The 56,333-nt window shown below is 73.6% G+C and carries 48 protein-coding genes, 2 tRNA genes, 1 other RNA gene and 1 pseudogene (1 of these 52 running past the window's edge); 30 read left to right on the forward strand and 22 right to left on the reverse strand.

The window, feature by feature from the left end; translation table 11 throughout:
- Nucleotides 1-279: 279 nt before the first annotated feature.
- Nucleotides 280-906, forward strand: coding sequence for an NADPH-dependent F420 reductase (locus tag NLX85_RS09705; protein WP_254333750.1), 627 nt, complete (start codon nt 280-282; stop codon nt 904-906).
- Between the two features lie 72 nt (nt 907-978).
- On the opposite strand, the gene NLX85_RS09710 is transcribed toward NLX85_RS09705, so the two are convergent.
- Nucleotides 979-2,796: a VanW family protein gene (locus tag NLX85_RS09710; RefSeq protein WP_254333752.1), complete on the reverse strand. Its 1,818-nt coding sequence runs from the start codon at nt 2,794-2,796 to the stop codon at nt 979-981.
- 194 nt (nt 2,797-2,990) lie between these two features.
- Here NLX85_RS09710 and nudC point away from each other — a divergent pair, with 194 nt between their 5' ends.
- Nucleotides 2,991-3,914 (forward strand): NAD(+) diphosphatase, encoded by a 924-nt coding sequence (gene nudC, locus NLX85_RS09715; RefSeq protein ID WP_254333754.1) that lies wholly within the window; start codon nt 2,991-2,993, stop codon nt 3,912-3,914.
- A gap of 18 nt (nt 3,915-3,932) precedes the next feature.
- Here nudC and NLX85_RS09720 read toward each other — a convergent pair whose 3' ends face one another.
- Nucleotides 3,933-5,132 (reverse strand): polysaccharide biosynthesis protein, encoded by a 1,200-nt coding sequence (locus tag NLX85_RS09720; protein ID WP_254333756.1) that lies wholly within the window; start codon nt 5,130-5,132, stop codon nt 3,933-3,935.
- 158 nt (nt 5,133-5,290) lie between these two features.
- On the opposite strand from NLX85_RS09720, the gene NLX85_RS09725 reads away from it, so the two are divergent.
- Nucleotides 5,291-6,046 carry an FkbM family methyltransferase gene (locus tag NLX85_RS09725; RefSeq protein ID WP_254333763.1) on the forward strand — a complete coding sequence of 252 codons (756 nt, stop codon included), beginning with the start codon at nt 5,291-5,293 and terminating at the stop codon, nt 6,044-6,046.
- Nucleotides 6,047-6,067: 21 nt separating this feature from the next.
- On the opposite strand, the gene NLX85_RS09730 is transcribed toward NLX85_RS09725, so the two are convergent.
- The gene (locus NLX85_RS09730; protein ID WP_254333765.1) at nt 6,068-8,404 is read right to left on the reverse strand and encodes a hypothetical protein; all 2,337 of its coding nucleotides are present in this window, start codon (nt 8,402-8,404) and stop codon (nt 6,068-6,070) included.
- A 148-nt stretch (nt 8,405-8,552) separates the two neighbouring features.
- Between NLX85_RS09730 and NLX85_RS09735 the strand changes: the two genes are divergently transcribed.
- Both NLX85_RS09735 and NLX85_RS09740 read left to right on the forward strand, forming a co-directional pair.
- A complete protein-coding gene (locus NLX85_RS09735) occupies nt 8,553-10,271 on the forward strand; it encodes a hypothetical protein (protein WP_254333767.1) in 1,719 nt (572 codons plus the stop codon).
- The gene (locus NLX85_RS09740) at nt 10,268-10,435 is read left to right on the forward strand and encodes a hypothetical protein (RefSeq protein ID WP_212839125.1); all 168 of its coding nucleotides are present in this window, start codon (nt 10,268-10,270) and stop codon (nt 10,433-10,435) included. The genes NLX85_RS09735 and NLX85_RS09740 overlap by 4 nt, the downstream gene beginning before the upstream one ends.
- 53 nt (nt 10,436-10,488) lie before the next feature.
- Here the strand turns inward: NLX85_RS09740 and NLX85_RS09745 are convergent, their stop codons facing one another.
- The gene (locus NLX85_RS09745; RefSeq protein WP_254333769.1) at nt 10,489-11,649 is read right to left on the reverse strand and encodes a glycosyltransferase family 4 protein; all 1,161 of its coding nucleotides are present in this window, start codon (nt 11,647-11,649) and stop codon (nt 10,489-10,491) included.
- Between the two features lie 260 nt (nt 11,650-11,909).
- On the opposite strand from NLX85_RS09745, the gene NLX85_RS09750 reads away from it, so the two are divergent.
- The 6 genes from NLX85_RS09750 to NLX85_RS09775 all read left to right on the forward strand — a co-directional run bounded on the left by NLX85_RS09750 (nt 11,910) and on the right by NLX85_RS09775 (nt 22,455).
- Nucleotides 11,910-13,571, forward strand: coding sequence for a substrate-binding and VWA domain-containing protein (locus NLX85_RS09750; RefSeq protein ID WP_254333771.1), 1,662 nt, complete (start codon nt 11,910-11,912; stop codon nt 13,569-13,571).
- Nucleotides 13,568-17,836, forward strand: coding sequence for an alpha-(1->3)-arabinofuranosyltransferase (locus NLX85_RS09755; RefSeq protein WP_254333779.1), 4,269 nt, complete (start codon nt 13,568-13,570; stop codon nt 17,834-17,836). The genes NLX85_RS09750 and NLX85_RS09755 overlap by 4 nt, the downstream gene beginning before the upstream one ends.
- Nucleotides 17,833-18,681 carry a bifunctional 2-polyprenyl-6-hydroxyphenol methylase/3-demethylubiquinol 3-O-methyltransferase UbiG gene (locus tag NLX85_RS09760; protein ID WP_254333781.1) on the forward strand — a complete coding sequence of 283 codons (849 nt, stop codon included), beginning with the start codon at nt 17,833-17,835 and terminating at the stop codon, nt 18,679-18,681. Before NLX85_RS09755 ends, NLX85_RS09760 begins: the two co-directional genes overlap by 4 nt.
- A gap of 69 nt (nt 18,682-18,750) precedes the next feature.
- A complete protein-coding gene (locus NLX85_RS09765; protein WP_254333783.1) occupies nt 18,751-19,926 on the forward strand; it encodes a DUF3068 domain-containing protein in 1,176 nt (391 codons plus the stop codon).
- A 350-nt stretch (nt 19,927-20,276) separates the two neighbouring features.
- Nucleotides 20,277-20,909, forward strand: coding sequence for a DUF6230 family protein (locus NLX85_RS09770; RefSeq protein ID WP_254333785.1), 633 nt, complete (start codon nt 20,277-20,279; stop codon nt 20,907-20,909).
- 79 nt (nt 20,910-20,988) lie between these two features.
- On the forward strand, nt 20,989-22,455 hold the full coding sequence (locus tag NLX85_RS09775; protein WP_254333787.1) for a DUF6114 domain-containing protein: 1,467 nt from the start codon (nt 20,989-20,991) through the stop codon (nt 22,453-22,455).
- 63 nt (nt 22,456-22,518) lie between these two features.
- Here the strand turns inward: NLX85_RS09775 and NLX85_RS09780 are convergent, their stop codons facing one another.
- A complete protein-coding gene (locus NLX85_RS09780; protein ID WP_254333794.1) occupies nt 22,519-24,189 on the reverse strand; it encodes a DUF885 domain-containing protein in 1,671 nt (556 codons plus the stop codon).
- A 152-nt stretch (nt 24,190-24,341) separates the two neighbouring features.
- On the opposite strand from NLX85_RS09780, the pseudogene NLX85_RS09785 reads away from it, so the two are divergent.
- Nucleotides 24,342-25,488 (forward strand): annotated as a pseudogene (locus NLX85_RS09785) (DMT family transporter); the annotation flags it as partial.
- On the opposite strand, the gene NLX85_RS09790 reads toward NLX85_RS09785, so the two are convergent.
- On the reverse strand, nt 25,371-26,441 hold the full coding sequence (locus tag NLX85_RS09790) for a PHP domain-containing protein (RefSeq protein ID WP_254333798.1): 1,071 nt from the start codon (nt 26,439-26,441) through the stop codon (nt 25,371-25,373). The pseudogene NLX85_RS09785 and the gene NLX85_RS09790 overlap by 118 nt on opposite strands.
- A gap of 69 nt (nt 26,442-26,510) precedes the next feature.
- Complete coding sequence (locus NLX85_RS09795; RefSeq protein WP_254333800.1) at nt 26,511-27,272, reverse strand: M23 family metallopeptidase; 762 nt, start codon at nt 27,270-27,272, stop codon at nt 26,511-26,513.
- A gap of 209 nt (nt 27,273-27,481) precedes the next feature.
- Between NLX85_RS09795 and NLX85_RS09800 the strand changes: the two genes are divergently transcribed.
- From NLX85_RS09800 to NLX85_RS09815, 4 genes are all read left to right on the forward strand, one after another.
- A complete protein-coding gene (locus NLX85_RS09800; RefSeq protein WP_254335490.1) occupies nt 27,482-27,778 on the forward strand; it encodes a hypothetical protein in 297 nt (98 codons plus the stop codon).
- A gap of 72 nt (nt 27,779-27,850) precedes the next feature.
- Entirely contained in the window at nt 27,851-28,021 is a 171-nt protein-coding gene (locus NLX85_RS09805; RefSeq protein WP_254333801.1) for a hypothetical protein, read from the forward strand.
- 119 nt (nt 28,022-28,140) lie between these two features.
- Nucleotides 28,141-28,668 carry a tRNA adenosine deaminase-associated protein gene (locus tag NLX85_RS09810; protein WP_148431752.1) on the forward strand — a complete coding sequence of 176 codons (528 nt, stop codon included), beginning with the start codon at nt 28,141-28,143 and terminating at the stop codon, nt 28,666-28,668.
- A 178-nt stretch (nt 28,669-28,846) separates the two neighbouring features.
- Entirely contained in the window at nt 28,847-29,296 is a 450-nt protein-coding gene (locus NLX85_RS09815) for a nucleoside deaminase (protein ID WP_254335492.1), read from the forward strand.
- 9 nt (nt 29,297-29,305) lie between these two features.
- On the opposite strand, the gene NLX85_RS09820 is transcribed toward NLX85_RS09815, so the two are convergent.
- The 3 genes from NLX85_RS09820 to deoD all read right to left on the reverse strand — a co-directional run bounded on the left by NLX85_RS09820 (nt 29,306) and on the right by deoD (nt 31,202).
- Nucleotides 29,306-29,749: a thioesterase family protein gene (locus NLX85_RS09820; RefSeq protein WP_254333803.1), complete on the reverse strand. Its 444-nt coding sequence runs from the start codon at nt 29,747-29,749 to the stop codon at nt 29,306-29,308.
- Nucleotides 29,746-30,384, reverse strand: a complete 639-nt coding sequence (locus tag NLX85_RS09825; RefSeq protein WP_254333805.1) for a TetR/AcrR family transcriptional regulator — start codon at nt 30,382-30,384, stop codon at nt 29,746-29,748. The genes NLX85_RS09820 and NLX85_RS09825 overlap by 4 nt, the downstream gene beginning before the upstream one ends.
- Before the next feature lie 110 nt (nt 30,385-30,494).
- Nucleotides 30,495-31,202, reverse strand: a complete 708-nt coding sequence (deoD, locus tag NLX85_RS09830; protein ID WP_254333807.1) for a purine-nucleoside phosphorylase — start codon at nt 31,200-31,202, stop codon at nt 30,495-30,497.
- A gap of 75 nt (nt 31,203-31,277) precedes the next feature.
- On the opposite strand from deoD, the gene NLX85_RS09835 reads away from it, so the two are divergent.
- Nucleotides 31,278-31,364, forward strand: a tRNA-Ser gene (locus NLX85_RS09835).
- A gap of 110 nt (nt 31,365-31,474) precedes the next feature.
- On the opposite strand, the gene NLX85_RS09840 is transcribed toward NLX85_RS09835, so the two are convergent.
- From NLX85_RS09840 to NLX85_RS09860, 5 genes are read right to left on the reverse strand one after another with little or no spacing between them, the layout of a single operon-like run.
- Nucleotides 31,475-32,077 carry an HD domain-containing protein gene (locus NLX85_RS09840; RefSeq protein WP_254333809.1) on the reverse strand — a complete coding sequence of 201 codons (603 nt, stop codon included), beginning with the start codon at nt 32,075-32,077 and terminating at the stop codon, nt 31,475-31,477.
- 34 nt (nt 32,078-32,111) lie between these two features.
- Entirely contained in the window at nt 32,112-34,259 is a 2,148-nt protein-coding gene (locus tag NLX85_RS09845) for an NACHT domain-containing protein (protein ID WP_254333811.1), read from the reverse strand.
- A 48-nt stretch (nt 34,260-34,307) separates the two neighbouring features.
- Nucleotides 34,308-34,802 (reverse strand): hypothetical protein, encoded by a 495-nt coding sequence (locus NLX85_RS09850; RefSeq protein ID WP_374628085.1) that lies wholly within the window; start codon nt 34,800-34,802, stop codon nt 34,308-34,310.
- Between the two features lie 32 nt (nt 34,803-34,834).
- Nucleotides 34,835-35,449 carry a hypothetical protein gene (locus NLX85_RS09855; RefSeq protein ID WP_254333819.1) on the reverse strand — a complete coding sequence of 205 codons (615 nt, stop codon included), beginning with the start codon at nt 35,447-35,449 and terminating at the stop codon, nt 34,835-34,837.
- Between the two features lie 53 nt (nt 35,450-35,502).
- Complete coding sequence (locus NLX85_RS09860) at nt 35,503-36,024, reverse strand: helix-turn-helix transcriptional regulator (protein ID WP_254333821.1); 522 nt, start codon at nt 36,022-36,024, stop codon at nt 35,503-35,505.
- Nucleotides 36,025-36,119: 95 nt separating this feature from the next.
- Here NLX85_RS09860 and NLX85_RS09865 point away from each other — a divergent pair, with 95 nt between their 5' ends.
- The gene (locus NLX85_RS09865; RefSeq protein WP_254333823.1) at nt 36,120-37,427 is read left to right on the forward strand and encodes an MFS transporter; all 1,308 of its coding nucleotides are present in this window, start codon (nt 36,120-36,122) and stop codon (nt 37,425-37,427) included.
- Between the two features lie 56 nt (nt 37,428-37,483).
- Here NLX85_RS09865 and NLX85_RS09870 read toward each other — a convergent pair whose 3' ends face one another.
- Entirely contained in the window at nt 37,484-38,227 is a 744-nt protein-coding gene (locus tag NLX85_RS09870; protein WP_254333825.1) for an SDR family NAD(P)-dependent oxidoreductase, read from the reverse strand.
- Nucleotides 38,228-38,345: 118 nt separating this feature from the next.
- Nucleotides 38,346-38,430: transfer RNA gene (locus NLX85_RS09875), tRNA-Ser, on the reverse strand.
- Nucleotides 38,431-38,512: 82 nt separating this feature from the next.
- Between NLX85_RS09875 and ffs the strand changes: the two genes are divergently transcribed.
- From ffs to NLX85_RS09920, 9 genes are all read left to right on the forward strand, one after another.
- Nucleotides 38,513-38,603: signal recognition particle sRNA small type (gene ffs / locus NLX85_RS09880), an RNA gene on the forward strand.
- 107 nt (nt 38,604-38,710) lie between these two features.
- Nucleotides 38,711-41,461, forward strand: coding sequence for a DNA polymerase III subunit gamma and tau (locus tag NLX85_RS09885; RefSeq protein ID WP_254333827.1), 2,751 nt, complete (start codon nt 38,711-38,713; stop codon nt 41,459-41,461).
- 108 nt (nt 41,462-41,569) lie between these two features.
- Entirely contained in the window at nt 41,570-41,878 is a 309-nt protein-coding gene (locus NLX85_RS09890) for a YbaB/EbfC family nucleoid-associated protein (RefSeq protein WP_254335500.1), read from the forward strand.
- An 8-nt stretch (nt 41,879-41,886) separates the two neighbouring features.
- Nucleotides 41,887-42,480 (forward strand): recombination mediator RecR, encoded by a 594-nt coding sequence (gene recR / locus NLX85_RS09895; RefSeq protein ID WP_151462313.1) that lies wholly within the window; start codon nt 41,887-41,889, stop codon nt 42,478-42,480.
- 331 nt (nt 42,481-42,811) lie between these two features.
- Nucleotides 42,812-44,482: an ABC transporter substrate-binding protein gene (locus tag NLX85_RS09900; RefSeq protein ID WP_254333829.1), complete on the forward strand. Its 1,671-nt coding sequence runs from the start codon at nt 42,812-42,814 to the stop codon at nt 44,480-44,482.
- Between the two features lie 103 nt (nt 44,483-44,585).
- Complete coding sequence (locus tag NLX85_RS09905) at nt 44,586-45,593, forward strand: ABC transporter permease (RefSeq protein ID WP_212839158.1); 1,008 nt, start codon at nt 44,586-44,588, stop codon at nt 45,591-45,593.
- On the forward strand, nt 45,590-46,630 hold the full coding sequence (locus tag NLX85_RS09910) for an ABC transporter permease (RefSeq protein ID WP_254333831.1): 1,041 nt from the start codon (nt 45,590-45,592) through the stop codon (nt 46,628-46,630). The genes NLX85_RS09905 and NLX85_RS09910 overlap by 4 nt, the downstream gene beginning before the upstream one ends.
- Before the next feature lie 43 nt (nt 46,631-46,673).
- Nucleotides 46,674-47,660: an ABC transporter ATP-binding protein gene (locus NLX85_RS09915; RefSeq protein ID WP_212839160.1), complete on the forward strand. Its 987-nt coding sequence runs from the start codon at nt 46,674-46,676 to the stop codon at nt 47,658-47,660.
- On the forward strand, nt 47,657-48,763 hold the full coding sequence (locus NLX85_RS09920; RefSeq protein ID WP_254333833.1) for an ABC transporter ATP-binding protein: 1,107 nt from the start codon (nt 47,657-47,659) through the stop codon (nt 48,761-48,763). Before NLX85_RS09915 ends, NLX85_RS09920 begins: the two co-directional genes overlap by 4 nt.
- A 60-nt stretch (nt 48,764-48,823) precedes the next feature.
- Here the strand turns inward: NLX85_RS09920 and NLX85_RS09925 are convergent, their stop codons facing one another.
- Nucleotides 48,824-49,339 carry a hypothetical protein gene (locus NLX85_RS09925; protein ID WP_254333835.1) on the reverse strand — a complete coding sequence of 172 codons (516 nt, stop codon included), beginning with the start codon at nt 49,337-49,339 and terminating at the stop codon, nt 48,824-48,826.
- Nucleotides 49,321-49,947, reverse strand: coding sequence for an HNH endonuclease family protein (locus NLX85_RS09930; RefSeq protein ID WP_254335502.1), 627 nt, complete (start codon nt 49,945-49,947; stop codon nt 49,321-49,323). The genes NLX85_RS09925 and NLX85_RS09930 overlap by 19 nt, the downstream gene beginning before the upstream one ends.
- 140 nt (nt 49,948-50,087) lie before the next feature.
- On the opposite strand from NLX85_RS09930, the gene NLX85_RS09935 reads away from it, so the two are divergent.
- Both NLX85_RS09935 and NLX85_RS09940 read left to right on the forward strand, forming a co-directional pair.
- Nucleotides 50,088-51,569, forward strand: coding sequence for an MFS transporter (locus tag NLX85_RS09935; RefSeq protein ID WP_254333837.1), 1,482 nt, complete (start codon nt 50,088-50,090; stop codon nt 51,567-51,569).
- A gap of 25 nt (nt 51,570-51,594) precedes the next feature.
- A complete protein-coding gene (locus tag NLX85_RS09940; protein ID WP_254333839.1) occupies nt 51,595-51,807 on the forward strand; it encodes a DUF1737 domain-containing protein in 213 nt (70 codons plus the stop codon).
- 39 nt (nt 51,808-51,846) lie between these two features.
- Here NLX85_RS09940 and leuA read toward each other — a convergent pair whose 3' ends face one another.
- Entirely contained in the window at nt 51,847-53,598 is a 1,752-nt protein-coding gene (leuA, locus tag NLX85_RS09945) for a 2-isopropylmalate synthase (protein WP_254333841.1), read from the reverse strand.
- Nucleotides 53,599-53,836: 238 nt separating this feature from the next.
- The gene (locus NLX85_RS09950; protein ID WP_254333843.1) at nt 53,837-55,108 is read right to left on the reverse strand and encodes an MFS transporter; all 1,272 of its coding nucleotides are present in this window, start codon (nt 55,106-55,108) and stop codon (nt 53,837-53,839) included.
- Nucleotides 55,109-55,185: 77 nt separating this feature from the next.
- On the opposite strand from NLX85_RS09950, the gene NLX85_RS09955 reads away from it, so the two are divergent.
- The gene (locus tag NLX85_RS09955) at nt 55,186-56,172 is read left to right on the forward strand and encodes a MarR family transcriptional regulator (protein ID WP_254333845.1); all 987 of its coding nucleotides are present in this window, start codon (nt 55,186-55,188) and stop codon (nt 56,170-56,172) included.
- 15 nt (nt 56,173-56,187) lie between these two features.
- Here NLX85_RS09955 and NLX85_RS09960 read toward each other — a convergent pair whose 3' ends face one another.
- On the reverse strand, nt 56,188-56,333 hold the end of the coding sequence (locus NLX85_RS09960) for a nitroreductase family protein (protein ID WP_254333847.1). It continues 385 nt past the right edge of the window; 146 of the gene's 531 nt are visible here — the last part of the coding sequence; its start codon lies off the right edge, out of view; its stop codon occupies nt 56,188-56,190.

A 56,333-nucleotide genomic window follows, 5' to 3' on the forward strand; every position in this document is an offset into this window, starting at 1 on the left:
AGGGTGTGGGAGAGTAGGACACCGCCGGACAATCTTCCAGTCAGGGCCACCCTTCGGGGTGGCCCTGACTGCGTTTGGGACCCGCTTCCGTGAATCGCCCCGAGCACCCTGCCGCGTCTCGTACCGTCGGTGCGGGACCGCCCGCGCCTGCCCCGTCAGGCCGGCGGAAAACGTGACGTGCTGTACGCGTCCTCCCACGATCGGGGCGGACCGGTCGGGGTACCTGCTGATGGTTCGGCCGGAACTGACCGCCAGGAGCTGGCGGAGGCAGGAGAGGTCATGAAGATCGGAATCATCGGGTCGGGGCACATCGGCGGCACCCTCACCCGTCGACTGCGCACGCTGGGCCACGACGTCACGGTGGCCAACTCGCGGGGGCCGCAGAGCCTGACCGACCTGGCCACGGAGACCGGCGCGACGGCCGGCACCCTGGAGGAGGCCGTCCAGGACGCGGAGCTGGTCGTCGTCGCCATCCCGGTCAAGGCGGTGCCGGACATGCCGGCGGCGCTCTTCGACGGCAAGCTGGTCGTCGACGCGGACAACTACTACCCCCAGCGGGACGGCGACATCCCCGAGCTGCTCGACCGCAGCCTCAGCTCCAGCCGCTGGACGGCGGACCACCTCAAGGGCGCCCGCGTCGTGAAGGTCTTCAACAACATCCAGGCCGCGCACCTCATGGACGCCGGCAAGCCGGCGGGCACCCCGGGCCGGATCGCGCTTCCGGTCGCCGGGGACGACGCCGACGCGAAGCGGGTCGTCATGCAGCTGGTGGACGACCTCGGCTTCGACCCGGTGGACGGCGGCACGCTCGACGAGAGCTGGCGGCAGCAGCCGGACACCCCGGTCTACGGCACCGACCGCGACGCCGACGGCGTACGGCAGGGGCTGGCCGAGGCGCGGCCCTGAGGGCGTACGACAGGGAAAAGCCCCGCCGGCGACTGGCCGGCGGGGCTTTTCCGTGCGTGCGCGCGACGGGCGTCAGGCGGGCGGCTTGGCGCAGATGAACCGCGGCTCGGGGTCGTAGCGCCAGCTGAACTTCTCCCGCTTCACCACCTTGCCGTCCTTCATGATGACCCGGTAGGCGTCCTGGGCGAAGCCTTCGCTGCCCGCGGCGGCGATGCAGTCCGGGCCGGGATCCAGGTAGACCGTCTTCGGCTGGGTGATGTTCCGGCGCGGGCCGTACTCGGTCTTGACGCTGTCGTAGATCTTGGTGCTCCACATCGACACGGTGATCGTGCTCGACGTGTAGGACGTGTCGATCAGGACGCCGTACGGGGTGTTGTTGCGGAACTTGAAGTCCAGCTGCGGCCAGTAGATGGTCGACTCGATGACCGCGGGGTAGCGGCTGAAGTAGAACGAGTGCGGCTTGTGCTCGACGTCCTCCAGCCCCGCGTAGTAGCTGGCGTTGAAGAGCGTGGTGGTGAACTGCGAGACGCCACCGCCCACGCCCGGCACCAGCTTGCCGTTCACGATGGTCGGCGCGTCCTTGTAACCCTGGTCGTAGCCGCGCTCGCCGGTGTGGCCGTTGAGCGAGAAGGTCTCCCCCGGCCGCACGATGGCGCCGTCCACGTCCTTGGCGGCCTGGACGATGTTCTGGCTGCGCGGCGAGGAGAGACCGCCGGGGAACCGGGTCGTGAAGGTGGAGACCCGCTCCTTGATGCCCAGCTCGGCGAGCTTCGCCTCGGTCAGCTCCGGCTCGGCCGGCTTCAGCTCGGCGGTCACCGTGCGGCCGTCCGCCTTCGGCAGGACGGCGAGCAGGTCCCGGCCGAGCGCCGCCGCGTCGACCTGCCGGCCGGCCCGGCCCGGCAGCACCTTCGGCTTGCCGCCGCTGATGGTCAGTCCGGCGTCCTTCGGCGCGACCTCGAGCTTCGCGAGCTGGTCGCCGAGCGCGGTCCGCAGCCGCTTGACGTCGACGCGGGGAGTCAGCTTGCCGGCGTCGTCGGCCGAGAAGCGCAGCCCCCGGGCGATGGCCGCGGGCGGGATGGTGACCGAGCCGACGTCGGTGGTGAGCGTGACCGGAGCCGCGACGGCCGGCCGGGCCAGCTCGGCGACGAGCCGGTCAACCTCTTCGCGCGTGCTCGCCGGCCACTTCTCGACCAGCGGCACGGCCACCGGCGCGCCGGCCAGCCAGCCGGCCTTCACCGCGTGGGCGGCGCCGCTGGCGTCGACGGTCAGCGCCGGCTTCGGGTAGACCGGCTTGGGGGTGGTGCCGGTGTAGATGATGGCCGGCATGGTCATCTCGCGGCCCTGGTCGCCCATGGCCCTGCGCAGCGCCGCCTCCAGCCGCGCGGTGTCGACGGTCACCACCGGCTCGACCGTGCGGGAGCCGACGAGGCGGCTCACCGGGTGCGCCTCCGCGGCGGCGGCCGCCGCCACGGTGGCGTCCACGTCGACGGCGAGCCCGATGTCGGCCGGCTTCAGCTCGGCGCTCTTCTGGCCCACGGTGACGGTGATCGGCGCGTTCAGCGCCGCCGCCCGGCGCTCCAGCTCGGTGTGGAGCGCCCGGGCCGCCTCGGCCCGGCTCCGCCCGCCCAGCTCGGCGCCGAGGACCGTGGTGCCCCGGGGCACGTCGCCGGCGTACGCGTAGGTGCCGAGACCGGTGCCGGCGGCCAGCACCGCGGCGACGATCCCGCCGGCGAGCAGCAGCCGCCCGCGCCGGGACCGCCCCGGCTTCCCGGGCCCGCCGGTGGTGGGGGCGGCGACCGGTTCCGCCTCGACGTCCGGCCAGTTCACCGCTGTCACCTTCACGGTGGGCCGGTCGTCGGCGGAAGGCACCTTTTCGCCGTAGAGCGTCACAGCAACCTCGATCGGAAGTACCACGCGGGGACCGCTTCCCCCACGGGAGACACCTACGGTAACCAACGCTCGAGCGAGCCGGGAGTCTCCGTCCCGGCGGTCAGCCGGGCCGCGCGCCCGCCGTCCCCCGGGTGTCGCCGTGATCACCCCCCGGCGGGTTCCCGTGCCGGTCCGGATCGTGGGACGGTGGCCGGGTGCGGACGGATGAACGGACCCTGGCGTACGGCGGTGGCTGGCTGGACCGGGCTGCGGCGCTGCGCGCCGACCCGGCGTGGATCGCCGCGCGGCTGAGCGATCCGGAGAGCGTGCTGCTGCCGCTGTGGCGGGACCGCTGCCTGGTCTCGGCCGACCGGGCGCCGGTGCGCCGCTCCGGGGCCGGGGCGGCCGGGCTGCGCGCCGCCGCCGACGAGACGGTGTTCCTCGGCCTGGATGCCGGCCGGGCGGTGTTCGCCGTGGACCTCTCCGGCCGGGGCGACGCCGAGGCGTGCGAGCTGGCCGGCGCGGCCGAGGCGGTGGACGTCCGCGCCCTCGTGGGCGGGCTGGGGGCGGCCGAGGCGGCCGTCCAGGCGTACGCCAAGGGGTTGCTGCACTGGCACCGCGGCCAGCGGTTCTGCGGCGGGTGCGGTGCGGCGACGGTGGCCGGCGACGGCGGCCACACCCGGTCCTGCACGGGCGCCGGCTGCGGGCGGCTGCTCTTCCCCCGGATCGAGCCGGCGGTCATCGTGCTGGTCGAGGCGCCCGGTGAGCCGGAGCGCTGCCTGCTGGCCCGGCACCGGGGCGCGTCCGAGGACTCCTGGTCGACCCTGGCGGGCTTCGTGGAGGTCGGGGAGAGCCTGGAGGACGCGGTCTGCCGGGAGCTGGCCGAGGAGGCCGGGGTGGCCGTGGCCGGCGTGGCGTACCAGGGGTCGCAGGCGTGGCCCTTCCCGGCCGGGCTGATGGTCGGCTTCCGCGCGACGGCCGCGTCGACCGAGGTGCGGGTGGACGGCGATGAGGTGGTGGAGGCGCGCTGGTTCAGCCGCGCGGAGCTGCGGGAGCGGGTGGCGGCGGGGCGGCCGCTGGGCCGGGTCGACTCGATCGACCACCACCTGCTGCACAGCTGGCTGGCCGCGGGCGACTGAGCACCGGGACCGGCGCGGTCAGCGCCGCGGCCGGAACGCCAGCCAGGTCATCGCGGCGGCGGTCAGCACGGCGGTGGCCAGCGCACAGCCGAGGACCCCCTCGACCGTACGGGGGGCGACCAGCAGGGCCGCCCCGGCCAGCCCGACGGTGGCCGCCCAGAGCGGTGCCGCGGGGAACCGGACGCCGCTGGCCACCCGGTCGTTGACCAGCATGAAGACGACCGCGTACAGGGCGCCGGTGGCGACGAAGAGGGGGGCCTTGCCGGCCAGGTGCAGGTAGTCGGCGCCGCCGGCCAGCCGGAACGCCAGCTCCCCGCCGAACGCCGCGGCGGCCACCAGCACCGAACCGCAGGCGAGGATGACCGCCAGGCCCAGCGCCCGGGCCCGCCGGTCGCCCCGGGCCAGCCGGGGCAGCACCAGCAGCGTCACCACCTGCGGCCCCCAGAGCGCACCCTTGGTCAGCACCGCGCCGACCGCGTACGCCCCGGAGCCGGCCGCCGGCAGCAGTTGGCGGGCCAGGATCAGGTCGGCGTACGAGATGGTCAGTGTTGCCAGCGTGGCCGCGCACGCGGTCATCACGTCCCCGGGGCGCAGGTCGCGCTGCCCGGGCCCGGCGACGGGCGTCGGCCGGCCGCCGGCGGCGAGGCGGGCCAGCAGCGGCAGCGCGAGGAGGCCGGTGACCGCGGTGAGCGCCAGCGCGGTGACGGCGTCCCCACCCAGCGCCAGCCCGACGACCAGGCCGCCGTAGCGGCCGGCGGCGAGGACCGTCATCGCCGCGGAGAGCCGGAGGAAGCGCTGATCACCCTGGAGTTCGCCGAGCCACCGGCCGGCCAGCACGGTGGCGAAGGTGGTCGCCGCGAGCAGCAGGGTGAGCGCCACCGGCAGCCGCAGCAGCACGGTCAGCGCCGGCGCCGCGACCACGGTGACCGCCGCGCTGACGGCGGCGGTGAGCAGCGCCAGCCGGCCGGTGCGGGTGGGCCCGCTCCGCGCCCGGTGCACCGCGACGGCGATCTGCAGGCCGAATCCCGGCACGGCGGCGATCGCGCCCAGCGCGAGCACGGTCGCCAGCGCCCCCAGGCCGGCCGGGTCGAGCCGGTGGGCGCCGAGCACCGGCACCAGGTAGGCGAGCGCGTTGGTCAGCATGGTGGCGACCGTGACGGCGGCGCCGGCGGCCCCGAGCCGCCCCACGCCGGCGTCCCTGCCGATGGTCTGTGTCATGCCGCCTCGAGTGGCCCGCCCTGCTCTGAAGACCGCGGCCGACAACCGACCGGAACCGCGGCCCGACCGGGGAGACGGTACCGGTCCGTCGGCCGGCCCGTAAGCCCCGCACGCGCGACCCCTGCCCCCGCCGCCGGGAAAGGTCTAGTGTGCTGCCCGTGACGTCGACGAACGTGGCCGCGGCAGCGACCTCCGGCCTGGCCGCGAAGCTGCCGGAGCGGTGGGTGGCGAACGGGATCCGGCTGGTCTACCCCCGGGTGGAGCCGGAGCTGGCCCGGCTGGCGGACTTCGTGCCGCGTGGTGGTACGGCGGTCGATGTCGGCGCCTGGTACGGCCCGTGGACCGCCCGCCTGCTGCGCCGCGCGGACCGGGTCGTCTCAGTCGAGCCCACGCCTGCACTGGCCCGCCAGCTACGGGACAGTTTCCCCACGGTCGAGGTGGTCGAGGCCGCCGTCTCCGACCACGCCGGCACGGCCTCGCTGCACGTGCCCGATGGCGGCGCGATCGTCGGCACGTCCTCCCTGGAGCAGCCGGGGCAGGGCCAGGCCGTCGAGGTACGCCGGATCACCCTGGACTCGCTCGGCCTGAGCGACGTGCGCTTCGTCAAGCTCGACATCGAGGGGCACGAGCTGCCCGCGCTGCGCGGTGCCGCCCAGACGATCGGCCGCGACCGCCCGGCGCTGCTCATCGAGGTGGAGGAGCGGATCCAGCCGGTCGAGCCGCTGCTGGAGCTGCTCGGCGGCTGGGGCTACCGGGGGTACGTGCTGCCGGGGCGCAGCTGGGTGCCGCTGGCGGACTTCGACCTTGCCCGCCACCAGCGGGAGGCGATCGTCCGGGTGGAGCAGAGCTTCGCCCGTCGGGTCCTCTGGCCCCGCCCCCGGTACGTCAATTCGGTGCTGTTCCGGCCGGAGTGAACGACGGCCGCCACCGGCGCGTCACTGCTGGGGCGTCGGGGTGCCGATCGCGACCTCGTTGGTGCAGAGCGTCACGTGCGGGTCGTCGACGCTCAGCTCGACGGTGTCTCCGCCGCCGGTGAACTCGAAGAAGATCTGGTGCAGCCCGGTCCTCACCGGGAACCGCTTCTCCTTTCCGCCGAGGCGGAAGGTGGCCGTGGTTTCGCCCGAGCTGAGGTAGCCGATCCGGACCACCCAGAACCAGTCGTCGCGCGGCCCGGTGAGTGGCAGCCGTGCCGTCGCGCCACCGGTGACCTTCCAGCCGCAGGCCTGCTCGGGGCCGGGCTGGGCGGTCGGGCCGTCGACCTTCACCGGGGTGATCCGGCCGGAGCTGTCGAGGAGCGACGGGTTCTCCGCCTCGGTGACGAAGACCGGCCGCTCCGGCAGGGCGTGGAAGAACGTCGACTGCCGGTTGTAGGGCGCGGAGAGCGTCGGTACCACGTCGCCCGGCACCGGCTGGTCGAAGAAGACCGTGCCGGGTGGGGCCGCCGCCAGTTCGGCCCGCACCGTCTCCAGGTAGGTGCGCCCACTCTTGACCGCCCACTCGTCGCCGAAACGGGCCGTCGTCCAGGCGGTGCCGAGACCCGCGGCGACCAGGGCGAGCGCCAGGCCGGCCGAGACCGCCTCCCGGTGCCGCACCAGCACCGCCGGGAGCGGCGGGTCGTCGGGGTCGCGCCAGCCGGTGAACGGCGGCTGTTCCGGTGTCGCGGTGAGCTGGTCCGGCGGGCTGGGCGGCCCGGCGGTGCGCCCGTCCACCGGGTCCGGGTGGTCCGGTGCCGGGCCGGGCGGGAGCGGCGCCGCCGTCGACCGCGACAACCCGGCGGCGTCCGCGCGCCGCGGTGGCGCGTCGAACGGTCGCGCCGCGGACGGACGGTCCCGGAGCGGGAGCTCGTCGTGGTCGTACTCGGCGTGAAGGACGCCGTGACCGCCGTAGGTGGTGGCCGGCACGGCGACCCGGGGCTCGGTCCCGGCGGGCACCGGCACCACGTCGCCGGGCTCGTCGTCGGCCGTCACCTGCGCCGAGGCGTCGTCGGTCGGCACCTCACCCGACGCGTCGTCGGGCGTCATGGGACCCGGCTCGGGGTCGGCTCGCTCGTCGACGGCGGCCTGGTGGAGGTCGCCGTCCCCGTTCGCCGGAACCGGGTCGGTCGAGGCTGAGTGGTCCGGCGCGGGCCGGAGGCCCAGCAGGGCGACGCCGATGCAGAGGGCGGCCACCACCACGACGTCGCTGACGTACCGGGGGACGGCACCGGCGACGTCGCTGTAGATCGAGCCGAGCCGGGTCGCGGCCAGCAGTGCGGTCACCAGGGTCAGGTACGCGGCGAGCAGCAGCCAGGCCCGGCCGGCGACCCGGCGCAGCCGTACGGTCAGCACCACCAGCACCAGGAAGGCCGCCCAGGCGATCCACCGGCCCAGCTCCGGCGGGGCGGTCACGGGGGCTCCGTCACCGGCCGGCAGCCAGCGCCACGGCCCACCGAGCAGGCCCGGCACCACGGTGGAGCCGAGCAACTGCCAGAGGAACGAGAACACCTCCCCGAGCGAGTCCGGCCGGCGCATCGACGACTCCGCCCGGGAGCCGTAGAGCGCCAGGAAGGCGAGCGAGAGGGCGGTCAGGACCAGCCAGGACGGCCAGTACCGCCGAACGGTGGACAGCACCGCCCGGACGGGCGGTCCGCCGACGAAGAGGAACGCGGTCAGCAGGAAGACCAGCGGCACCACGAGCAGTGCCTTCTCGAAGAAGACCAGCCCGAACACCACCGCCAGGGCGAGGGTCGCCAGGTGCCGCTTCCGGCCGGTGCGCACGTACCGGACCTGGGCGCCGATCGCGAGCACCATGGCGATCTGCATGGGCAGCATGTTCACGCCGACCGCCCACCAGGAGGTCGCCTCCAGGGTGAGCGGGCTGAACAGGAACAGCGCCAGCGGCACCAGCACTGCCCAGCCGGGGCGTACCAGGGTGCGGAGCAGCCGGGCGAAGCTCACCGCCAGCACCGCCTGGGCGGCGGTGAGGAGCAGGACGTACGGCCAGTAGGCGAGGCCGGCCGCCCGGGTCACGAGCCAGGTGACCAGCAGCGCCGCCGGCATGAAGTGGTTGTTGTAGAGGGTGAGCAGGAAGCCCGGGGTCAGGTCGGACTCCGCGGCGCGGGCGATCAGCACGTAGTCGTCGACCGCGAGGTAGCCGCGGGACGCGAGCTGTGCCCGCCAGACCAGGCTGACCAGGATCATGGCCACCGCCGCCGCGCGGACCGGATGAATCCGCGTCCAGCCGCCGAGGAGGCCGGGGCCGTCGGGGGTGGTGGGCGTGCCGGTCGATGCCATGGCGGGAAGACTGCCACACCGGCCACCGGGCGTCCCATCAGGTCAACGGATGGTTCGGGGGACGTCGGGGCCCGGCGGGCGCCGCGTACAGTGGCCGCCGGACCAGGGCGGCGCGGTCCGCGCCGGGCGGGCAGGGTGGGGTCGACGGATGCGCGAACGGCTGGTGCCGCACGGCGTGGCCGCCGCCGTGACGGCGGTGGTGCTCGCGCCGCTGGCGCTACCCGGGTACGTGCTCCGCTACGACATGGTCTTCGTTCCCCGCCAGGCGTTGAGCTGGGACGTGATCGCCCCGGCCTCGGCGCTGCCCCGGGCCGTCCCGCAGGACGCCGTGGTCGCGCTCCTCACCCAGTTGGTGCCGGGCTGGCTGCTGCAACGGCTGGTGCTGGTGGCGATCCTCTGGCTGGCCGCGCTCGGCGCGGCCCGGCTGGTGCCGACCGACCGCACCGCCGTGCGGGTGGTGGCCGCGCTCGGCTACGCCTGGACGCCGTACCTCGCCGAGCGCCTGCTGATCGGGCAGTGGGGCCTGCTGCTGGCGTACGCCATGCTGCCCTGGCTGGTGGCGGCGGCGCTCGACGTGCGGGCGGGCCGGCCCGGGGCGCTGCCCCGGCTGCTCCTCGCGGCCGCCGTCGCCGCGATCACCCCGACCGGCGGCGTGCTCGCGCTGGCGGCGGTGGCGGTGCTGCTGCCCGGCCGGTACCCGGGCGCAGGTCGTCGGGCGGGCACGGCGCTGGCGGCGACGGTCCTGCTCAACGCGCCCTGGCTGGTGGCCGGGGTGGGCAGCGCCACCGGCGGCCGGTCCGATCCGGCCGGGGTGGCCGCCTTCGCCGCCCGCGCCGAGAACTGGGCCGGGCCGCTGGTCGCTCTCGCCGGCACCGGCGGGATCTGGAACGGCCTGACCGTCCCGGTGTCCCGGCAGTCCGGGGTGGTGCCGCTGGCCACCGCGCTGCTGCTGCTCCTCGCCGGGTACGGCGTGCCGCTGCTGCGCCGGCGGTGGCCGGCCGGCGCGGCCGGCCGGCTCGGCCTGCTGGCGGTCGGCTTGTGGCTGGTCGCGGCGCTCGGCGTGCTCCCCGGTGGGGCCGCCCTGCTCGGCCGGCTGGTCGACACGGTCCCCGGCGCCGGACTGATCCGCGACGGGCAGAAACTGCTGGTGCCGTACGCGCTGGCCCTCGCCGTGGCCGTGGCGCTCGGTGCGGAACGGCTGGCCGACCGGCTCGCCACCCGGTTCGACGCGACCATCGGGCGGGTGTTGCTGGTGGGCGCCGCGCTGCTGCCGGTGGCCGTCCTGCCCGACCTGGCGTTCGGGGCCATCGGGCGGCTGCGGCCCGTCGACTACCCCGCCGACTGGGCGGCGGTGGCCCGGCAGGTGGCCGACCGTCCGGGCGAGGTGCTCTCCCTGCCGTTCCAGGAGTACCAGCGGTACGCCTGGAACCGTGGGCAGGTGGTGATCGACCCGGCGCCCCGGTACCTGTCGGCGCCGGTGCTGATCGACGACACCCTGCGCGTCGGCGACCTCGCCATCGGCGGGGAGGATCCCCGGGCCGCCCGGGTCCGGGCCCTGCTCACCACCGGCCGGCCGCTGGCCGGGACGGGTGTGCGCTGGGTGCTGGTGCAGCGGGCGTTCGGGCCACCGGTGCCGGCGTCGTCGCTGGTCGGACTGCGTCTGGCGCATGCCGGACCGGAGCTGGCCCTCTACGAGAACCCGGGCTGGACGGCTCCGGCGACGACGAACGGTCCCGGCCCGGTCGGACTGGCCCACCTGCTGGCCGGAACGGTGGTGTTGACCATCGGGTTTTCGGCCGCTGCGCGGGGGCTGCGACGCGTGGTAGCGTCCCGGGACGCGAGTCCCGCGGAAGGAGAAGGTGGATGAGGAACCTGCCCGCGTTCGTCGCCGTCGGAGTACTCGGGGTGCTGCTCGGCGTGCTCGGCAGCGTCGGTCTGGCGAATGCGCTCAGCCCGTCCGCCAACGAGGTCGCCAAGACCAGCACGGTGAGTGAGCAGAGCTCCGAGGCCACCCTGTACGGCACCCGCTGACCAAGCGCCGACCGGGGCGTCCGCCGATGCGGGCGCCCCGGTCGCGTGTCCGCCTACCGCGCAGCGGTGAGTCCGGCGACCAGCTGCGCGAACCGGGCACCGGTCGCCGCCCAGGTGAACCGGGCCGCGTGCGCGAGCGCCGCCTCGCCCATCACCTTGCGCCGTACGTCGTCGGCGAGCAGTTCCCGGACCCGCTCGGTGAACTCCCGCTCGTCGTCCACCAGCAGCCCGGTCTCCGTGTCGACCATCGCCTCGGCGACGCCGCCCGCGTAGCGGAACGCGATCGTCGGGGTGCTCCGGGCGGCGGCCTCGACGATGGTCAGCCCCCAGCCCTCCTTGAGCGACGGCGTCAGGGCCAGCCAGCTGGAGGAGAGCAGTTCGTGCTTCTCCTCCTCGCTGATGAAGCCGGTGAACCGCACCCGGTCGGCGATGCCGAGTGAGTCGCTGAGCTCCCGCAGCGGCTGCTCCCACCAGCCCTGCCCGGCCACCACCAGCTCCAGGTCCGGCAGCTCCTCCCGCAGCTCGGCCACCGTGCGCAGGGCGATCTCCACCCGCTTGTGCGGCACCAGCCGCCCCAGCACCAGCAGCGACGGGTGGGTCGTCCGGGGCAGCAGGGCGCCGGTCACCGGCGGGGTGCCGTTGGGCACCACGTCGATCCGCTCGCGGTCCACGCCCAGCTCGGCCAGCTCGGCCCGGCTCGCCTCGGAGACCGTGACATAGCGGCAACGCCGGTACAGCCACACCGCCAGCCGGGACTCGATCCACCACCCGAGCCGGCTCATGACCGGCCCGAAGACCACCGGCCACTGTTCCCGGTGCACGTGGTGCACCAGGGCGAGCACCGGGCGCCCGGCGTAGAGCGGGGCGAAGAAGGGCACCCCGTTGCACACGTCGACGACCAGGTCCGGCCGGCCGAGGCGACGCCGAGCCAGCGGGCCCAGGCCGAACCGGCCGGCGAGACAGGTGAGCGCGGCGCGGGCGTAGACGGTGTGCCGGGAGCCGCGGCGCAGCACCCGGGTGCCGTCGGCGTTGGTCTCCTCCGCCGCGCCTCGCTCGTGGGCGGCGCAGAGCAGGGTCACCCGGTGACCGGCGGCGACCAGTTCGGCGGCGATCCGCTCGATGTAGACCTCGGAGCCGCCGCCCTCGGGGTTGTTCGTGTCGCGCCAGTTGAGGAACAGCACGTGGCGCGCGGTGGTGCTGCCGGACCTGTCCACGCTGCTCCTACCGATCGGTAACGGCACGATCGCGCCACCCTAGGGCGGCGGAGCACACGTACGCAATGGGTCGTGTCGGCAGCGACGATCGGATAACAGCTCGTCGACCGGGGGTTTGCTGGAGGCCCGAAAGCTTGGCAGGGTGTGTCAGCGCGGAACCGTGCGCCGCCGGTGACGAAACCGGTCAGGCCGGTCCGCGATACCCGTGACCTGCGGCCGGCGCCTGCCGGCTTGGCGAAATGGCGAGGAGGTGGCCGGTCGTGTTGCCCGACGTCCCGGCGCGGATCCTCGCCCGTCGTTCCCCCGTGGTGCTGCTCAGTGCGGCCCTCGCCCTGCTGCTGATCGGCTGGGGCGGATTCGTCTGGCTGCGCGACGAGCGCAGCACGCCGGATTGCCTCCAGCGGGTACGCCTGCGGGTGGCTGCCGCCCCGGTGGTCGCCCCGGCGGTGGACCGGATCGCCCGGGCCACCGTCGGCCGGCAGCCGTGCGTGTCGCTGGTGGTGCAGGCCCGGGAGTCCGACGAGGTCGCCACCGAGCTGGCCAACGGCGCCGACGTGGCGGACGCCTGGCTGCCGGAGTCCACGTTCTGGCTGCGCCGGGCCCGGTCCGCCGGGGCCTTCGAGGTGCCCGGGCAGGGCACCTCGGTGGCGATGACTCCGGTGGTGCTGGCGGTGACCGAGCCGATGGCCCGCGGGTCGGGCTGGCCGGCCGGGCCGCTGACCTGGCGGTCGCTGGTCGGCCCGAAGGCCGACGCGGCGAAGGTGGGGCTGCCCGACCCGGCCGTCGATCCGGCCGGGGTCGGGGCGCTGCTCGGTGTCCGGGCGCTGGCCGCCGGGGAGCGCGACCCGGGCGGCGCGGTGGCGGCGACGCTGCGCAAACTGGCCGGTCGGACCTTCAGTCCGGCCGACAGCACGACCTCGCTGCCCCCGGACGCGGGGCTGCCCGGCCGCTCGGACGCGGTCGCCACCACGGAGCAGGCGGTGCTCGAACACAACGCGCTGACCGGTGCGAACAAGCTGGTCGCCGCGTATCCCGAGGTCGCCGTTCCCGATCTGGATCTGCCGTACGCGGTGCTGCCCGGCGCCCCCGACGAGGTCCGCGACGCGGCGGCCGGCTTCCTCAGCGACCTGCTCAGCACCCCGTCCCGGGAGGTGCTGACCGGGTACGGCTTCCGCACCGCCGCCGGCTACCCGCCGGCGATGCCGCGTGACCGCCGGCTCAGCCCGGACCGGCGCAACCCGGTTCCGCTGCCCGCCGAGGAGACCGTCACCGAGATGCTCACCGGGTGGAGCGGCGTGCAGCGCAGCGCCCGGATCCTCACGGTCCTGGACATCTCCGGTTCGATGGCCGTCCGGGTGCCCGGCGGCGGCACCCGGCTCGACGTCACGCTCGCCGCCGCCCGGGAGGGGGCCGGGCTGCTGCTGGACAACAGCGAGCTGGGCGTGTGGGTCTTCTCCACCAAGGTCGACGGGGATCGCGACTACCGGGAGATCCTCCCGGTCCGGCCGCTGCGCGCCCAGCGGGCCATGCTGGACCGGCGGCTGGGCGAGGTGAAGGTCAAGCCGAACGGCGGCACCGGCCTGTACGACGCCACGCTGGCCGCGTACCGGGACGCCCGGCGGCACTGGACCCCGGGCCGCATCAACCTTGTGCTGGTGATGACCGACGGCAGGAACGAGGACGCCGAGAGCATCGGCCGGACGAAGTTCCTCGCCGAACTCAAGGCCCTCCAGGACCCGCGCCGGCCGCTGCCGATCCTCTTCATCGGCCTGGGCCGGGACGTCGACCCCGACGAGCTGAACGCGATCGCGAAGGTGACCGGCGGCCAGGTGTTCCGCACCGACCAGCCGAAGGGTATGCGGCAGATCTTCTTCTCCGCGTTGGCCGCCCTGAGCTGCCTGCCGCCGGAGTGCCGGCGGTGACCACGACGCCGTCGCGTGCCCTGGCGCGGGTGCTCCGACCGGTCCGGGAGGCACCGGCCACCGCGCTCTGCCTGCTGCTGCTCACCGCCCTCTCGTTCGCCCAGCGACCCGGCCAGGTCACCTTCGACACCAAGCTCGACCTGGCGGCGAACCCCGTGCACTTCCTGGCTCGGGCGCTGCACCTGTGGAACCCGGAGGCCACCTCCGGCGAGCTGCAGAACCAGGCGTACGGCTATCTCTTCCCGATGGGGCCGTTCTTCGCGGTGGGGCAGCTGCTCGGCGTACCGCCGTGGATCACCCAACGGCTCTGGTGCGCGTTGCTCTTCTGCGCCGCCTTCTACGGCCTGCTGCTGCTGGCTCGGACGATGCGGATCGGCACCGAACCGACCCGGTACGCGGCCGCCCTCGGCTACGCGCTCGCGCCCCGGATGCTCACCGAGATCGGCGCGCTCTCCTCGGAGGTCCTCTCCGCCGCACTGCTGCCGTGGGTGCTGCTGCCGCTGGTCCGGGTGCGCCGGATCGGCTCGCCGCGCCGGGCCGCAGCGCTGTCCGCGCTGGCGGTGCTCGGCATGGGTGGCATCAACGCGGCCGTGGTGCTGCTTGCCCTGGTGCTGCCCGGGGTGTGGCTGCTCACCCGGCGGTGGGACGCGGCCCACCTGCGGCTGGTCGGCTGGTGGTGCCTGTGCGTGGTCGGGGTCTGCCTCTGGTGGATCGTGCCGCTGCTGCTGCTCGGCCAGTACAGCCTGCCGTTCCTCGACTACATCGAGTCGTCCACCACGACCACCGCCGTCGCCTCGCTCTTCCAGGCGGTACGCGGCACCAACCAGTGGGTGGCGTACATCGTCCAGGGGGACCCCTGGTGGCCGGCGGGCTGGCTGCTGATCGACCACCCGGTGCTGATGGCGCTGACCGCGGTCGTGGCGCTGGTCGGCCTGGCCGGGCTGGCCGGCAACCTGCTTCCCGAGCGCCGCTTCCTGGTGCTCGGCTTCCTGGCGGGGCTGACCCTGCTCACCATGGGTTACGTCGGCAGCCTGGACAGCCCGCTCTCCGAGCAGGTCCGGGACCTGCTCGACGGCCCGCTGGCGCCGTTCCGCAACGTGCACAAGCTGGAGCCGGTGCTGCGGCTGCCGCTGATGCTCGGCTTCGCCCACGGCGTGGACGCCTGGGCCACCCGGCTGCACACCGCGGCCCGTCGGCGTCGCCCCGGGCTGCGGCTGCGCTCGCTGGTGTTCGTACCGGTGTTCCTGCTGGTGCTCGGGGCGGCCGCGCCGGCCTGGACGGGGCTGCTGCGCCCCGGCCCCGGCTGGTCGGACCTGCCGCCGCACTGGCGGGCCGCCGCCACCTGGCTCGCCGACCGGGACGCCCTGGCCCGCACCCTGGTGGTGCCCGGCTCCGGCTTCGGCCAGTACGACTGGGGACGGACGGTCGACGAACCGTTGCAGTCGTTGGCGGGAGCGCCCTGGGCGGTGCGGCACCAGATCCCGCTCGGTTCGGCCGGCAACACCCGGATGATGGACACCGTCGAGACGGTGCTGTCCGGCGGGCGGGGGTCGGCCGGCCTGGCCGACTTTCTGGCCCGCTCGGGCTTCCGCCACCTGCTGCTGCGTAACGACATCGACCGGACCCAGGTGGATGCCCCGCCGGTGGCGGTGCTGCGCCGGGCGCTGAACGGATCGCCCGGCATCGCGCGGGTGGCCACCTTCGGCACGACCGGCGCGGTCGGCCGGACGCCCGGCAGCCCGGTGGACGACGGCGCCGGCCCGTTGCCGGCGATCGAGGTGTACGAGGTCCAGCGATCCGTGCCGGCGGCCTCCGCGGTGCTCACCGCCGACGTGCCGACGGTCAGCGGCGGCCCGGAGTCGCTGCTGCCACTGCTCGAACAGGGCCTGGTCCGACAGGACCAGCCGGTGGTGCTGGCCGGCGACCGGGTCGACAGCGGGTCGGACGCGGCCGACGGGCCGTGGATCGTCACCGACGGGCTGCGCCGGCGGGAACGGGACATCGGCCGGGTCCGGGACAACCTCAGCCAGACGCTGACCGCGACGGAGGCCGGACGGCAGGGGCGCGTCGCCCTCGACCTGCTGCCGTTCTCCGGCCAGAAACACCAGACGGTCGCAACGTACCAGGGGGTCCGCGACGTGACCGCCTCCACGGCGGCCAGCTTCGTGGACAACCTGGCCGCCGCCGACCCGTCGTACCTGCCGTTCGCCGCCGTGGACGGCGACGCGGGCACCTCCTGGCACTCCGCGCCGCTCTCCGGACCGGTGGGGCAGTGGCTCCAACTGGACCTGGACACGCCGCGCCAGGTGGGACAGGTCTCGCTGTCCTTCGTCGATGACCTCGGGGTCGGTTGGCCGGTCACCCGGTTCCGTATCAGCACCGACCGGGGTTCGGTCGACCACGACGTCGCCGGGGGGCTGGGCGCCCAGACGTACTACACCCTGCCCGGGGTCACCAGCACGATCCGGGTCACCGTGCTCGCGGTGGCCGGCGGTCGGCTCGACGGCGGGGTGGGCATCCGGGAGCTCTCGGTTCCGGGCACCACGCCCCACCGGGCCCTGCGCGTCCCCACCGACCTGCCCGCCCGCACCGGCCCGGTCTCCTGGTCGTTCAGCCGGGGTTCGGCGAGCCGGCCCGCGTGCTTCCCGGCGGCCGCTCCCGGCTCCGACGCGGTCCCGCCCGCCGAATCGACCACGGGCTCCGGCGCCATGACGGCCGGCCCGGGGATCCGGGCGGCGGGCACGGTCGTCCGGTGCGACCGCTTCCTGGCCCGGGTCGGCGAGGAGCCGCTCGGCGTGGACAGGCTGTTCCGCAGCGCCGCGCCGGGCCAGTACCGGTTGACCGTCACCGCCGTGGCGCGCCCCGGGGGCGTGCTGGCCCTCGCCGGGGCGCCGGTCACCGCGGAAGCCTCGTCGTACCTGGCCGGGGACGCGGCGGTGGCGCCGTGGGCAGCCGTCGACGGCGACCCCGGCACCGCCTGGCTCGCCGACATCGGTGACCTGCGTCCGACGATCACCCTGAGCTGGCACGGAAAGCGCCGGATCGACCAGTTGCGGCTGCGCCCGGCGGACCTGCCCGTGGGCTCCCTGCCCAAGCGTGTCGAGGTGCGCGCGGGCGGCCGGGCCCAGCTGGTGCCGGTCGACGCCGACGGTTCGGTCCGCCTGGCCGCGGTGCGCACCGACCGACTGGAGATCAGCGTGCGGGAGGCCGTCGACCGGGTGGGGGACCGGCGCGGCAACGGCTGGACCGCGACCGTCGGCATCGCCGAGGTCGAGGTCCCGGGCCTGGACGGCCTGCTGCGGCCGCTGCCCGCAGACACCCGGATCGCCGCGCCGTGCGGTGCGGGTCCCGCCGTCGAACTCGACGGCTTCCGGTACGACACGGCGGTCGCCGGCACCCTGCGCGACGCCGTCGCCGGCACGCCGATGGCGGTGACCCTGTGCGGGGAGACCGGCGCGGTGGTGGACCTGCCGGCCGGCGCGCACCGCCTGGCCACATCCCCGTCGCGCGGCTTCGTGGCGCAGGACGTCACGCTGCGCCCGGCCGGGGCCGCGGCCGCCGTACCCCGGCACCGGGACGTCTCGGTGCTGGACTGGGCGCCGGCCGACCGCCGGGTGAGGGTGGGGGCCGGGGAGGGCGCGCTGCTCGTCGTACCGGAGAACGCGAACGCCGGTTGGACGGCCACGATGGATGGACGGACGCTGCCGAAGACGCGGGTCGACGGGTGGCAGCAGGCGTGGGTGCTGCCGGCCGGCGCGGGCGGTGAGGTGCGCCTGAGTTTCGCCCCGGACCGCGCCTACCGTGGCGGGCTGGCCGCGGGTGCGCTGAGCGTGCTCGTCGTGGTGCTGCTGGCCGCCTGGCCGGTGCGCCGGAGGACCGCGGGCGGGGAGCAGGCGCCGGCCGAGGGTGCGCCCTGGCTGATCGGCACGTTGCTGGTGGTGCTGCTCGCCGCGCTGGGCGGGGTGCTGCCGGTGGCGATCGTGCTCGCCGCGATGCTGCTGCGCCAGCTCGCCCGTCGCGCGTTGCCGGTGGTGGTCTTCGGCGGCCTGGCCCTGGCGACGGTCACCGCGGTGGCAGGCCGGCTCCGGGGCCACGGCCAGGAATGGGCGTACGGCACGTGGGTGCAGGCGGCGATGCTCGTGGCGATCGGCGCGGTGGTGGCGGCGGTGGTGCCGGTCCCCGGCGCGCCGGCGCGGGTGACAGCACAGGGGACGGGCGACCCGCCGGTCGCCGGCGAGGACAAGGACGGGACGGAAGTGCGATGACGGCTGAGCAGGAACGGGCGGCCCGCCGCCGGTTCGCCACCCTGGGCCGTTCGGTGGCCCTGTTCCGGGCGTTCCTGGTCGAGCAGACCGACCCCGACCACTTCTACGGCCTGCTGGCCGACGACTCGGTGCGGCAGGTCTCCGGCTACACCCCGCTGGCCGGGCGGACAGTGCTCGACGTGGGCGGTGGCCCGGGCTACTTCGCGCAGGCCTTCCGCGCGGCCGGCGCGCACTATGTCGGTCTCGACCCGGACGTCGGCGACTTCTCCGCGGCCGGTTCCGCCGCCGGCATGCTGCGCGGCAGTGGCACCGCGCTGCCGGTGCGCACCGGCAGCGTCGACGTCTGCTTCTCGTCGAACGTGCTGGAACACGTCTCGGAGCCGCACCGGATGCTGGACGAGATGGCCCGCGTGACCCGGCCGGGCGGCATCCTCTTCGTCTCGTTCACCCCGTGGCTGTCCCCCTGGGGTGGGCACGAGACCGCGCCCTGGCACTACCTGGGCGGGGAGCGGGCCCGACGGCGCTATCACCGGCGGATGGGTCGTCCGCCGAAGAACCGCTTCCGGGAGACCCTCTTCCCGGTTTCCATCTCCGACGCGCTGCGCTGGACCCGGGGGAACGGCGAGGTCGAGGTCGTTGACGCGCTGCCCCGCTATCACCCCTGGTGGGGCCGCTGGATCGTGCGGGTCCCCGGAGCCCGCGAGATCGGCTCGTGGAACTTCCTGCTCGTGCTCCGGCGCACCGGTGGGAGGCCGGACGGGCTCGGGCAGGCATCCGTAGGTACCGGCGATTCACCGGCTGCGGCGGGGAAAGTGCGACTGACCGGGGGTCGCGTCGCGATGTGACCAGGTAGTAACCTCGCGGCCATCTCGCTGATCTACATCGACGAAACTGAGCTCCTCCAGGGAGGAAAAATGAAGCACCGCGCCATCGGTGCCGTGCTGTTCGGGGTTGGCGGACTGCTCCTGGCGCTGGCCGCCGGGTTGGTGTTCGTCGTGACCCCTGCGCTGGCCAAGCTCCCCTACGACCTGGATCCCTCGACCTCCGTGGCGGAGGCCACCAACGCGGAGTTCCTCCAGATCAACGACGGGTCCATCAAGATCAACAACGGTACTCTCAAGTCCACGGTCCTGGTCACCCCGCTCGCCAAGGAGACGGCGGACCTGACCGGAGACCTCGACGGCAAGGCCGTGGTGTGGCAGGTCGGCCAGACCGTGGAACGGGTCGACAACAACCAGCTGGTCAGCGCCTACGGCGCCCAGTTGGCCCTGGACCGGGTCTCCGGCGCGGCGCAGGAGTGGAACGGCCAGTGGCTCGACGACACCGGCGAGCAGGACAAGGGGATCAAGTTCGCCGGCCAGATCTACAAGTTCCCGTTCAACACGGAGAAGAAGGACTACCAGATCTTCGACCGTGACCTGCGGGCCGTCCGGGACGCGAAGTTCGCCGGTACGGAGAACATCAAGGGCATCGAGACCTACCGGTTCGAGCAGGTGATCACGGACGAGCCGCTGAACCTCGGCGCGGACCGGCTCACCCCGCTGCTGGCCACGTTCGCGCCGGGCGCGACCGACGGCAAGGTCGTCTACAGCAACCAGCGGACGGTCTGGGTGGACCCGGTGACCGGGTCGTTCATCAAGGTGCGCGAGGTGCAGAAGAAGGTGCTGACCCCCAACGTGGGCGCGCCGACCACGCTGTTGAACGCGGACTTCGCGTACAACGACGCGACCATCACCGCGTCGGCGGACCGGGCCAAGGACAGCCGGGACAGCCTCCGACTGCTGAGCGTCTACGCCCCGATCGGGCTGGTCGTGCTGGGCCTGGCGCTGCTGGTCGGTGGCGTGTTGGTGGGTCGTCGGGCATCGGCAGCCGTTGCCGCCGATGCGCGGCACCGGGCGGACGCCCCGACCCGAGTCGAGGAGCCGGTCCGGGGCGCGGACCCGGCGACTGACGAGCAGGTCGAGGCCGATCGGCAGGGTGGTCCGTTGAGCGACGAGATCCCGCCGGCGTCGACGAACTGGCGCACCGACGAGGAGTCGACGGTGCCGGCCCAGCGTCCCGCCGTGGACGACGAGGCCGAGAAGCGCTGACGTAGGGCATGCGGGGGCGGGTCGACCGGTGGTCGGCCCGCCCCCGTCGTCGTGCCGTCACGCTGAGCGCCCGTTATTGAATCGTAATGGGTCGATGGTTTGAACGCGGACGGTGACGAATGCCGACGCTCGCGCCCGATTCGCGGGCTTCTCCCCGCTGCCGGCCGGTCCTTTCCGGCACCGACGGTGAGCGCGGAGGCGACTCGCCGGCGCCGGAGTTACCTGTGAGTAGTATCGCCCCTTGTGACGCAGACCTCTGTCGGTGCACCATCAGACGCGCGTTCGTTACCCGCTGGTAACAGTCGCCTCAGCCCACCCCCCGGGGCGCGACCGGTCGACCAGCCACCCCGATGAGCGCCCGCCCCACCGAGGAGGAATCTGTGCAGATCGACAACCCGGGACGTACCAGGTGGCGGCGCTTCGCCGCGATGATGGTTCCCGCGACCGCAGCCGCCGGCGCCATCCTGTTCGGCATGTCGACCGGTGCGATCGCGTCCGACATCACCGTCTCCGGCCAGACCTTCAAGATCAGTGCCGACCGGCTGGAGGGTGACGGCTTCAAGCAGTACGGCGGCATCGTCCGGGAGAAGGACGGCACCGTCCACCCGGTCGCCCTCGCCGAGATCACCAGCGCCGACCTCTACAAGCTCTGCCAGTCGGTCCGTGCCGACCTGCCGGGGCTGCCGGTGGTGCTCACCATCAACGCCGGTGACGGCAAGGACCCGGCCAAGGCCAAGGACCTGATGATCGCGATGGACAGCCTGGACGGCAACGCGACCTTCGGCGACATCAAGATCGGCCGGGACGCGTCCGACCTGAACCCGACGGCACGCGCCGGCTCGTTCGGGCAGAACGCCGAGAAGGTCACCATCACCAACCTCGAACAGGTCTCCCGCTACACCACCGCCTCCACCTTCAACCTGGTGGGCCTGCGCCTCAAGGTCAACGTCGGGGACGCGGCCAAGGGCAAGGAATGCTTCTGAGCGGAACCGCAGGCCTGCGGCGGACGACCGCCGCAGGCCCGTTCCCGTCCCTCGTTTTCCGCTCCGCCAGGAGGAGTACGTGACGAACGCTGATCCGCAACACGTCCGCGCCGGTGGTGCCGGCCGGGTGTGGCGGGGCTTCCAGAGCTGGCGACGGACCCGGCCGTTCTGGGGCGGCCTGCTCACCGCGCTGGCCGGGGTGGAGATGTTCGCCTCCACCAAGATGACCCTCAACGGCTTGAGCTTTCACAGCGGATCCACCGGGCTCTACTCGCTGCTGATCCCGGTCATCCTGCTCAGCTGCGGGCTGCTGCTCTGGTTCAGCCCGGGGCAGCGGCTGTTCTACTCGATCGTCGCGGTGGTCACCACGATCTACTCGCTGATGGGGCTCAACCTCGGCGGCTTCTTCCTCGGCCTGCTGCTCGGCATCATCGGCAGCGCCCTCGCCTTCGCCTGGACCCCGACCTCCCGGCCCGCCGGCGACCCCACCGCCGGTCCCGCCGACGGCGAGCCGGCCGCCGAGGTGTCGCCGGACGGGGGGAGCGCCGTCGGATCCGACGACCAGCCGCCGGTGGCCGAGCCGGTGCCGACCGACGGGCGCGTGCCACAGCAGCGTGACGAGACGTCGCCGACGGGATCGCCCGGCACCTCCCGCGATTCCCGGTACTTCGCGGTGGCGCTGGTGGTGCTCGGCCTCTCCGCCACGGCGCTGGTGGCCGCCCACCCCCAGCCGGTACGGGCGGCCGCGCCCGCCACGGCGCCGATCACCTGCCCGAAACCGGCGGTGCCGGCCGGCACCCCGTCCCCCTCGCCCAGCCGCGCCACCCCCACGCCGACGGCCAGCCCGAGTCCGTCGGCGGAGCCCAGCCCGGACGGCAACATCCTCACGGACATCCTGGACGGCATCGGGGACCTCTTCACCGGCGGTGAGCGGGCCGCGTCGCCGTCGGCGAGTCCCAGCCCGAGCGCCGGAGCGGTCGGGACGCCCGGCGTCCCGGCCCCGGCGACCCCGACCCCGACCCGGTCGGGTGGCGCCACTCCCACCTGCCCCCCGGCGAAGCCGAGCCCGCCCCGCAAGGTGGAGGAGGGCGAGATGATGCCGAAGATCGCCCCCGAGCCGGGGCAGCCGAAGGTTGCCGAGCAGCCGTCGAAGCTGACCGGCTCGAAGGTCACCATGACCGGGCTGCGGTTCGAGGGGATCGTCGAGCTGCCCACCCGGAACGGCACGCTCAGGTGCCTGAAGTTCACCATGGACAAGGCGGTGACGGAGGACTTCGCCCTCCTCGCCACCGGCCCGGCGGGCAAGGCCCAGCGGTACGTCACCGACCGGCTCACCGTCGAGGGCGATGTCTCCTTCTACGCCACCCGCTTCGCCGGACGCCTGCTCGGCATCAAGATCACGCTCACCCCGGACCTGCCGTTCCCCGACGGCCTGCCGATCACCTCACCGATCCCGATCAGCTTCACCGACCCGGCGATGGACCTGGCGTTCGTGGACAGCCGCACGCTCACCGCGAGGCCGTCGCTCCGGCTCGACCTCGCCTGAGGCGGGTGGACGAAACGGCCGGGAGCCGGAGGATCCCCTCCGACTCCCGGCCGTCGTCGTCGCTCAGAGCCGGGCCAGCGCCCGGCGCAGCGGGTCGAGCCCCAGCGAGCCCAGGTCGAGGGCCTGGCGGTGGAACTCCTTGAGGTCGAACTCGGCGCCCTTGCGGGCCTTCGCCTCCTCGCGGGCCTGGAGCCAGATCCGCTCGCCCACCTTGTACGAGGGCGCCTGCCCCGGCCAGCCCAGGTAGCGGTTCAGCTCGAAGCGCAGGTTCTCGTCCGGCACCCGGCAGTGCGCCCGCATGAACTCCCAGCCCAGCTCCGGCGTCCAGCGCTCGCCCGGGTGGAAGCCGAACGGGTTGTCGGCCGGGATCTCCAGCTCCAGGTGCATGCCGATGTCGACGATCACCCGGGCGGCCCGGAACGCCTGCCCGTCGAGCATGCCGAGCTTGTCGCCCGGATCCTCCAGGTAGCCCAGCTCGTCCATGAGCCGCTCGGAGTAGAGCGCCCAGCCCTCACCGTGCCCGGAGACCCAGCAGAGCAGCCGCTGCCAGCGGTTGAGCAGGTCGGCCCGGACGGCGGTCTGGGCGACCTGGAGATGGTGACCCGGCACGCCCTCGTGGTAGACCGTGGTCACCTCGCGCCAGGTGGAGAAGTCGCTGATGCCCTGCGGCACGGCCCACCACATCCGGCCCGGCCGGGAGAAGTCCTCGCTCGGCCCCGTGTAGTAGATGGCGCCGTCGCTGGTGGGCGCGAGGCAGCACTCGATCCGGCGGACCTGCTCCGGGATGTCGAAGTGGGTGCCGTGCAGCTCGCTGATCGCCTTGTCGGCGAGCGCCTGCATCCAGTCCCGGAACGCCTCCTTGCCCTGGATGGTCCGGGCCGGGTCCGCGTCGAGGGCGCGCACGGCGTCATCGACACTGGCACCCGGACCCGCGATGCGCCCCGCGACGGTGCGCATCTCGCCCTCCAGGCGGGCCAGCTCCGCGAAACCCCAGGTGTACGTCTCGTCCAGGTCGACCCGGGCGCCGAGGAAGTACTGCGAGGCCAGCTCGTAACGCTCCCGGCCGGCGGCCTGCTTGAGCCGGCCCTTCGGGGCCAGTTCGGTGCGGAGGAACTGCCCGAACTCGGCGGTGGCGGCCGTCGCGGCGGCCGCGCCCTTGCGCAGCTCCGCGCCGAGCGCGCCCTCGGCGCCGAGCCGCTCGGCCATGCCGTGGAAGAAGTTGTCGCCGTTCGGGTCGACCCAGATGTCGCACTGCTTGGCGACCTCGACGAGCTGCACCTGCGAGCTGACCTGGCCGGCCGCCGCCGCCTCGCGCAGCGTGCGCTTGTAGCCCTCCAGCGCACCCGCGAAGCCGTTGAGCCGGGCGGCCACGTTCGCCTTGGCGTCGTCGCTCCCGGTCGGCATGAGGTCGAAGACCATCCGCAGGTCGTGCAGCCCGCTGGCGATCACGTTGACCTCGCTGCTGGCCTCGCCGGCCTCGTAGCGGGCCAACTCCAGGCCGAGGCGCTCCTGCATCGCCTCCTTGGCGGTCCGCTCCGACTCCGTGTCCGGCTCGGTCACGTCGAGGTCGGCGAGGGTGCGCCGGGTCAGGTCGGCGCGGGCCGCGTAGCCGTCGGGAGAGAGGTCGTCGAGCTGGTCGTCGTAGCCGGCGATGCCGACGTAGGTGGCGCCGGTCGGGCTCAGCGGGGCCCAGTCGGCCACGTAGCGGTTGGCGAGGTCATCGATTCGTCCCACGCTGCGACCCTACGTGACCGTGCCACCCCGATGTCGACCAAGTTCGTCGTGTTCGGAGGAGCGGGGGCCGGTGTGGTCGAGCGGCTGTGGCGGTCGACACGGCGTCCGAATTTCGCGGGACTTCGTCGTACCCCTACGGCAGAGTGTCAGGGGTGACAGCGGATACCACTCCTGACCGGGCCGCACTGCGGAGCTGGCTGCCCGGATTCGTCGCGCTCGGCATGATCTGGGGTTCCAGCTTCCTCTTCATCAAGGTGGGGGTGGCCGAGCTGCACCCGCTGCACCTCACCCTCTACCGGGTGGCGACCGGCGCCGTGACGCTGCTGGTGGTCCTGGCCGTGCTGCGCGACCGGCTGCCCCGCGAGCCCCGGGTCTGGGCGCACCTCGTGGTGGTGGCCGCCTTCGGCGTGGCGCTGCCGTTCACCCTGTTCGGCTTCGGCGAGCAGCGGGTGGAGTCGATGCTCGCCGGCATCTGGAACGCCACCACGCCGCTGATCGTGCTGCCGCTGGCGGTGCTGGTGTTCCGCACCGAGCGGCTGACCGTGCGGCGCGCGATCGGGCTGGCGCTGGGTTTCGCCGGCGTGCTCGTGGTGCTCGGCGTCTGGGAGGGCGTGGGCGGGTCGCACTTCACCGGCCAGCTCATGTGCCTCGGGGCGGCGGCCTGCTACGGGGTGGCCATCCCGTACCAGAAGAAGTTCATCGCGGGCAGTTCGTACTCCGGCCTGTCGCTGTCGGCGGCCCAGCTGCTGGTGGCGACCGCGCAGCTCGCGCTGGTCGCGCCGCTGGTGGCGGGCGCGCCGCCGGTGCCCACCGGGCTCTCCGCGAAGGTGGTCGCCTCCGTGCTGGCGCTCGGCGCGCTCGGCACCGGGCTGGCCTTCGTGATCAACCTGCGCAACATCCGGATGGCCGGGGCGAGCACGGCCTCCACGGTCACCTACCTGATCCCGGTGTTCGCGGTGCTGGTCGGCGCGGTGGTGCTCGGCGAGCGGATGAACTGGCACCAGCCGGTGGGCGCCCTGGTCGTGCTGCTCGGTGTGGCCGTCGCACAGGGGATGCTCGGCCGGCGCCGGCCCGCGTCCGTCCCCGCCGTCGCCACCCGTCCGGCGGTGCCGGCCGGCCGCTGACCGCCGCACCGGCGAGGTGGCGGGGTCCGGCGTCCCGGATGCCGCCACCACGGCGGTTCAGCCGCGGCCGGCCGTCCACTTCACCAGGCGGTCGGCCTTCCAGGTGTTTACCACCCGGCTCGCCGGCACGCCGCAGAGCGCGGCCCGCTCGCAGCCGAAGCGCTGCCAGTCGAGCTGGCCAGGGGCGTGCGCGTCGGTGTTGACGGCGAACTTGCAGCCGGCCTCCAGGGCGCGGCGGATCAGCCGCTTCGGAGGGTCCTGCCGCTCCGGCCGGGAGTTGATCTCGACGGCCACGTCGTGCTCCGCGCAGGCCGCGAAGACCGCGTCCGCGTCGAAGTCGCTCTCCTTGCGGGTGCGCGCCCGGTGCCCCCGGTCACCCGGACCGGTCACCCCGGCCGGCCGGGAGGAGACCATCCGCCCGGTGCAGTGGCCGAGGATGTCCAGGTGCGGGTTGGCGATCGCGGCGAGCATCCGGCGGGTCATCTTCGCGCGGTCGTCGTTGAGGCCGCTGTGCACCGAACCGACCACCACGTCGAGCCGGGCCAGCAGCTCCTCGTCCTGGTCCAGCGACCCGTCGGCGAGGATGTCCACCTCGATGCCGGTGAGGATGCGGAAGCCCTTCGGCAGCGCCTCGTTCACCGCGGCCACGTGGTCGAGCTGCTTGCGCAGCCGGTCCGCGGTGAGCCCCCGGGCCACGGTGAGGCGGGGCGAGTGGTCGGTGAGCACCACGTACTCGTGGCCCAGCTCGACCGCCGCCAGGGCCATCTCCTCGATCGGTGAGCCGCCGTCGGACCAGTCCGAGTGGGTGTGGCAGTCGCCGCGCAGCGCGTCCCGCAGCTTCGCCGCGGCCTCGTCGAGGTCGGTGCCCTCGGTGGCGACCAGCCGGCGCAGGTAGACCGGCTCCTCGCCGGCCAGCGACTCGGCGACGCAGCGGGCCGTGACGTCGCCGACCCCGGACAGCTCGGTGAGCTTGCCGGTGCGGGCCCGCTCGGCCACCTCGCCGGCCGGCAGGGCGGCGAGCGCCTTGGCCGCGGACCGGAACGCCCGTACCCGGTAGGTGGCCTCGTTCGCCCGCTCCAGCAGGAACGCGATCCGCCGCAGGTCGGCGATGGGGTCCCGGGCAGTCATGCCCTGCAACCTACGCGCCCGTGCGGCCCGCCGCGCGGTGTCGCCCGGGGTGTCGGGAGTGGACGGCCGTCAGCCGGCCGCGGCGGAGTCGCTCGGTGCCTTCGGGCAGCCGTGCCGGCGCTGCCAGGCGGTCACCTCGGCGGCGGGCGCGCGGTTGCCCCGCCTGCGCCACGAGTCGAGGTACTTCGCCGGCCAGACCACGCCGCGCCGGATCCACCAGTCGTCGTGACCCGTGCACTTCGGGGAGAGCCCGAAGTGCAGGTGGCAGACGTTGTTGGCGTTCCCGGTGCGGCCCACCTTGCCGAGTTGCTGCCCGGCCCGCACGCGGACCCCGGCGTCGACGCCGGTGGCGATCGCGCTCAGGTGCGACCCGTAGTAGCGGACCCCGTCGTCGCCGAGCAGCGAGACCGACAACCCGCCGTTGTACGGGCCGAGTGGCCCCCGCTTGCTGAACCGGTCGACCCGGCTCACCTCGAGGATCACCCCGTCGGTCACCGCCACCACCGGCTCGCCGCAGTCGGCGAAGATGTCCGTCCCCGGGTACGCCGAGTGGGTCGGGTGGTAGTCGACGTTGCCGGCGCGGACCGGGAAGACGTGCCGCAGGTCGGCGCGGCTCGCCGACGGGGCCGGCGCGGGCGGGGCCGGCGACGCCGTGGGGCCGGCCGGCGCGGTCGGCCGCGCCCCGGTGGCCAGCGCGCTCGGACCCTGCCAGGAGTTGCCCGGCGCCGAGGTGGGGCGGTCGCCCGGGCCGCACCCGGCGGCCAGCGCCGCCACGAGCAGCAGGACCGGGTACGCCGGACGCGCGCGGCGTCCGATCGATGGCGAGCGCATCCGGTCATCCTGACAGACCACTACCGTGGGGACGAACGCCGAGACCCGTCCGTACCGCACGGTCGCTCTGCGTGACCTCGGTACATCTACGTTCCGTGAAGGGGGCAGCGGTGACAAACGGCTGGCAGGGCGTTGCCGGTGAGCCCGGTGTGGGGCCGGTGCGGCCGCTGCCGCGTACCCCGTCGGGGCTGTTCCCGTCCGGGGCGCCGATGCGGCCGAGCTACCGCGAGCCGTACCCGGTCACCGGCGCCGGCGTCGCGGTCGGCGCGGTGACCGCCTTCGCCTGGCTGCTGCTGTTCGGCCTGCTCGGCCGGGATGTCCCCGGCTACGCGTGGTGGACGTTTTTCGCCGGCGGGCTGGCCTGGCTGGCCGCCGCGGTGCTGGTCCGGCACGGTGACCGTGGGGTGGCCACCGGGGTCGCGATCGTCACGGCGGGTGGCTGGAGCATCGCCGCGGCGATCGTCGCGGTGCGCTGGGCGCAGAGCGGCGACTGGCCGCTCTGGTGACCCTGCGTGCCGGTTTCACTGCGTAGTGAAGGCCGTCTTGACGTACGCGCGGTGACGGTTCACGCTCGCGGTATGGCCTGGACCACCCCGCCGCGGCTCGACCCCGAGCGGAGCCGCCGCCGCCTGCAGCTCCTCGCCGAGTTGGCCGGTGCCCGCACCGTGCGGCAGCGCGTACGGCCGCAGCGGGCCCGCAGCGAGCGTCTGCGCGAGCTGATCGCCACCCGCCGCCGCATCGCCGGCTGACCGACTTTCTCCGGGAACGGCCGGCCCTTCGGGGCGTTGACCGGTCGGCTGCCGACCCGACCGGTTAACGTGCATCGCGTGACGAGTCGGCGTGCTGCCGAGGCCAACTTGGGGGGACCGTGTCGTACTTCGCTGCTGCCGTGGCGCGCGTCGAGGGCGCCTGGACCGCCGACGAGGTGAGCCTGCGGGGCGTCACCGACATCGAGGAGGTGGCCGACCGGCTGCGCGACGTCGAGCCGGACGCCGATCTCTCGCTGCTCTTCGTCGAGGCCGACGACACGTACCTCGTGATCCTGCGTCTGGACGAGGGGGAGGACCTGCGGGTCTTCGGCTCGGACTCGGCGTACGCCGAGGAGTCCCGGCTGGGCGCGCTGCTGGTCGGGGACCTGAAGACCTCGGTCACCGGGCTGGAGGACGCCGACGAGCCGCGGCCGGCCACCGGTGGCGACGAGGAGACCGAGCAGCCGGCCGTGGACCCGGAGGCCGACCCGGTGGGCGACGCCGACATCCTCGCCGACCTGGGCATCCCGGCGCCGAAGCTGCTCGCTCTCAGCGGCTCCGAGGGGATGATGCCGGCCGACGTCACCGCCGAGATCTGCCAGGTGCTCGGCTGCGCCGACGAGGTCGAGGAACTGCGTGAGGTCTGAGCCGCCCGGACCGGCGTGGACCGGCGGGGCGGAGCCCGCCGACGCCACCGATCCGGCCCTGGAGACCGTACGCCCGGGGCAGCCCACCCCGGGCCGGCCGGCCCGGGTCGGTCCCGGCGCGGACGAGGGGTTCGCCGACCTGGACGGCGTGGGCCGCCGGCAGCGGCACGAGCTGTGGATGAGCCGGGCCCTGGAGGTCGCGGTGACCGGCCCGGACAGCGTGCCCGCCGACGGCGCCGACGCGATCGAGGACGTCCCGGTCGGCGCGGTCGTCTACGGCCCGGACGGCGCCGAGCTGGCCATCGGCCGCAACGAGCGGGAGCTGACCGGCGACCCGACCGCGCACGCCGAGGTGCTGGCGCTGCGCCGGGCCGCCGAGCGGCTGGGCCGCTGGCGGCTGGAGGGCTGCACCCTGGTGGTGACCCTGGAGCCGTGCACCATGTGCGCGGGGGCGATCGCGCTGGCCCGGATCTCGACGGTGGTCTTCGGCGCGTGGGAGCCGAAGACCGGCGCCGTCGGATCGCTGTGGGACGTGCTGCGCGACCGCCGCCTCACCCACCGCCCCGAGGTGTACGGCGGGGTGCGGGAGGCGGAGAGCGTCGCGTTGCTGCGCGCCTTCTTCCGCTAGCCCACGCGGTCAGGCCGGTTGGGGGGCGGGACGCAGCAGGGTCTCGGCGACGGCGCGGCCGGCCTCGGTCCAGGCGGTGGGGCGCAGGGTGGCCGGGTCCAGCCGGACGATCGACCGGGTGCCGTCGGCGTGCAGGACGTTGCCGTCCACCGAGCGGAACTCGAAGGCGTAGCGGGCGCTGCTCGTGCCGAAGTGCTCCAGCCAGAAGTGCACCGCCACGGGGCCGACCCCGGTGACCGGGGCCCGGTAGGTGATGGTGAACTCGCGGACCGCGTGGAACACGTCGGGGGCGCTCCGCAGGTCGCCGTTGAAGGCGACGCCGCGCTCGGCCCAGTAGGGCGTCAGGGCGCGCTCCAGCAGCACCGCGTAGCGGGCGTTGTGCAGGATGCCCATGGCGTCGAGGTCGTCGAAGTGCACGGGGACGTGCTCGACGTGCCCGAACTGCTGGCTCATGGCTGGCCTTCCGGTAGCAGGGTCGGATCCGGGCAGAGCGCCCGCAGCCGGTTCAGCAGGCCCTGGCGGGCGTGCCGGTAGGTGGCGTCCGGGTCGAGCATCCGGGACCGCATCGCCGCGCTGATCCCCAGCGCGTCGATCTCGTACGCCAGCAGCGGCACGTCCAGGTCGGCGGGGAGTTCGCCGAGGTCGACGGCCTCCTGGACGAGGCGTTCGAGGAACACGGTCCACCGGCCGAACGCCTCGGCGAGCCGGTCCCGGACCGGGCCGGGGCGGGCGTTGTACTCGAACTCGGTGTTGGCGAAGAAGCAGCCGCCGGGCAGCACCCGGGCGGCGTAGAACCCGATCCGGGCCTCGTGCAGCGCGCGCAGCCGGCGGACACCCCGCGGGGCGCGCAGGGCCGGGGCGGCGATCCGCTCCTCCCACTGGGCCACGGCCCGGTCGACGGTGGCGAGTTGCAGCGCCTCCTTGGAGCGCCAGTGCGCGAAGAGGCCGGACTTGCTGACGCCGAGGCGGTCCGCGAGCTGGGCGAGTGAGAGCCCGTCCAGGCCGACCTCGGTGGCCAGCGCCACGGCGGTGTCCAGCACCGCGGTGCGGGTGCGGTCGCCGCGGGCGACGCGGCCGTCGGAGGTCATGCGGGCAGCCTAACGGAAATAAGAACGACCGGTCGTATTCTTTTGTGTGACCCCGGTAACGCGACCGCCCCGCCACCGGGCGGTGGCGGGGCGGTCGAGGATCGGGTCGGTCAGGCGATGGCGGTGTCCAGGGCGATCTCGACCATCTGGCCGAAGGTCTGCTCGCGCTCCTGCGACGTGGTCTTCTCGCCGGTCTTGATGTGGTCGCTGACGGTCAGCACGGTCAGCGCGCGGGCCTTGAAGCGGGCCGCGATCGTGTAGAGCGCCGCCGACTCCATCTCCACCGCGAGCACGCCGTAGTCGGCGAGGGTGTCGTAGAGGTCCGGCCGGTCGGTGTAGAAGGCGTCCGCCGCCAGGATCGGGCCGACCCGCATGGTGATGCCGCGCCGCTCGGCCACCTCGACCGCGGTACGCAGCAGCCCGAAGTCGGCCACCGGGGCGTAGTCGATCAGCCCGTCGAACCGCATCCGGTTCATGTTCGAGTCGGTGGACGAGCCGATCGCCGCCACCACGTCCCGCAGCTGGAGGTCCTCGGTCAGGGCGCCGCAGGAACCGACCCGGATCAGCGTCTTCACGCCGTACTCCTTGATCAGCTCGTGGGCGTAGATGGAGGCGGAGGGCATGCCCATGCCGGAACCCTGGACGGAGACCTCGACGCCGTTCCAGCGGCCGGTGAAGCCCAGCATGCCGCGAACCGTCGTGTAGCAGCGGGCGTCCTCGAGGTAGGTCTCCGCGATCCACTTGGCCCGCAGCGGGTCGCCCGGCATCAGGACCCGCTCGGCGATCTCTCCCGGCTCAGCGCCGATGTGCGTACTCATGGCAAAGATCCTGCCAGGCCGGGCCGGGGGATACCGGTTCGGCGTCCAGACCCGGGGTCCTGTACCCTACTCGGCGGTGGCGTGTCCGAGTGGCCTAAGGAGCACGCCTCGAAAGCGTGTGAGGGTTTACGCCCTCCGCGGGTTCAAATCCCGCCGCCACCGCTCGTGAGATGCGCGAACGCCCGGTCGATCCGTGAGGATCGGCCGGGCGTTCCGCTGTCCGGCGTGCCCCGGTGGTCAGGCGCCCCTGTCGTCGTGCAGAGCCGGGACGATCAGGCGTCGAGCGGGTGCGCGGAGATCCGGAGGCGTCCGCCGGATCGCACCGACCGTGCCGCCGCAGTGGACGGCTTGCGTTCCGCCTGGTCCTCGAACCAGCCCAGGAACTCCGTGGCGAAGTCGAGTCGGGGATACCGGTCGAGCACGCTCTTCCAACCGGCCTCGGGGAATTCCTCGGGCCGCTGTCCTGCCACGTCCCAGGATGTCGCGACCTGCAGCAGGTGGGACTCGGCGTCCTCGGCGGCGGACACGTCGGCGCGCATGTGGGCGACGATGATGTGTTCCGCGCGGGCCGCGCGGGCCTCGGGCCAGCCCGCGGCGACTCCGAACACCCACGCCAGGTGCCCGCCGGCCTCCTCGAACGGAAGCGAGTGACTGTCGAACGGCTCGGTGAGCCCGGTGTCGTGCAGGAGCGCGGAGACGTAGTACAGCTCGTCGTCGAAGGCGATGCCGTGTGCGTCGGCGTACGCCGCCCCCCACACGTACGACCGGATGGAGTGGTTGAGCAGCGCGGGCGAGCAGTAGCGGGTGGCCACGGACAGCGCCGCCGTCGCCGCCGGCGTGCGGGGAAGTTCCGGCAATCCGGAGGATTCAGGCATGGGTGGATCGTAGTTCCGGCGTGTCGATCCTCGGTCACCGCGGCGAGGTGGGCTCTGCCGGACCCTGCCGTGCCAGCGCGGCACCCGGTCGCCTCCCCTCCCGCCGGGCGCGCGCGGCGGCGCGGAACCGCAGCAGCGGCATGTCGGCCTCGGCGCGCTCGGCGAAGTGGTCGAGCAGTTCCCGGTGCACGAAGATGTAGCCGTCGCCGACCTGGCGCAGGAAGAGGCACTGCACCGCGTGGTCGAGGAACGGCAGCAGCGGGTACGGCACCAGGTCCGCCCGGGCGAGCCGCCGCCGGACCAGGGCCTGCTCGACCATCGGGGAGACCGCGACCACGCTGAACAGCAGGAGGCTCGTGCCGCCGCCGAGCAGCGCCGCGAAGCGGAGCGCCTCGGTCGCGCCCCGCGCCAGCGCGACCGGCACGAAGCCGAGCACGGCGACGCCCACACCCAGCGCGATGAAGTTGCCGGCCATGACGGTCAGCCGCTGCCGCAGCAACGGGCTCGGCAGCTCGCGGCGGCCGGCGCGGGGCGGCGGGGGCCGGAAGTAGAGCAGCACCTGGGCGCTGTCGAGGCCGACCAGGGCGACCACCGTGGCGAGGAAGAACCCGGCGCCGTAGCCGAGGCCGGTGGTCCAGCTCGGCCCGCCGGGCGCGAGCCAGCCGGTGAGCCCGCCGACGGCCGTGCCGGCGACGAGCGCCGAGACCTGGACGGACCGTTCCAGCTCCGCGAGCTCCGTGGTCCAGGCGACCACCCAGCTCTCCGGGCGCCGGTCGTCGCGGTCGCGGATGGCCCAGGTCAGGTCGAACAGTTCGTCGTAGTTGGCCGTGTACATGAGCACGGCCAGCCCGAGCAGGCCACCGGCGACCACCAGGCCGGTCACCGGGCCCAGCGCCCAACCCGCCGCGCCGAGCAGCGCGGCGAGCGCGGTGCAGCTGAGCAGCCGGGTGATCGCCGTCGAGGTCCACAGCGCAGCCGAGTGCCGGGCCGACCAGGATTCGTCGATCATGTCCAGCACGAAGACCGTCTGCTCGCGGAGGCTCAGCACCCGGGCGAGGGTGGCGAGGTGGCCGGCGGTCCGCTCGGGCGGGTACCCGGGGTGCGGCCGGCGGCGCAGCATGGTGTCGACGTACCGGGTGAAGAGGCGCTCGCGGCCGGAGCCGGCCGGGGCCCGGTCGGTGCCGGCGCCGGCCGGGTCGGCGTACGCCAGCGCCATGATGCTGAGCATCAGCGGTGAGTCGGCGAGCTTCCACAGCTCGGGGTCGGCGTCGAGCGCGTCCCGCAGCCCGCCCAGCCCCGGCCGGTCGAGGTACCGCGCGATCTGCGACCGGTCCAGCGGTTGGATGGCGACGGTGCCGTAGAGGGGCAGTTCCGACCGGAGCCGGGCGTACTCCGCCTGCCGGCAGCAGACGGCGATCGGGGTGAGCGGCTGCCGGCCGTGGAACGCGGCGATCGCCTCGGCGCAGGCGTCGCGGTGCTGCTCGGCCACCTCGTCGAGGCCGTCCAGCAGCGGCAGGACCTCACCGGCGGCCACCCAGCCGGCCGCCTGTTCGGCCGGTATGCCGTACCGCTCGGTGAGCTGCTCGACGAGCCACTGGTCGAGGGGCCTGCGGAGGGTGGCCCAGGAGGACAGGTTGAACACGGCCGGGATCGGGGCCTCCGGGTCGTGGTCGGCGCGGTCGAGCAGGTCCCGGGCGAGTTCCAGCAGGGTGGTCGTCTTGCCGGCGCCGGGGGCGCCGACGATGACCACCGCCTGGTCGAGCTGGTCGAACAGGGCGGACATCGAGGTCCGGTCGTCCAGCGAGCCGGTGAAGCCGTCCCGGTGGCTGGCCCGCAGGCTCCACGGGTGCCGGCGGTCGTCGGCGGTCGCGGCGATGCCCAGCTCGATCCGCGCCTCCTCGTACAGGGACCGGTCCAGGACGCTTGTCACCCAGTAGCGGCGGACCCGCTCCAGCAGCACCTTCCGGGCCCGGACGGTGCCGGCGGTCCCGATCCGCCGCGGCTCCCAGCCGCGCTGCACCTCGATGACCACCAGGATCGTGACCAGCAGCAGGACCAAAGGCCAGGCCAGCCAGAGGTACGGCGACCAGCGCCCGGGCAGCGCCCCGGTGGCGACGTTCGTGGCCACGCCCAGCAGGGCCACGACGATCACCGACAGGCCGACCATGACCACCCGACGCATGCGTCGTCTCTACCGTCCAGAGGGGCGCACGCACAACCCGCGGTCCGGTCAGCAGGGGCCGTAGCCCTCGTCGAAGAGGCGGCGGGCCCAGTCCGCGTACCCGGCGATGATCTTCCGGACCGTGCTGCCGTCGTGCAGGAAGAGGTACGCGCGGTCGCCGCTGCGGGCCAGCAGCCCGTCGAACCGGTGCATCTCCTGTGGAGCGTCGAGGTCGACCACCGACGGGTACGCGGCGTGCACCGCGTCGACAGGCGTGCCGACGGTGATCCCCTCGGGTGTGCTCATCGGGTCGTCGAGCCAGAGCAGGACGAGCCGGTCGTCGACGAAGATCGGGCTGACCGAGCCGTGGCCGGCCAGCGTGGGCCCGCACGCGTCCTCGTCGGTGCGCAGCACGCCGCGCCGGGCCAGGTCCTCCTCGGTGGCGCCGAACTCGGCGTTGCCGAGCCCGTCGAGGCTGACCACCTCGGCGGCCCCGACCGGCCGGGCCGGCACGTCCGGCCCCTGTGGACGGACGCCGCTGCCGGCGATCGAGGCGGCCGCCATCAGCGCGGCGATGAATCCGAATTGTCGCAATCTCATGCAATCCCCCAGTCCCCAACGGGACCGGGGCGAGGAGGTTGCTGGTGCTGGTCGGATTGCCGCAGTTCCCACTCGTCGGCCAGCTCGTCCCAGTAGTCGGCGGAGAGTCCGCGCCGACCGTGCGCCAGCCAACCGGCCGTCTCGCGCTCCAGGTGCAGGCCCAGCTCGGCGAACGGGTCGATCCACGGCCCCGGCTCGGCGCCGAGCCGCGCGAGCGCCGCGTTGATCGGCCACTCGGCGCGCGGCCGGTCCAGCCGGTCGTCGAAGCAGGGCCCCCAGCTCCGCTCGCCACCCAGCCAGACCGCCGCGGCCTGGTGGCCCAGCCCGCCGGCGAACTCCGCCTCCAGGTACGCCACCGGCCCCTCCCCGGACCAGCGGGCCAGCAGTTCGTCCAGGGCGGGCGCGAGGACGAGCTGGAACGGCTGCTCCGCCGAGGGCTCCCCGGTGGCGAAGTCGGGCAGCCGGCCGGTCAGCTCCTCGACGAGCTGCGGGGTGACCGGCAGCAGCGCGAAGTCCTGGCGGAGCGCGGCGAGCACCGCGTGGTCCAGCCCGGCGGTCTGCTCGCGGAGCAGCTCGACGTCGGCGACCACCGCGCTGAGCTCGTAACTCATCCGATCCCCTCGGCGTCCACAGGCTGTGGATGGAACATGTGTACGACGGCCGGTCAGTCCTCGGCGGCCGGCGGCGGGTCGGTCATCTCGAAGGCCATGAGGGTGGCGCCCACCCGGACCGTACCGGGCGCGTGCGGCGGCTGGGCGGCGTCGTGCAGCTCGGTCATGATCGCGTGCAGCCGCCCGCGCGCCGCCGTCCAGGCGTCGGGAGAGACCCACAGCTCCGCGTCGGTGGTGACGCCGGCCGTCCCCGGGACGCGGTGGGCCACCCGGTCGAGCAGGTTGCGGGCGAGCGACTCGGCGAGCAGCGGCTGCCCCTCCTGCTGCTCGGTGAGCCACGGTCCGCGTACCGCCCGGTAGCGGCGTTCCCGGCCGCCGCGCCGGGCGCGTACGTCGGCCAGTTCGACCAGGCCGGCGGCGTCCAGCCGGCGCAGGTGCTGGCTGGCGAGGGCGTGGGAGATGGCCAGCTCCCGTGCGAGCGCGGCGGCGGAGAGCGGCGCGCTCCACAGCAACGAGAGCATGCGCAGTCGTACCGGATGGGCCAGCGCGCGCAGGCGCGGGTCGGTGGTGCTCACGGCCGCCATTGAACCGCACCCCCCGGTGCCCCCACCCCCAAGCATTGACTTGGGGGTCGGGTGTGGACAGAATCGCACCGCACGGGGGAGGTGCCATGAGCTGGGGTACGACCAGGGTGCTGGGCAACCGCGACGCCGCGCGCTACCTGGCCGCGGTGCTGGTGTCCGGCTTCGGCACGGCGGCCATGCTCCTGGTGGCCGGGATCTGGGTGAAGGACCTCACGGGGTCGAGCAGCCTGGCCGGCCTGGTCACCCTCGGCACCTGGGGGCCCACCCTGGTCGCCCCGCTGATCGGGGTGCTGGCCGACCGGTTCCGCCGCCGGCCGCTGCTGATCTGGCTGCACCTGGCCATGGCCGCGCTGCTGCCGGTGCTGCTGCTTGTCGACACCGCCGCCCGGGTCTGGCTCATCTTCGCGGTGATGGTCGCGTACGGGGTCAGCTTCGTGCTGATCGACTCGGCCGAGGCGGCGCTGGTGCCGGCCGTGGTCCCCGGCGAGCTGCTCGGCGACTTCAACGGGCTGCGGATGACCGTCAACGAGGGCATGAAGCTGGTCGCCCCGCTGGCCGGCGCCGGCCTCTTCGCCGCGTACGGCGGGCACCCCGTGGTGCTTCTCGACGCCGCCACCTTCGCCCTCGCCGCGCTGCTGCTCACCCTGATCCGGGTCCGCGAGGCGCCCCCACCCCCGCCCGAGCCCTGGACCCGCCAGCTCGCCGAGGGACTCGGGCACCTGCGCCGGCACGCCCCGCTGCGGCACCTGGTCGCCTGCACGGGGACCGCCATGCTGCTGATCGGGATCAACGGCGCCCTCGCGTACGCCGTCGTGGACGACGGCCTGCACCGGCCGCCCGAGTTCAACGGGGTGCTCGGCACGGCGCAGGGCGTCGGGTCACTGGCCGGTGGCCTGGCCGCGGGCGCCCTGCTGCGGCGGCTCGGCGACCGGCGGGTGACCGCGGTGGCGGCCGCGCTCCTGGCCGGCGGCCTGGCGCTGCGGGCCGCGCCCGGCCTCGCCCCGGTGGTCGCGGGCACCCTGGCGGTCGGGGTCGGGGCGCCGCTGGTGCTGATCACCGTCTGGACCGCCGTGCAACGGGAGACGCCGAACGCGCTGGTCGGGCGGGTGTCCGCGACCGTGAACACGCTGACCTTCGGCCCCGGCACGCTCGCCGTCCTGGCCGGCGCCGGCCTGCTGGAACTGGTCGACTACCGGGTGATCCAGCTGACCGGGGCGGCCGGCGCGGTGCTGCTCGCCGGCTGGGCGCTGCGGGGCGGCCCGCGTGCCGCGTCGGAGGGCCCGCATCCGGCCGCACCGCAGGACGCGCCTGCCGCGGGCCCGGAGGAGACCGCCCCGCCACCGGCCACCCCGCAGACCGCCGCCCCGGGCGCCGGGACGGCGGAGCGGGGCTGACGGCGTACCCCGGCAGGGGCCGACCCCGGTGGAGCCGGCCCCTGCCGCGATGCCGGTCAGCCGGTGAAGCCGCCGTCGGCGTTGATCGTCGCGCCGGTGACGTAGCCGCCGTCCGGCCCGGCCAGGAAGGCCACCACGGCGGCGATCTCGGCCGGCGCGGCGTAGCGACCCAGGGCGGTGAACCCGCGGATGGCGTCCGCGTTCGGCCCGTCCGCCGGGTTCGCGTCGGTGTCGGTCGGCCCGGGGTTGACCAGGTTCACGGTGATCCCCAGACCGCCCAGCTCCCGGGCGAGGCCCCTCGTCAGGCCGAGCAGGGCCGTCTTGCTCATCGAGTAGAGGGCGAGGCCGGGGAACACGGCCCGCTCGGCCACGTTGCTCCCGATGTTCACGATCCGGCCGCCGTCGGTCAGGTGCCCGACCGCCGCCTGCGCGAACACGAACGGCGCCCGCACGTTGACCGCGATGGTCCGCTCGATCTCGTCCGTGCCCAGCTCCGTCACCGGGCCGGTCAGGAATACCCCCGCGTTGTTGACCAGCACGTCCAGCCGGCCGAACTCCCCGGCGACCCGGTCGACCGCCGCGCGTGCCGCCGCCGGGTCGGCGCTGTCCGCCGGCACCGCCAGGGCGCGCCGCCCCACCGCCTTGATCTGCTCCACCAGCTCGGCCGCCCGGTCGGCGCGCCGCTCGTAGGTCAGCGCCACGTCGGCGCCCTCCTGCGCCAGCCGCAGCGCCACGGCCGCCCCGATACCCCGGCTGCCGCCGGTCACCAATGCCACTTTTCGGTCCAGAACTCCGGTCATGCCACCAGCCTGGTCGGTGGCGGGCGGGGAGTCTGGCGGCGATCAGACGCCGCGTTTGGCGGCCGGGGAAACGACGAAGGGCCGGCCCTCAGGCGAGAGCCGGCCCCTGCGTCGACGGCGGAGGATACGAGATTCGAACTCGTGAGGGTGTTAACCCAACACGCTTTCCAAGCGTGCGCCCTAGGCCTCTAGGCGAATCCTCCGCGAGCCAGGATACAGGTCCCCGACGGGCGGGACACCCCACCACCCCCTGAAGATCCACCCCGGGTCGGGTAGGCTTGGCGGCACCCCCCGTGCGGCGTGCATCTCGTGAACCTCCCCAGGGCCGGAAGGCAGCAAGGATAAGCGGGCTCTGACGGGTGCACGGGGGGCCTTTCTGTCTCCGGGTCCCGGTAACGTCGCTGCGGGTCGAGTCACGGGGTGGTGGGTGGTCACCCGCGGCCGACCGGCGCAGAATGGCTCGGTCGAGAGGAGGCGGGACGGGTGGCACTGGCCCTTTACCGCAAGTACCGGCCCCGTACGTTCGCCGAGGTCATCGGCCAGGAGCACGTCACCGAGCCGCTGTCGCAGGCGCTGCGCAGCGGCCGGCTGAACCACGCCTATCTCTTCTCCGGCCCCCGCGGCTGCGGCAAGACCTCCAGCGCCCGGATCCTGGCCCGCTCGCTCAACTGCGAGCAGGGGCCCACCCCCGAGCCGTGCGGGCAGTGCGAGTCCTGTCGCTCGCTGGCCCCCGACGGCAGCGGGTCGATCGACGTCATCGAGATCGACGCGGCCAGCCACGGTGGCGTCGACGACGCCCGTGAGCTGCGGGAGAAGGCGTTCTTCGCGCCGGCCCGCAGCCGCTTCAAGATCTACATCATCGACGAGGCGCACATGGTCTCGCCGGCCGGCTTCAACGCCCTGCTCAAGCTGGTCGAGGAGCCCCCGGAGTACGTCAAGTTCATCTTCGCCACCACCGAGCCGGAGAAGGTCCTCGGCACGATCAAGTCGCGGACCCACCACTACCCGTTCCGGCTGTTCCCGCCGAAGGTGCTCCGGCCCTACCTGGAGCAGCTCTGCGAGGCCGAGGGCGTCAAGGTGGAGCCGGCGGTCTTCCCGCTGGTGGTCCGCGCCGGCGGCGGGAGCGCGCGGGACAGCCTCTCCGTGCTCGACCAGCTCATCGCGGGCGCCGGCCCGGAGGGGGTCAGCTACGCCCGGGCCGTCGCGCTGCTCGGCGTCACCGACACCGCGCTGATCGACGAGATGTGCGACGCGCTCGCCGCCGGGGACGGCGCTGCCGCGTACGCCACCGTCGACCGGGTCGCCGAGGCCGGCCACGACTCGCGCCGCTTCGCCTCCGACCTGCTGGAGCGGCTGCGCGACCTGATCGTCATCCAGCAGGTGCCGGACGCCGCCGCCAAGGGCCTCATCGACGGCCCGGCAGACCAGATCGAGCGGATGGCCGGCCAGGCCCAGCGGCTCGGCCCGGCCACCCTGTCCCGCTGCGCCGACATCGTGCACAACGGCCTGGTCGAGATGCGTGGCACCACCGCGCCCCGGCTGCTGCTGGAGCTGATCTGCGCCCGGATGCTGCTGCCCGGCCTGGACGACTCGACCGGTGGCCTGCTCCAGCGCCTGGAGCGGATGGAACGCCGGCTCACCCTGGGTGGCGCCGAGCCGCCGCCGGCCGCCGCCGGCGCCGCGCCGGTCGCTGCCGCCCCGGAGGTACGCCCGGCCACTCCCGCCCCGACCGCGGCTGCCGCCGCGCCCGACCCCGAGGCCGCCGGCACGCCGGCGGCTGCCGGCGCCCCGACCGGAGCGGCCGCCGCCCGTGCCGCCGCTGCGGCGGCGGCCGGTACCCGCTCGGCGCCGGCCCGCCCCGCCGATCCGGCCGCGAGCGGTCCCGCCCAGCCCGGTCCGGGCGCCCGCCCCGCCGACCGGGCCGGCTCGGCCCAGCCGGCCCCGGGCGGCTCCCCGACCGACCGGACGCCCGGCGGCCCGGCATCCGACGGTCCGGCGTCCGGCGCTCCCGCCCGTCGGCCGGTGCCGGCCTCGGCGGTGCTGCCCGATCCGGCGACCCCCGAGCCGCCGCGCCCCGGCGCGGCCCCGGCCCGCGCGCTGGACGCCGTCGCGGTGCGCAGGGTCTGGCCGGAGGTGGTCGGCAAGGTCAACCGGAGCAACAAGCGGATCGCGGCGCTGATGCGCGACGCGGTGGTCCGCGACCTGGACGGCGACACGCTGGTGCTGACCGTGAAGTCGACGGTGCTGGCGAAGATGGTGGCCGACCACGCCGCCGTGCTCACCGACGCGCTCTACGAGGAGCTGGGCGGCCGCTGGCAGATCCGGTGCGAGGTGGCCGGCGAGCGGGGCGCGGCCTCGCTCGGCGGCCCGTCCCGCCCCTCCGGTTCGTCCCGTCCGGCGTCGGAGCCCGCCCCGGCACGCCCGGCGACCGGCCCGGACAGCGCGGATGCCGCACCGGCCCGTCCGGCCGGCCCGTCCGACGCGCCGGGCAGCCACGCCGGTGGCTCGACCGGGGGCCGGCCGGTGAACGCCGGCCCGTCCGGTGGGGCCGCCCGCGCATCCGAGCCGTCGGGTGCACCCGGTCGGCGACCGCCCGGGCCGTCCGCGCACGGGACCGCTGCCGGCGGGGACGACGACGAGGAGGACTGGCCGGAGCCGGCCCGACCGGGTGGTGCCGGACAGCCGACGCGCGCCGGGGACGACCCGGCGGCCGCCACCGGAGCGGACGACTGGCCCGAGGCCGCACGCCCGGGTGGGTCGGCGGCCGTGGCCACCGCCCCCGCGCCGGCCGCCATCCCGACGACCACCACCGCCCCGGCGGCCGCCTCAGCTCCCGCCGTACCGAGGCCGGCCGGACCACCGGGCACCGCGCCGGCGGCCGGTGGCACGCCGAAGAACAGCGCGATCGCGGCGGCCCGGGCGGCCGCGGCGGCGGCCGCCGCCGGTGGCGGTCCGAGCAAGGGTCCGCGGGCGGCGCAGGCGACCCGGAAGACGGCCGATGCCGACTGGGCCGGGGAGCCGCCCTACGACCCGGACTTCGACGGGCCGGTGGGCGGCCGGTCGGCGGGCGCGGCCCCGGCGACGCCCACCTATGAGGGCTTCGACCCGGGCGACGAGCCGCTGGACGAGGTGATCGACGAGCGGACCGCCCGGCAGTCCAGCGAGGAGCAGGCGGTGCAGCTGCTGCGCGAGGCGTTCGGGGCCGAGAAGATCGACGAGGTGGACGCGCGCTGAGCGCGCGTCGACCATCGAGGAGCAGTGCCGTTGCCCGACTAGGCTGGGCGCGGCCGATCAGACGAGTGCGAGAAGGAGCCATCCGTGCGCCCAGGTGGACAGCCGAACATGCAGCAGATGCTGAAGCAGGCGCAGAAGATGCAGCAGCAGATCGCCAAGGCCCAGGCCGAGCTGGCCGAGACCGAGCTGACCGGCACCGCCGGTGGGGGCCTGGTCACCGCCACCGTCGTCGGCACCGGTGAGCTGAAGGCGATCAAGATCGACCCGAAGGCGGTCGACCCGGAGGATGTGGAGACGCTGGAGGACCTGGTGGTCGCCGCCGTGCACAACGCCGCCGAGGCCGCCCGGGAGCTGACCGAGAAGAAGATGGGCCCGGTCGCGGGCGGGATGGGCGGCCTCGGCCTGCCCGGTTTCTGAGCCGGCAGATGTACGAGGGTGCCATCCAGGACCTGATCGACGAGCTGGGCCGGCTGCCGGGCGTGGGCCCGAAGAGCGCCCAGCGGATCGCGTTCCACGTCCTCTCGGCGGATCCCGCCGACGTGAACCGGCTGGCCGGTGCGCTGCGCAAGGTCAAGGAGCTGGTGCGCTTCTGCACCACCTGCTACAACGTGGCCGAGTCGGAGCAGTGCCGGATCTGCCGCGACCCGCGGCGTACGGACGAGGTGCTCTGCGTGGTCGAGGAGCCCAAGGACGTCGTGGCGATCGAGCGGACCGGTGAGTTCCGCGGTCGCTACCACGTTCTCGGCGGCGCGATCAACCCGCTGGAGGGCATCGGACCGGACAACCTGCGGATCCGGGAGCTGATGACCCGGCTGGGCGGCGGCGCGGTGCGCGAGCTGATCCTGGCCACCGACCCGAACACCGAGGGTGAGGCGACCGCGACCTATCTGGCGCTGATGGTGAAGCCGATGGGCATCGCGGTGACCCGGCTGGCCAGCGGCCTGCCGGTCGGCGGCGACCTGGAGTACGCCGACGAGATCACCCTGGGTCGCGCGTTCGAGGGGCGCCGGGCGGTCTGAGCCACGACCATGCCGGCCGGTCCCGTTCCTGGGGCCGGCCGGCGTCGTTCGGCCATCCGGAATGTGGGACGAGTGTGATTCGCCACCGGCTGGCCGCCCGACCGGGCCATGACCTGTTTCGCCCCGATTCGTCGGATCCCACTATCTGCTCCTGGCTGTGACAGTCCCGTTTGTCGGGTGATCCGCCGCTGTCAGACCCGGCCACTTGGTGTCGGCTTGGTAGCGATTGCCTAACGGGCGTTCCGCATTCTGTGTGTCGTGTCATAGCCTCCCGCACACGGACTGAGTCACAGCTCGGCGTGGACACACATGCGCATGACAGAGGTGAGAGATGCAGGCGAGCAGGCTTAAAGCGGCCGTGGCCCTCGCGGCCGCTGCCGCTCTGGCGGTCGGAGCGTCCGGCTGCGCGAAGAGCGAGCGCGACGAGGACAGCGGTGGGGCGAAGACCGGCGGCACCTTCGTCTTCGCGGGCGCCGGTGACCCGAAGAACTTCGACCCGATCTTCAACGACGACGGTGAGTCCTTCCGGCCGATCCGGCAGATGTACGACACCCTCGTGCAGAACAAGCCCGGCACGGCCGACCTGCAGGGTGCCCTGGCCGAGAGCTGGGAGCACGACCCGGACGGCAAGGTCTGGACCTTCAAGCTGCGCAAGAACGTGAAGTTCCACGACGGCACCCCCTTCAACGCCGCCGCGGTCTGCTTCAACTTCGACCGCTGGTTCAACATGAAGGGCGCTGCCGCCCAGTCGCAGATGATCTACTACTCGGACGTCTTCGGCGGCTTCGCCAAGAACGAGGCCGAGGGCGTGGGCAACCCGGTCTACAACAAGTGCGAGGCGAAGGACGACGCCACCGCCGTCGTCACGATGAACCAGTACAAGGGCGCCTTCCCGGGTGCCTTCGCGCTGACCGCGCTGTCGATCGCCAGCCCCGAGGCGCTGAAGAAGTACGACGCCGACAGCGTGAAGCAGAACGGCGACTCCTTCGAGTACAGCGCGTTCGCCAACGAGCACCCGGTCGGCACCGGCCCGTTCACCTTCGGTGGCTGGGACAAGGCCAAGGGTGAGATCACCCTGAACCGGAACCCCGACTACTGGGGCGAGAAGGCCAAGGTCGACAAGCTCGTCATCAAGGTCATCAAGGACGAGAACACCCGGAAGCAGGAGCTGCGGGCGGGCACCGTCCAGGGCATCGACTTCCCGGCCCCGGCCGACCGCAAGGCGCTCTCCGGTGAGGGCTTCCAGGTCCTCGACCGCCCGGCGTTCAACATCCTCTACCTCGGCTTCAACCAGAAGAACCCGAAGCTGAAGGACCTGCGGGTGCGCCAGGCGATCGCCTACGCCCTGAACCGCCAGCAGCTCGTCCAGACCAAGGGCCCGGGTGGCACCAAGGTCGCCGACGAGTTCATGCCGGACACCGTGCTCGGCTACGCGCAGGACGTGCAGAAGTACGACTACAACGTCGACAAGGCCAAGCAGCTGCTCAAGGAGGCGGGCGCCGAGAACCTGACGCTCAACTTCTACTACCCGACCGACGTCTCCCGGCCGTACATGCCGAACCCGCAGGAGATCTTCACCGTCCTGGCCAACGACCTGCAGGCCGTCGGCATCAAGGTCAACGGTGTGGCCCGCCCGTGGAACGGTGGCTACAAGGACGACGTGCAGCAGTTCGGCAAGCACGACCTGCACCTGCTCGGCTGGACCGGTGACTACAACGACCCGGGTAACTTCGTCGGCACCTTCTTCGGCCGCGCCAAGGTCGAGTTCGGCGACCAGGCGATGACCGAGATGTTCGCCGCCATCACCAAGGCCGACGGCACGGTCGACGAGGCCGGCAAGAAGGCCGCCTGGGAGCAGGTCAACCGCGACATCGCCGCCAAGTGGCTGCCGGCCGTGCCGGTCTGGCACGCCCCGCCGGCCATCGTGGTCACCAAGGACGTCAAGGGTCTGGTCGCCAGCCCCCTGACCGACGAGCGGTTCAACACCGTCAGCGTTGGCTGAAGGCGCTACTGACCGCTGACGCCGTACGCGGAATCGGCCCGGGCCGGGCTCTCTCTCCCGGCCCGGGCCGACCCGCTGTTACCGAGAATCTGGTGTGTGAGAGATGTTGCGAGTCATAGTCCGCCGCCTGCTGCAGCTGGTGGTGACCCTGATAGGGCTGTCCGCGCTGGTCTTCATCTGGCTGCGGAACCTCCCCGGCGGCCCGATCGAGGCGCTGCTCGGTGAGCGGGCCACGCCGGAGCGGCGCGCCCTGCTGGTCAAGGCCCTCGGCTACGACCAGCCGATCCTGGTGCAGTACGCCAAGTTCATGCAGCGGCTGCTGACCGGCGACTTCGGCAACTCGATCCGGAGCGGCGACCCGGTCACCGAGGTGATCGGCCGCGCCTTCCCGGCCACCATCGAACTGGCCGCGGCCGCCATGATCATCGCCATCGGGCTCGGCGTGCCGCTCGGCTACATCGCCGCCCGGCACCGCGGCCGGCTGCTCGACAACCTGAGCATCGCCGGCACCCTGCTCGGCATCTCGATCCCGATCTTCTTCCTGGGCTACCTGCTCAAGGACGTCTTCACCCAGAACATGCACTGGTTCCCGCCCTCGGGCCGGATCAGCACCGGGGTGGACAACACCGACATCACCGGGTTCTTCGTCCTCGACGGACTGCTGACGCGGGAGTTCGACGCCACCGGGGACGCGCTGTGGCACCTGATCCTGCCGGCGTTCACCCTGGCCACCATCCCGCTCGCGGTGATCGTCCGGATCACCCGGGCCAGCGTGCTCGACGTGCTCAACGAGGACTACGTCCGCACCGCCGAGGCGAAGGGCCTGCGACACAAGACCATCCGGGGCCGGCACATCCTGCGCAACGCACTGCTGCCGGTGGTCACCACCATCGGCCTGCAGACCGGCGCGCTGCTCTCCGGCGCGGTGCTCACCGAGCGGGTGTACAACTGGGGCGGCCTCGGCACGCTGATCTACGACTCGATCAGCGGCGGCCGCGACTACCCGGTGCTCCAGGCGCTGATCCTGCTGGCCGCGCTGGTCTTCGTGCTGGTCAACCTCCTGGTCGACCTCTCCTACGCCTTCATCGACCCGAGGGTGCGTGTGCGATGAGTGACCCGATCACCCGGCCCGTCGTGGGCACCCCGCGCGAGAGCGTGGACCCCGCCGCCGTCGAGGAGAAGCCCGAGGGCACCCTGCCGCGCGGCATCGACCGGCTCGGCGAGCGCAAGCGCGCCCGGCTGGAGCAGCTCGCCCAGGCCACCGCCGACAAGGGCGGCGTGAGCCTGGTCCGGGACGCGTTCCGCCGGCTGCGGCGCAACCCGACGGCGATCGTCGGCGCGTCCATCGTGGCGCTCTTCGTCCTGGTCGCGATCTTCGCGCCGCTGCTCGCGCCGCACGACCCCGCGCAGCGCTTCGACGAGCTGACGAAGAACCTCACCGTCGACAACATCCCCGGCGCCAGCAGCGGGTTCCCGCTCGGTTCCGACCCGCTGGGCCGGGACTTCCTGTCCCGCATGATCCACGGCAGCCGGCAGACCCTCTTCGTCGGCGTGCTCGCCACGATGATCGGGCTGGCCCTGGGCGTGCTGATCGGCGCGATCGCCGGTGCCTTCGGCGGCTGGGTCGACAACATCCTCATGCGCTTCACCGACGTGATGCTGGCCCTGCCGGCCCTGCTGCTGGCGATCAGCCTGGTGGCCATGGCCAGCCGGTCCAGCCAGTGGACGGTGATCCTGGCGGTGGCCATCGTCAACGTACCGATCTTCGCCCGGCTGCTGCGCGGTTCGATGCTCGCCCAACGGGAGAGCGACCACGTGCTGGCCGCCCGGGCACTCGGCGTCAAGCAGGGGTCGATCGTGCTCCGGCACATGCTGCCCAACGCGATGACCGCCGTGATCGTGCAGGCCACGCTGACCCTCTCCACCGCGATCCTGGAGGCGGCGTCGCTGTCCTTCCTCGGTCTCGGTGACCCCGACATCAACCGCGCCGAGTGGGGCCTGATGCTCGGTGTGGACGGGCAGCGCTACTTCGAGGTCCGGCCGGAGCTGGCCTACTACCCGGCCGTCGCGATCATCGTGGTCGCGCTGGGCTTCACCCTGCTGGGTGAGGGCATGCGCGAGGCGATCGACCCGAAGAGCCGGCGGTGACGGCGATGCGGACCAAGAACCTGCACGGTGAGGAAGTGACCCGATGAGCCTGCTCGACGTACGCGATCTGAGCGTGGTGTTCCAGCGTCGCGGTGAGCGGCCGTTCACCGCGGTCGACAACGTCAGCTTCAGCGTGGAGCCGGGGCAGACCGTGGGCCTGGTCGGCGAGTCCGGCTGCGGCAAGAGCGTGACCAGCCTGGCGATCATGGGCCTGCTGCCCCGGCGGGGCAACAAGGTCACCGGCGAGGTCAACTTCGACGGCGCCGACCTGCTGAAGCTGCGCCCGGACGACATGCGGGACCGGCGCGGCCGGGACATCGGCATGATCTTCCAGGACCCGCTGTCCTCGCTGAACCCGGTCGTGCCGATCGGCACGCAGGTGGCCGAGGTGCTGGAGCGGCACCGCGGGATGGACCGCAAGGCGGCCATGAAGGAGGCCCGGGAGCTGCTCGACGCGGTCGGCATCCCCGACCCGATGCGGCGGCTCAAGGAGTACCCGCACCAGATCTCCGGCGGCATGCGGCAGCGCGCGCTGATCGCCATCGCGCTGGCCTGCAAGCCGCGGCTGCTGATCGCGGACGAGCCGACCACCGCGCTGGACGTGACCATCCAGGCGCAGATCCTCACCCTGCTCAAGCAGCTCGTCGACGAGACCGGCACCGCGCTCATCATGATCACGCACGACCTGGGTGTGGTGGCCGGCCTCTGCGACACGGTCAACGTGCTCTACGGCGGCAAGGTCGTCGAGCGGGCCGCCCGGCACGAGCTGTTCGCCCGGCCGCGGCACCCGTACACGCACGGGCTGCTCAGCTCGGTGCCGCGGCTGGACTCGCCCCGGGGCGAGCGGCTGCACGCCATCCGTGGCTCGGTGGCCGACAACATCCCGTGGGTCGAGGGGTGCGCGTTCGCCCCCCGCTGCGACAACGTGGTGGACGCCTGCCTGGAGGGCACGCCCCCGCTCGATCCCACCGCGACCGGCGGCGACCTGCGCTGCAACAACCCTGTCTCCGAGGAGGTGGCGGTGCCGTGACCGAGTCGACCGAGCGGACCGGACCACTTGTCGAACTGCGCGACGTCAAGGTCCACTTCCCGATCAAGAGCGGTGTGCTCTTCGACCGCACCGTCGGCCACGTCTACGCCGTCGACGGCGTCTCGCTCTCCATCAACAAGGGCGAGACGTACGGGCTGGTGGGCGAGTCGGGGTGTGGCAAGTCCACCCTCGGCCGGGGCCTGCTGCGGCTGGTCGAGCCGACCGAAGGCGAGATCGTCTTCGACGGCACCGACATCCGCGCGCTCAAGGGCGAGTCGATGCGCCGGATGCGCCGCCGCATCCAGATGATCTTCCAGGACCCGCTGTCCAGCCTCGACCCCCGCCAGTCGGTGGAGTCGCTGCTGGTCGAGGGGCTCAAGGCGCACGGCCTGGCCAAGGACAAGGCGGCCACCGCCAAGCGGCTCCGGGAGGCGCTCGCCGCGGTCGGCCTGCCCGCCTCGGCGCTGAGCAAGTACCCGCACGAGTTCTCCGGCGGGCAGCGGCAGCGCATCGGCATCGCCCGGGCGCTGGTGCTCGACCCGGACCTGATCGTCGCCGACGAGCCGGTCTCCGCGCTGGACGTGTCGATCCAGGCGCAGGTGATCAACCTGCTGGAGGAACTGCAGAACGAGCACGGCCTGACGTACCTGATCATCGCCCACGACCTGGCGGTGGTCCGGCACATCGCCGACACGGTCGGGGTGATGTACCTGGGCGGACTGGTCGAGGAGGCGTCCAGCGACGACCTCTACCGGGAGCCGATGCACCCGTACACCAGGGCGCTCATGTCGGCGGTGCCGGTGCCGGACCCGCAGGTGGAGGACCGCCGGGAGCGGATCCTGCTCGCCGGCGACCTGCCCTCGCCGACGAACCCGCCGGCCGGCTGCCGGTTCCACACCCGCTGCCCGTGGGCCCAGCCGACCCGCTGCGCCGAGGAGCGGCCGGCGCTGCGCGAGGTGCTCGGCGGGCACCGGGTGGCCTGCCACTACGCGGAGGACATCGCGGCCGGCCGGATCCGGCCGCACGAGGTGGAGCCGGAGCTGGTCCGGCCGGACGACGGCGCGGCGCCGGGCGACACCGGGGAGCTGATCCCGACCCCGTGACGCACGACGCGAGGCCCCTTCCCCGCCGCGGGGAAGGGGCCTCGTCGTGTGCGGAGCGGGTCAGCCCTCGGGGCGGTTGAGCAGGGCCACCGCGACGGTGTGGACGGCGTCCAGCGCCGCCGCGTCGGCCAGCGGCACCCGGCCGCCGGTCACCGCGTACCACTCGTCGGCGTCCTTGTACTGCACCCGCAGGGTGACCTGGCCGTCGGCGTACTCGGTGCGCAGCGTCAGGTCGCCGGTCACCACGCCGGCCTCGTCCGTCATCACCCCGCCCGGGCCGGCGGTGATGTCGCTGGTCCGCTCCTGCGGCCCGGGCGCCGCCGGGGCACCGGCGGGCGCGGGCGGGGTGGCGTCGGCGGACATCCCGGCCCCGGAGACGTCGGTGGGTGCGGCCGGCGTGCCGTCGGCCGTCATCCCGGCCGAGGTCGGGCCGGGCGCCGCCGCACCGCCGGGCGCGGTCGCGCCGCCGGCTGCCGCGGCACCGCCGGCCGCCGCCGCCGCGTCCTCGCCGGTGGCGTCCGGCGTCCTCTCCGGCGCCGGTGTGCCACCGGCGCCGGTCACGGCTTGTTCGCCCATGTGCAGCCCTCCAACATGTCGGTGAGAGCGGCCTTCTCGGCACTGGTCACCGTCAGCCGCCAGTAGTGCTTGACCGTGACCCAGTCCGCGGCGTACTGGCACCAGAACGAGCGGTTCGCCGGCTTCCACTGGGACGGGTCCTGGTCACCCTTTGCCCGGTTGGAGCGGAGGGAAACCGCGATCAGCTGCGGCCGGGTCAGGTCGTTGGCGAAGTCGCCGCGTTTCGCGTCGTCCCACTCGTCGGCGCCGGAGCGCCAGGCGTTGGCCAGCGGCACCATGTGGTCGATGTCCACGTCGGCCGGATCGGTCAGCGACAGTCCGTCGTACGGGCTCTCCCAGCGGCCGTCGACCACGTTGCAGCCGGAGAGCTTGATGCTCTCGCCGTCCCGTTGCAGCACGCTGTCCCGCACGTCGCAGTTCTTGCCGGTGTCCCGCCAGTGCGGGAAGCGGGTCCGGCTGTAGCCCTTCATCGACCCGGCGGCGGCGACCGTCAGCTCACCGAGCTGCTGGTCGACGTTGCCGGCGCTGCTGGGCGGCGTGTCCGGCTCGTCGACCGGCACGCAACCGGCCACGCCGAGGGCGAGCACCGCGGTGAGCGCGGCGGCCATCCCGGCACGGGCTCCTGATCTGGTACGCACAGACGACACCTCTCCAGCTTGCGTGCTCCGGGCGATCCCGCACAGTACCGGGGCGACGGTTTCTGTGATTCGTGGCGTCGGCAGTGGAGCGCCCGGCAGAGTGGTTACCCATGACCGCACCCGCCCCCGCGCTGCGCATCGGCTCCGCCGCCGGCCGCGGCACGCTGCTCGCCGCGATCCTCGCCTCCGGCATGGTCTTCCTGGACAGCACCGTGGTCAACGTGGCGCTGCCCCGGCTCGGCGCCGAGCTGGGGGCCACCGTCGCGGGTCTCCAGTGGACCGTCAACGGCTACCTGCTGATGCTGGCCGCCTTCGTGCTGCTGGGCGGCGCGCTCGGCGACCGGTTCGGGCGGCGGCGGGTCTTCCTCGTCGGGGTCGTGTGGTTCGCCGTGGCGTCGGTGCTCTGCGGGCTGGCCCAGGGGACCGGCTGGCTGATCGCGGCCCGGTTCCTCCAGGGCGCCGGCGGGGCGCTGCTCACCCCCGGCTCGCTCTCCGTGCTCCAGGCCAGCTTCGACCCCGACGACCGGGCCAGGGCGATCGGCACCTGGTCCGGGCTCTCCGGGGTGTCCACGGCGCTCGGCCCGCTTCTCGGCGGCTGGCTGATCGACACGCTCTCCTGGCGGTGGATCTTCTTCGTGAACCTGCCGCTGGCCGTCGGGGTGCTGCTCGCCGCGCTGCGCTGGGTGCCGGAGAGCCGGGACGAGGCCGCCTCGCGTACCGGGGCCGGCCGGCGGTTCGACGTGGCCGGGGCGCTGCTCGGCGCGCTGGGGCTCGGCGGCGTCACGTACGCCCTCATCGACGCCCCGGCGCGCGGTGCCGGCTCCCCGACGGTGCTGGCGGCGGCGGTGCTCGGTGTGCTCGGCGCGGTGGTCTTCGTGCTGGTCGAGCGGCGCCGCGGCGACGCCGCCATGCTGCCCACCGGGCTGTTCGGCAGCCGCCTCTTCTCGGTGCTGAACGTCTTCACCGTGGTGGTGTACGCGGCCCTCGGCGGGTTCACCTTCTTCCTCGCCGTCTACCTGCAGAACGTGGTCGGCTGGTCGGCGCTGCTCACCGGCCTGGCCACCGTGCCCATGACGCTGCTGCTGCTGGTCGGCTCGGCCCGCGCCGGGGCGCTCGCCGCCCGGATCGGCCCCCGGCTGCCGCTCACCGTCGGCCCGGTGGTCGCCGCGGCCGGCCTGCTGCTGCTGCGCCGGGTCGGCCCCGGTGCGTCCTACTGGACGGACGTGCTGCCCGGGGTGGTCCTGTTCGGCGCGGGGCTCACCCTGGTGGTCGCCCCGCTGACGGCGTCCGTGCTGGCCGCCGTGGCGGACCGGTTCGCCGGGGTGGCGAGCGGCTTCAACAACGCCGCCTCCCGGGCCGGCGGCCTGCTCGCGGTGGCGGCGCTGCCGCTGCTCGTCGGCCTCTCCGGCACCGGGTACGAGCAGAAGACCGCACTGGCGGACGCGTTCCGCGGGGCGATGCTCTGGTGCGCCGGCCTGCTGCTGGCCGGGGCGGTGCTGGCCGGGCTGCTGATCCACCGGCCGGCGCGGACCGCACCCGGCGGCCAGCCCTGCCCCTCCCTGCCCGCCTCGACGCCACCGGACCGGCGGTGACCGGTGGCGCTGTTAGCGTCGGACCATGGGTGATCAGGAGAGTGGGACGCCGGCCCGGCTGCGGTACCGGCTGCTGACCGGGCCGGACGACGCCGACTTCTGCCGGCGGGTCAGCGACCTGCTGGCCGACGGCTACCGGCTGCACGGCTCACCGGCGGCGACCTTCGACGGGCAGCGGGTGATCGTGGCGCAGGCGGTCGTGCTCGACGACGGCAACCCCGTCATCGTGCCGGTCTGAGCGGGTGGTCGGGCCCCGCGGGGCCCGACCACCCGTCGCTCAGCTCCGGGCGCGGTTGACCGCGCTGGTGACCGCCTTGATCGAGGCGGTCACGATGTTGGCGTCGACCCCCACGCCCCAGACGGTCCGGCCGTCCACCTCGCACTCCACGTACGCGGCGGCCTGCGCGTCCCCGCCGGAGGACAGCGCGTGCTCGTGGTAGTCGAGCACCCGTACGGCCACGCCCACCGACTGGAGCGCGTTGACGTACGCGTCGATCGGGCCGTTGCCGACCGCGGTGAGCGGGCGGACCTCGCCGTCGTAGCCGACCCGGGCCTCGATCTCGACCTTGCCCTCGGCGGTGCCGATGGCGTAGCCGGCCAGCGTGACCGCCGGGTCGACCTGGTGGTCGGCCAGATAGTTGCGGGCGAAGATCTCCCACATGGTGCCCGGCTCGACCTCGCCGCCGTCGTGGTCGGTGACCTGCTGCACCACGCCGGAGAACTCGATCTGGAGGCGGCGCGGCAGGTCGAGCTGGTGCTCGGACTTCATGATGTACGCGACGCCGCCCTTGCCGGACTGCGAGTTGACCCGGATGACCGCCTCGTAGGTGCGGCCCAGGTCCTTCGGGTCGATCGGCAGGTAGGGCACCGCCCAGGTGAACCCGTCGACGGGCACCCCGGCCGCCGCCGCGTCGGCGTGCAGCGCGTCGAAGCCCTTCTTGATCGCGTCCTGGTGCGAGCCGGAGAAGGCCGTGTAGACCAGGTCGCCCGCGTACGGGTGGCGCTCGTGCACCGGCAGCTGGTTGCAGTATTCGACGGCGCGCTTGATCTCGTCGATGTTCGAGAAGTCGATCATCGGGTCGATGCCCTGGGAGAACAGGTTCAGCCCCAGGGTCACCAGGTCGACGTTGCCGGTGCGCTCGCCGTTGCCGAACAGGCAGCCCTCGATGCGGTCGGCGCCGGCCAGCAGGCCCAGCTCGGCGGCGGCCACCCCGGTGCCCCGGTCGTTGTGCGGGTGCAGGCTCAGCACCAGGCTGTCCCGGCGGGGCAGGTGCCGGTGCATCCACTCGATCGAGTCGGCGTAGACGTTCGGCATGGCCATCTCGACGGTCGCCGGCAGGTTGACGATCAGCTTCCGGTCCGGGGTCGGGTCGACCACCTCGATGACCTTGGCGCAGACCTCCAGCGCGTACTCCAGCTCGGTGCCCGTGTACGACTCCGGCGAGTACTCGTAGTGGATGTCGGTGTCCGGGGTGTGGATCTCCGCGTACTTCTGGCAGAGCCGTGCGCCGGTGGTGGCGATGTCGGTGATGCCGTCGCGGTCCAGGCCGAAGACCACCCGGCGCTGGAGCGTCGAGGTGGAGTTGTAGAAGTGCACGATGGCCCGGTGGGCGCCGCGCAGCGACTCGAAGGTCCGGTCGATCAGGTGCTCCCGGCACTGGGTCAGCACCTGGATGGTGACGTCCTCCGGGATGAGGTCCTGCTCGATCAGCTGGCGGACGAAGTCGTAGTCGGTCTGGCTGGCCGAGGGGAAGCCGACCTCGATCTCCTTGTAGCCCATCTGCACCAGCAGCTGGAACATCCGGCGCTTGCGCTCCGGGGACATCGGGTCGATCAGGGCCTGGTTGCCGTCGCGGAGGTCCACGGCGCACCACCGGGGCGCGGTCTCGACGCGGCGGGTGGGCCAGGCGCGGTCCGGCAGGTCGAACCGGAACTGCTGGTGGTAGGGCAGGTAACGCTGGAACGGCATCCGGCTGGGGCGCTGCCGGGCGATCGGATCGGTCTCAGCGTCGGTGACAGGTTGAGCCATCTCGGAGTGCTCCCTGGGAACATGTGGCGTCAGCAGATCGGAAGGTGTCGGCGAGATGCCGGGCGACGGTGCGCGGCGGTGCCGAGAGGAAGTTCGGATGTGCTGGACGGCGCGGTTCAACTCCGCGACGAGGTGCCGGCCGGTCAGGCCTCGTCGCGGCAGCCAAGGAGAAGGTACGCACGCCACATGACTAGGTCACCCTACGTGGTGAGATGGGTGGTGGGAAGCCAGGTCCGGACTATGGGACCGGTGTCACCGTCTTCTCGACGGCCGCGGCACCCAGCCGCGGCGTCCGCTCGGCCCAGGCCACCGCGGGCACGATCGCCGCTGCGACCAGCACGAAGATCGCTGCCATCGGGAACCAGCCCCAGCCGCCGGTGGTCACGCCGAGGGCGGTCAGGCCCGCCGGGGCGATCAGATACTGCACCTGCTCGCCGAGCCGCAGCGCCCCCACGTACGCGCCGCGCTGGTCGTCCGGCGGAAGGGTGGCGGTGAGCCCCCATTTGCCCGCCGACTCGATCAGCTCGGCCAGGATCAGCACCGTCGCGGCGGCCACCAGCACCACGACGGTGAGCGGACCCCGGGTGACCGCGGAGAGCGGCAGGACCAGACAGGAAAGGGCGATCAGCAGACCCCCACGACGGGAGGCCCGCGCCGCGCCCGCGGCGGTGTCGGCACCCCGGCTGACGCGTACCTGGAGCAGCACGATCAGGACCGTGTTGAGCAGCACCAGCGCGGCGATCACCGTCTTCGGAGCGTCGGTGTGCGTGAGGATCCACAGCGGCATGACCGTCAGGTAGAGCACCCCGTGCGCGGTGAGCAGCCCGGACAGCAGGGACACCGCCATGAACGGGCGGTCCCGCAGCACGGCGAGCCGACTCATCGGCTCCACCGGCCGGGTCACCTGCGGCAGTCGGGGCAGCCGTCGCACGAACAGCGCCGTGACCAGGAAGACCGCCGAGATGAACCAGACCATTCCCCGGTACGCCTCGATCGTGTCCACCGCCAGCACCAGGCCGCTGACCACCGCGCCCAGCCCGAAGCCGACGTTCAACGACGAGCGCTGGTACGCCATCGCCGTGACCCGTTCGGCCGGGGGGACCGCGTTGATCGAGTAGACCTGCCGGGCCACGCCTGTCGACGCGTCCACGGCTGCCAGCGCCACCACCACGGCGAGGAAGCTCGCGAAGCCGCCCACGAACGGGTACGTCGCGAAGAGCGCGGCGTTGAGCACCAGCCCGGCCAACCAGACCCGCTGCGGCCCGTACCGGTCGGTGAGCCCGCCCAGCGGCACCGTACCCAGCAGCGACACCCCGGCCGCGATGGACAGGCCCAACCCGACCTGGGCGGCGCTGAGGCCGAGCGCCCGGGTGAAGAAGACGGCGCTGCCGGCGTGGAACAGGCCGCTGCCGACGGCTCCGACCATGGCCTGGACTGCCAGGGCGCGGGTCAGCCCGGCGGGCGGTACGACGTGGCGGACGGCGGTGCGGATGACTTCTCTGGCCCCCATGGGCGGTGAGTGAATCCGGTCCCCACGGTTCCCGTCGAACCTTTTAGGCTGGGCCGAATCCTGGGTTCGGGGGTCGTGTGTCCGAGTTGCGGTTCAGCCTGGCCGACGTGGCGGGAGTGCGGGTCGCCGTGTCGCCGGCCAACGAGACGGTCATGAGCATGTGGGCGCTGGCCAGCCCGCTCCGCTACGCGGTGCACCTGCCCTGGATCGACCGGGCCCGGGTGACGTTGCGCCGCCCCGAGGTGGCTGCCCGGGTCCGACCGCTTGTGGACCTGACCTGGCGGGGTTGCCCGTTGCCCGATTTCCTCACCCCGGCGGCCCGCCCGAACGTGGAGATGGCCGAGCAACTCGATCAGATCGCGGCGACGCCACCCGACGTGGTGGTTCGGGACCTGCTGGCGACCACCCCGCGCCGGCCGCTGAGTCCGTTCGGGCGGGCGCTGCTCGCCGAGCCCCGCGAGCTGCTGCCGCAGCTCGTCGACGCGGTACGGGTCTGGTACGACGAGGCGATCTCCCCGGACTGGCCGCGGATGCGCGCGCTGCTCGACGCCGACGTGGCGTACCGCGCCGCCCAGCTCGCCGAGGGCGGGGCCGGTCATTTCTTCGAACAGTTGCACCCGAGCCTGCGCTGGCTCGGTGACCGGGTGGTCGGCGACGACCCGTTCGAGCGGGACTTCGACCTGCGCGGTCGTGGGTTGGCGCTGAACCCGACGGTGTTCACCGAGCGGCGAGTGCTGTGGAATCTGCTGGAGGCATCGCTGCCCGCCGCGGCCTATCCGGTCCGTGCGGTCGGGACGCTCTGGGAGGCGACCGCGACGCCGTCCGGCGACGCGCTGGCACGGGTGGTCGGCGGAGGCCGGGCGGCGCTGCTGCACCTGCTCGACACGGCGGCCACCACCACCGATCTGGCCCGGCGCACCGGGCTGTCGGGCGGAAGCGTCTCGCAGCACCTGGCCGCGCTGCACGCCGCCGGCCTGGTCTCCCGGTCCCGGCAGGGCCGGCACGTCCTCTACCGCAACACCGAGGCGGCGACGGTCCTGGTCCGGGCCAGCGGCGGCGGGTGACGTCGGCCGGAGCGGTCAGGCCAGGAGCAGGTCGCTGAGCGGGAGGCGGCGGCGCAGCGCGGTCTCCCGGTCCCGCAGGTCCTCGGGGAGCGCGAACGGGTCGCCGAGCCGGCCGATCGCGACCACCACGGCGGGCCGGACGCCGGCCGGCAGGTCCAGTT

Origin of the sequence: Micromonospora sp. A3M-1-15 (assembly GCF_024213425.1) — a bacterium.
GTDB classification, from domain to species: domain Bacteria; phylum Actinomycetota; class Actinomycetes; order Mycobacteriales; family Micromonosporaceae; genus Micromonospora; species Micromonospora chersina.

Coding starts and splice junctions, on each gene's coding strand:
- NLX85_RS09705 (WP_254333750.1), top strand. CDS start 280: ATGAAGATCGGAATCATCGGGTCGGGGCACATCGGCGGCACCCTCACC.
- NLX85_RS09720 (WP_254333756.1), bottom strand. CDS start 5,132: ATGACACAGACCATCGGCAGGGACGCCGGCGTGGGGCGGCTCGGGGCC.
- NLX85_RS09730 (WP_254333765.1), bottom strand. CDS start 8,404: ATGGCATCGACCGGCACGCCCACCACCCCCGACGGCCCCGGCCTCCTC.
- NLX85_RS09735 (WP_254333767.1), top strand. CDS start 8,553: ATGCGCGAACGGCTGGTGCCGCACGGCGTGGCCGCCGCCGTGACGGCG.
- NLX85_RS09740 (WP_212839125.1), top strand. CDS start 10,268: ATGAGGAACCTGCCCGCGTTCGTCGCCGTCGGAGTACTCGGGGTGCTG.
- NLX85_RS09760 (WP_254333781.1), top strand. CDS start 17,833: ATGACGGCTGAGCAGGAACGGGCGGCCCGCCGCCGGTTCGCCACCCTG.
- NLX85_RS09765 (WP_254333783.1), top strand. CDS start 18,751: ATGAAGCACCGCGCCATCGGTGCCGTGCTGTTCGGGGTTGGCGGACTG.
- NLX85_RS09770 (WP_254333785.1), top strand. CDS start 20,277: ATGAGCGCCCGCCCCACCGAGGAGGAATCTGTGCAGATCGACAACCCG.
- NLX85_RS09790 (WP_254333798.1), bottom strand. CDS start 26,441: ATGACTGCCCGGGACCCCATCGCCGACCTGCGGCGGATCGCGTTCCTG.
- NLX85_RS09795 (WP_254333800.1), bottom strand. CDS start 27,272: ATGCGCTCGCCATCGATCGGACGCCGCGCGCGTCCGGCGTACCCGGTC.
- NLX85_RS09800 (WP_254335490.1), top strand. CDS start 27,482: ATGCGGCCGAGCTACCGCGAGCCGTACCCGGTCACCGGCGCCGGCGTC.
- NLX85_RS09805 (WP_254333801.1), top strand. CDS start 27,851: ATGGCCTGGACCACCCCGCCGCGGCTCGACCCCGAGCGGAGCCGCCGC.
- NLX85_RS09815 (WP_254335492.1), top strand. CDS start 28,847: ATGAGCCGGGCCCTGGAGGTCGCGGTGACCGGCCCGGACAGCGTGCCC.
- NLX85_RS09820 (WP_254333803.1), bottom strand. CDS start 29,749: ATGAGCCAGCAGTTCGGGCACGTCGAGCACGTCCCCGTGCACTTCGAC.
- NLX85_RS09825 (WP_254333805.1), bottom strand. CDS start 30,384: ATGACCTCCGACGGCCGCGTCGCCCGCGGCGACCGCACCCGCACCGCG.
- deoD (WP_254333807.1), bottom strand. CDS start 31,202: ATGAGTACGCACATCGGCGCTGAGCCGGGAGAGATCGCCGAGCGGGTC.
- NLX85_RS09840 (WP_254333809.1), bottom strand. CDS start 32,077: ATGCCTGAATCCTCCGGATTGCCGGAACTTCCCCGCACGCCGGCGGCG.
- NLX85_RS09845 (WP_254333811.1), bottom strand. CDS start 34,259: ATGCGTCGGGTGGTCATGGTCGGCCTGTCGGTGATCGTCGTGGCCCTG.
- NLX85_RS09850 (WP_374628085.1), bottom strand. CDS start 34,802: ATGGCGGCCGCCTCGATCGCCGGCAGCGGCGTCCGTCCACAGGGGCCG.
- NLX85_RS09855 (WP_254333819.1), bottom strand. CDS start 35,449: ATGAGTTACGAGCTCAGCGCGGTGGTCGCCGACGTCGAGCTGCTCCGC.
- NLX85_RS09865 (WP_254333823.1), top strand. CDS start 36,120: ATGAGCTGGGGTACGACCAGGGTGCTGGGCAACCGCGACGCCGCGCGC.
- NLX85_RS09870 (WP_254333825.1), bottom strand. CDS start 38,227: ATGACCGGAGTTCTGGACCGAAAAGTGGCATTGGTGACCGGCGGCAGC.
- NLX85_RS09890 (WP_254335500.1), top strand. CDS start 41,570: ATGCAGCAGATGCTGAAGCAGGCGCAGAAGATGCAGCAGCAGATCGCC.
- recR (WP_151462313.1), top strand. CDS start 41,887: ATGTACGAGGGTGCCATCCAGGACCTGATCGACGAGCTGGGCCGGCTG.
- NLX85_RS09900 (WP_254333829.1), top strand. CDS start 42,812: ATGCAGGCGAGCAGGCTTAAAGCGGCCGTGGCCCTCGCGGCCGCTGCC.
- NLX85_RS09905 (WP_212839158.1), top strand. CDS start 44,586: ATGTTGCGAGTCATAGTCCGCCGCCTGCTGCAGCTGGTGGTGACCCTG.
- NLX85_RS09910 (WP_254333831.1), top strand. CDS start 45,590: ATGAGTGACCCGATCACCCGGCCCGTCGTGGGCACCCCGCGCGAGAGC.
- NLX85_RS09915 (WP_212839160.1), top strand. CDS start 46,674: ATGAGCCTGCTCGACGTACGCGATCTGAGCGTGGTGTTCCAGCGTCGC.
- NLX85_RS09925 (WP_254333835.1), bottom strand. CDS start 49,339: ATGGGCGAACAAGCCGTGACCGGCGCCGGTGGCACACCGGCGCCGGAG.
- NLX85_RS09930 (WP_254335502.1), bottom strand. CDS start 49,947: ATGGCCGCCGCGCTCACCGCGGTGCTCGCCCTCGGCGTGGCCGGTTGC.
- NLX85_RS09935 (WP_254333837.1), top strand. CDS start 50,088: ATGACCGCACCCGCCCCCGCGCTGCGCATCGGCTCCGCCGCCGGCCGC.
- NLX85_RS09940 (WP_254333839.1), top strand. CDS start 51,595: ATGGGTGATCAGGAGAGTGGGACGCCGGCCCGGCTGCGGTACCGGCTG.
- leuA (WP_254333841.1), bottom strand. CDS start 53,598: ATGGCTCAACCTGTCACCGACGCTGAGACCGATCCGATCGCCCGGCAG.
- NLX85_RS09950 (WP_254333843.1), bottom strand. CDS start 55,108: ATGGGGGCCAGAGAAGTCATCCGCACCGCCGTCCGCCACGTCGTACCG.